Genomic DNA, 40,437 nt, shown 5'->3' with positions numbered 1-40,437 from the left:
GTCCATTCTCCGCGTCTGGCTGTATGGGGGTGGGCTGTACAAAAGGGGCGGGGTTGCGTGGCGGAATGGCAAGCGCCAGCCTGTCATGCGGGTCGGGGTCCAGCGCGTCATCCGCGCCCCACTCCACATAAAGGCGTAACAGGGACAGGGAATCAGTCATCGGATGGATATATCCCGCACCGGCACGGGCCATGCAGCCGCGCGCCGTCCTGCCTCTCCGTTCAGGGTTTGGCAGCGGACGCCGCACGCGGTAGATTCTGGCGTCATGCTCTTACCTCGTCTGTCACGCATGGTCGTGGCCTCCCTTGTTGTACCGCTCCTTGCCGGGATTCCCAACCGTGAAATGCGGGCCGCCCCGCCGGTTGACCCCATCACCGAGGCCGGAAAGCAGGATCTGGCCACCAATCTGCTTGTTGGCAACGTGGCCGCGGCCGAAGGTGACAACAGCGAGGCCGCGCGGGCCTATGGCGTGGCGGCAGGGCTTGCGCCAACCTTCCGGCTGTTTGGCGAGCGGGCGTTTTTCTACAGCATCCTGGCCGGCAGCCCGGAGGCGGCAGCCCTGGCCCACGCGCAGCCCCCCGGTGTCATGCCCGCGCTGATCATGGGCAATGCCGCAGCCCTTGCCGGGCGGTGGGATGAGGCGGTGACGCATTACCAGAACGCGCCGGCCGACCAGATCATGGGCCTGCTGCGCCCGCTGCTGCGTGCCTGGGCGCTGCAGGGCGCGGGCAAGACGGATGAGGCCCTTGCCGCCCTTGCGCCCGCTGAGGTCGATGCCCGGCTGGGCGGCTACTATACCCTGCACTCGGCCCTGATCGCCCAGCTTGGCGGCATGCAGATGCGTGCCGACACGCTGTTCCGCCAGGCGGCGGAAAAGGGCAGCGGCGACCTGTTCACCACGGTGGTCATGGCGCGCTGGCTGGTTACCCAGGGGCAGGAGGCGGCGGCGCGCGACCTGATCAACCAGCGCATTACCGCCATGCCGGTGCTGGAAACGGCGCGCGCCAACCTCATGGCCATGCTCCAGCACCCGGTGGTGAGCCATGCCACCCAGGGCCTGGCGCAGGCTTACGGGCTGGTGGCGCTGCTGATCGACCAGCAGCTTTATGCCCATGAGGGCGCGGATGAAGACCACGCGGGCGATGCCGCGATGGAAATCGGCACCCTGCGCGGCACCGAGCAGATGATGCTGCGCATGGCGCTTACCCTTGACCCGGCGGATTCGGAGGCACGGCTGCTGCTTTCCTCCATGCTGCATGCCCGCAAGCAGGACCGGCAGGCGCGCGCCGCCTTTGATGGCGCCCCGGCCAGTGACCCGCTGCTGCCCGTCTATCGCGCCGAGCAGGCCGATCTTGACGTGGTGCTTGGCCACAAGGAGCAGGCGGCGCAGGAACTGCGTGACCTGCTGCGCCAGGCCCCCGATGACCGCACGCTGTGGAGCAGCCTTGGCGATGCCCTGCTCGACCAGCAGAAATGGCCCGAAGCCCTTGATGCCTACCAGCACGCCACGGCCCTCGCCCCCCACCGGCTGGAAGGCGATGACTGGCGGCTGCTGTTTGGCCAGGCCATAGCGCAGGAGCGCCAGAACCACTGGCCGCAGGCGCGGGTGCTGTTGCAGCATGCCCTCCAGCTTGCGCCCAACGAGGCGGAACTGCTGAACTACCTTGGCTATTCCATGGTCGAGCATGGCGAGAACCCGGCCCTGGCCGAATCCTACCTGCGCCGCGCGCTGGCCCTTGCGCCGTCTGACAACCAGATCCGCGACAGCGTGGGCTGGGTGCTCATGCGGCTGGGCCATGTGGCGGAGGGCCTGCCGCTGCTCGAGCAGTCGGTCGAGCAGATGCCGCAGGACCCCGCCATCAACTACCACCTTGGCGTGGCCTACTGGATGGCGGGCCGCAGGCTGGAGGCGGTCAATGAATGGCAGAACGCCATCGCGTTCCAGCCCGACCCGATGGACCGCCGCAAGATCACGGCGGCGCTGGACTATGCCCATGCGTGGCAGGCCCACAGGAGCATGGCGCTCCCAGCCGACCTCAAGCCGGTGGCAACGCCGCCTTCTTCCCCTTCCCAGCCAAATGGAACCCGTCACTGATGTCGTCGCTGCACGAACTGGCGCATGCCAAGATCAACCTGTACCTGCATGTCACGGGGCGACGGCAGGCCGATGGCTATCACCTGCTTGACAGTCTTGCCGTATTTGCAGGGGCTGCGGACCGGCTGGAGCTGACAAGGGGCAGCGGGCAGGGCGGCCATGTTGCGCTCGACATCAAGGGCCGGTTCTGTGCCGGGCTGGGGCATGAGGACTGCGCCGATAATCTGATCGTGCGCGCAGGCGCGATGCTGCGCGAACATATTGGCGCGCAGGCCGCGCGCGCGCTGCCGGATGTGGCGATCACGCTGCACAAGGAACTGCCCGTGGCCTCGGGCATTGGCGGCGGCTCGGCCGATGCGGCTGCCGCCCTGCGGCTGCTGCTGCGGGTGTGGCACCTTGACCTGCCGCGCGCCACGCTCATGGCGCTGGCCACGCGGCTTGGCGCGGATGTGCCGGTCTGCCTTGAGCAGTGCGCCGCGCGCATGGAGGGAATCGGTGAGGAACTCTCCCCCGCGCCCCACCTGCCGCCGTGTGGCATGATGCTGGTCAATTGCGGGCAGAGCGTATCCACCCCGCAGGTGTTCAAGACCCGCGCGCCGGTCTTTACCCCCCGCGCCACGCTGCCCGCCGCCTGGGCCACGCTGGCCGATATGGTGCGCGACCTTGAAGCCCAGACCAATGACCTGCAGGAAGCCGCCTGCGCCATCTGCCCGGAAATTGCGACCGTGCTCGACGCCCTGCGCGCCGCACCCGGCTGCCGCCTTGCGCGCATGAGTGGCTCGGGTGCGACGTGCTTTGCCCTGTTCGACAGCCCCGAGGCTGCCCGTGCAGCGCAGGCCGCCGTGCAGCAGGCGGGCGCGCACTGGTGGGTATGGGCGGGTGATCTGTGCCGCACCCGTGCGGGTGTGCACACGTCCATCCCCGCCTGAGCGGGAAGGGCGTTTTACAGATAAAAGTTTCTGGGTGCCGCCTTTTTTCAAAAAGGCGGCGTCTTTAGAAGCTTCTTGAAAAAAGCTTCACCAAAAACTTTTATCAGTTTTCAGTTTTTTTGCGGCGCAGGGCCAGCAGCACGATGCCCATCAGCCCCGTTACGGTGGCAAGCTGGGCGTGGCGGCTGGTCAGCAGGAATGGCATGGCCTTGCGCGTGACCATGTCAAACCGGCCATGGGCGGCATAGGCGCCGGGCACGGTTTCGTACAGGTCATCGGGCTCGCTGCCGTCCACCGGCGTCTTTTCCAGTTGCTTCGCATAGCCCTTGCCCGACAGCCAGCGGTCCGACAGGCCGGGCAGGAAGGTGGACAGCGCCCAGTTGCGCACGCCCGACAGGCCCACCCAGATGTCACGCTCGCGCCCGAAGGCGGCGCGGCAGATGGCCTCGGCTGCGATTTCAGGCTCGTATACCGGCCCCATCGGCTTGAGGCGCTTGCCGGTGTGGTTGCGCGTCCATGAAAAACGCGGCGTGTTGATGGCGGGCAGGTGCACGAGCGCGATATGAATGCGGTCGCCATCATGCAGGATCTCGGGGCGGATGCTCTCGGAGAAGGCGCGCACGGCGGCCCGCGCCCCGTTCTCCACCGCCTGCAGCGGCGGCGGGCGCAGGCTGGCCAGCCGGTCGAGATTGACGATGGTGCCGTGGCCCCGGCGGCGCATGCGGGTCAGGGCCGCGCGCGTGCCGTTGACGGTGCCAAGATAGGTCACCTCGGTCGCGCGGCGGATCTCATCGGCCTCAAGGGCTGCAACCTGCCCGGTTACGGTCGCGCCCGCGCAGTTGATCCACAGCGTGATGGGGCCGAGCTTTTCCTCTATTTCCTCGGCCGCCTGTTCCACCGCTGCCGCATCGGCCACGTCGGCGCAGACGATATGGGTGCGTACGGTGAGTTCGCGCAGTTCGGCGGCGGCATCATTGAGCCGGTCGCGGTTGCGGCCCAGCAGGGCGACATCGCACCCGGCCCGGGCCAGTGTGCGGGCCGTGGCGCGGCCGATTCCCGCGCCCGCTCCGGTAATGACGGCAACCTGCTGCGGCATGAATGATGCTCCCACCCGTTGGTAACAAGACCCGCGCGGGCAACACCGCGCGGGCTGAAAATCACGATCGGCACCCTATCACGGCGCGGCGCGGGCGAACACCATCGCGCGGGCAGGGGTGCCCCCCTCAGATGTATTTCAGCGCCACGATGCCGCCCACCAGCACGACCGCGAACAGCCCGGCCACCAGCGGCAGGCGCTGCTCGATAAAGCCCTGGATCGGCGCGCCATAGCGGCGCAGCAGGGCGGCCAGCAGGAAGAAGCGCGCGCCACGCGTCACCGCGCAGGCCAGCAGGAACGGCACCAGCGACAGATGCGCCGCCCCACTGGCAATGGTGACGAATTTGAACGGGATGGGGGTCAGCCCCTTGATGAGGATGATCCACACGCCCCATTCGCGGAAACGGTCCTGCAGGGTCTGCAATGTATGCTCGGCATGATAGAAATGCACGATTGGCATGGCCGCGTATTCCAGCAGGAACGAGCCGATGCACCAGCCCAGCACCGCCCCCGCCACGGAGGCTGCGGTGCAGATGGCGGCCAGCCGGAAGGCCCGCTCGCGCTGTGTCAGCACCATGGGCAGCAGCATGATGTCGGGCGGCAGCGGAAAGATGCTGGCCTCGGCAAAGGCGATGGCCGCCAGCCATATGACGGCATGCCGACTGGCGGCGAGGGCAGTAATGCGGGCATACAGGCGATCAAGCATCATTGGGCAATGCCATCAACCGCCTGCTGGCGGCAAGAAATTATTGCGCGCTGGTCACGCGCGGCTCGCACGTCACGGGAAAGCGTACGGAGCGCGCGATGCAGCTGCGCATGGCGGCATCATGGTGCAGGTCGATCACCTGCTTGACGTCATGCGCGGTGGAAAGGGCGGCGTGGGGCCGCAGGATGACCTGCGTGAAGGAAAATGACCCGTCATCAAACTCCTCCAGAATGCCCTCGGCATGGTCGGCATAGGACAGGATGCCGATTCCCATCGCCGTGCACAGATGGATGAACCAGAGCTGGTGGTCCGCGCACAGGGCGCCGAGCAGCAGCTTCTCGGGGTTCCATTTCTGGGAGTCGCCACGAAAGGCGGGTGCGGCCGAGCCGTCAATGACCGGCCGGCCCGTGCAGTGCAGTTCGTAGCTGCGTTGATGATGGGCCTGCCGGGAAGCCCCGTCATGTTCGCCGTTTCCGGTCCATAGAAGGGAGACCTGATAACGGTGTGTTCTGTCCGGCATCGAGCGCTATATCCTGAATTGTCCGTACTGGAATCGGACCTTAGCAGACAAGTGTGACCGTCACACGTAATCCATGCGGGTGTCGGTTGCCTAGCCGGATATCGCCGCCAAGTCCCCAGATGATATTGCGCGAAATGGACAGGCCGAGCCCCGTGCCGCCGGTTTCGCGGTTGCGGCTCTGCTCGGCGCGCACGAAGGGGTCGAACATGCGCTCGAGGTCCTCGGTGGGCAGGCCGGGGCCATCATCCTCGATCAGGATGGTGACGGTGGATTCCGTCCCGTCCGCACCCGCGCCCTTATGGGGCGGCAGCAGCACGATCCGCACGCCGCCGCCATATTTTATGGCGTTGGTGACAAGGTTGTTCAGCGCGCGCTTGAGTGCCACGGGGCGCGCGCGCACCAGCACGTCGGGCATTTCAGATGAAAACGCGATGTTCTGCGCCGCATCGAGATAGGTCTCGGCCGCTTCATCGGCAATGGTCTGGAGCAGTGCCGTCAGGTTGACCTGCCCCATCGGCTCGCGCTGCGAGGCATCGCGGCCAAAGGCCAGGGTGGCGGCCACCATGGCCTCGAGTTCATCAAGGTCGGCCAGCATCTTGGCCCGCATCTCGTCATCCTCGATGAATTCGGCGCGCAGCTTCAGCCGCGTGATCGGCGTGCGCAGGTCGTGGCCGATGGCGGTCAGCATCAGCGTGCGGTCGGTCAGGTAGCGGCGGATGCGGTGCGCCATGGTGTTGAAGGCATGGGCGGCGCGTGCCACCTCGCTTGGCCCGTCCTCGGGCATGGGGGGCGCGTTGACGTTGCGGCCAAGTTCCTCGGCGGCGGCGCCAAGCGTGCTGACGGGCGCGATCAGCCTGCGCACGCCCCACAGGATCAGGATACCACCTGCGAAGGTCATGATGAGGAAGGCGATGGGGAAGGTGGGCGAGCGGAACGGGCTGGGCCGGGGCAGGATGTAATGGATCGTGACCCACCGCCGCTCATCGGGCAGCAGGAAGGCAACCGTCCGCCTGCGCCCCGTCGCGGGTGAGATCAGCACCTGCTCGGGGCGCATCGATTGCGGCAGCGGCCCCATGCCGGGATCGTTTTCGGGGCCGAATCCATGCGGGCCGCCGGGGCTGTCGGGGCCAAAGGGGCCACGCGGTCCGTGCGGGCCGCCGTGGCCGAAGGGCACCTGTCCCATGTCATCGGACATGTGGCCACCGCCACCACCGTTCCACTCACCGGGCAGCATGTGGTGCTGGGGGTGCGGCGGCAGCGCCATGGCGTTGATCATGTCCGGCTCGGGGCCGGGGGTGAGCGTGATGTGCACGCTCTCGGGCAGGTGCAGGGCTGCAAGTTCGCGGTCACGGTCTGACGGCGCGGTCTCCACTATGGCGCGGTAATAGGTGAACATCTTGCTGCGCGCGCGCTCATAGATCATGCGCTGGTCAAAATCGAACCGGTCCAGCGCGTGGATTGTCAGCCCGATGATCTGGATGATGCCCAGCCCCCCGATCAGCAGCAGCGTGGTGCGCGCGGCAAGCGATTGCGGCAGGATGCGGCGCCACAGGCGCGGCCATGCGCCCGGCGGCTTTTCTTCTGGCGGGGGCGCGGACAGGAAGGAGGAACCGGAGAGGGGCTGCATGGGGCGGGTCAGCTACGCTCGACCTCGGCTGCGAGCACGTAGCCCCCGCCGCGCACCGTCTTGATCAGCTGTGCGTTGCGGCCGTTATCCTCGAGCTTGCGGCGCAGGCGGCTGATGGCCACGTCGATGGCGCGGTCGAACGGGCCGGCCTGCCGCCCGCGCAGCAGGTCGAACAGCATGTCGCGCGTCATGACCCGGTTGGCGCGGTCGAGCAGGGCAAGCAGCAGGTCGTATTCGCCGCCGGTCAGGGGCACTTCCACCCCTTCGGGGTTGTGCAGCCGCCGCCGCCCGGTATCGAGCGACCAGCCCGCAAAGCGCAGCGTGTGCAGCACCGGCACGCTGCGCGGGTCGGGCGTGTCGCTGGCGCGGCGCAGCACGGCGCGGATGCGCGCGAGCAGCTCACGCGGGTTGAAGGGCTTGGGCACGTAGTCATCCGCGCCGAGTTCAAGGCCGATGATGCGGTCGGTATCATCGCCCATCGCGGTCAGCATCACGATGGGCACGTTGGCCTGCGTGCGCAGCCAGCGCGAGATGTCCAGCCCGCTCTCGCCTGGCAGCATGAGATCGAGGATGACCAGCTGGTAATGCCCCTCCCCCCACCGGCGGCGGGCTTCCTGCCCGTCGCGCGCGGTGGTGACGCGCAGTTCGTTGCGTTCGAGGAAGCGTGCCAGCAGGTCACGGATCTCGCGGTCGTCATCGATGACGAGGATATGCGGCAGCGGGTTCATGCGGCCTATCCTACACCATGGCGCGGGTGGCCGCACCCGGTGTTTCACTCCGTTTCAATGGGCGTGACCGCGGCCTTTTCAGGCCAGCCAGGACGGCACGGGCAGGTTTTTGCCGCGCAGGAATTCCGGGTTGAACAGCTTGGACTGGTAGCGCGCGCCGCCATCGCACAGGATGGTGACGATGCGGTGCCCCGGCCCCATGGCGCGGGCCACGCGGATGGCGGCGGCGATGTTGATGCCCGCCGAGCCACCCACCGAGAGCCCTTCATGGATCAGCAGGCTGTAGATCTGCTCCAGCGCCTCGGGGTCGGGGATGCGCACGGCATCATCGAAATGCAGCCCCTCGAGGTTGCCCGTCACGCGGGACTGGCCGATGCCTTCGGTCACGGAAGACCCGCTGACCGAAAGGTCACCCGACTTCACCCAGCCATACAGGCCCGAGCCTTCGGGGTCGGCCAGCACGATGCGCGGGCGCGCGACACCGGCCTTGCGGGCTTCATCCTCCAGCCCCAGCGTTACCCCCGCCAGCGTGCCGCCGGTGCCGCACGAGCAGGTGAAGGCATCGAGCCTGCCGCCCATCTGCTGCCAGATCTCGGGGGCGGTGGTGTGGCGGTGGCCTTCGCGGTTGGCGGTGTTGTCGAACTGGTTGGCCCACACGCCGCCGGTCTCTTCCGCCAGACGGCGCGAGACATGCACGTAATTGCCCGGATCACGGAAAGGCCTGGCGGGCACGAGGCGCAGGTCGGCTCCGATCATGCGCAGGAAGTCGATCTTCTCGCGGCTCTGGGTCTCGGGCATGACGATGATGGAGCGGTAGCCGCGCGCATTGGCCACGAGCGTGAGGCCGATGCCGGTATTGCCGGCCGTGCCCTCGACAATCGTGCCGCCGGGCCTGAGCGTGCCGCGGCGTTCGGCATCGTCGATGATGGCAAGGGCCGCGCGGTCCTTGACCGAGCCGCCGGGGTTCATGAACTCCGCCTTGCCGTAAATTTCACATCCCGTGATGTCTGACGCATGGCGCAGGCGGATCAGCGGCGTATGGCCGATCGCTGCGGGCATGTCCGCGCTGGGGGAGGAGACGGGATTTGCACTTTCGGCCATAAGGCAGCACCTTCGCTTGATCTGGGTCGTACCATGCGGCACGGCAGGCCGGATGGTGGCCATGCAGTGCCTGTTGCATCCTTACTATCAGGAATGGGGCAGGGCTGGCATATCCCCGCTGCACAGGTTTTTCCAGCCGAAAGGAAACATGATGATTGACGATATCTCGCCCGCCGCCGCGTGGGCCGCGGTCAGCGGCCGCCCCAACGCCCATCTGGTGGATGTGCGCACCCCCATGGAATGGGAACATATCGGCGTGCCCGATCTTTCCAGCGCAGGCCGCACGCTGGTACGCGACAGCTGGCAGCTGCCGCCCGCGGGCCAGGTCAACCCGCACTTCCTGGCCACCCTGGAACAGGCCGGGATCGGCAAGACCGACGAGATCTATTTCATCTGCCGCTCCGGCGCGCGCAGCATGGCAGCCGCCCACGCGGCGTATGACGCGGGCTATCACAATGTTTTCAACGTGGCTGACGGGTTCGAGGGGCCGGAAGACGCCACCGGCAGTCGCGGCCGCCTTGCGGGCTGGCAGGCATCCGAACTGCCATGGACGCGTGGCTGAGTGACTGGGCGCCATTTATAAAAGTTTCTGGGTGCCGCCTTTTTGCAAAAAGGCGGCGTTCTTTCCGAAGCTTTTTGCAAAAAGCTTCACCAGAAACTTTTACAGTTGAAAGCCTGCCTTACTGGTCAGCCTGCGGCTCGCGGTCGGCATCGTAGCGCACCTGCAGCACCACGCACCACGGGTAGCGGGAGTCGAGGCTTTTGCCGTGGCTGTCGGTCAGGCGGCCATTGGGGCCTACGGGCACATGGGTCAGGGCCACGGCATCATCGATATTGCCGCCAATGATGCTGATTTCGTGGCCGAAGGGCGCATCATCATGCGGCCCGGCCACCACGATGCCGCAATGGGCGGGAAAGCCCTGCGCCGTGGGCAGGTCACGAAAGCGCACCGCCTTGCTCGCCCCGCGCCCCACGCAGATCAGGTCGCCCGTCCTGGGTGCGTAGCGCGCGGGATTGCGGGCCCTGACGCCCTTCTCCTGCCCGGAGGCCGCGGCATTGATATAGGTGGCGTGGTTGGGGGAATAGGCGAAGCGGTCATTCGCCCCCGCCACCCGCATCACGTACGAGATGAATGCCGCCGACCATGCATAATAGCCATCATGCACGAAATCGGTGATGTGGCCGTTCGCATCGTGCTTGCCATCCCATGAGGATTCGGTCTCGGCGGGGTCCTGGCCAATCCACCAGTATTCCCCCACGCGCTGCCACAGCCCGGCGGTGCGCTCGGGCTTGACCACCGGGGTGGTCGGCTCGGGGCGCAGCAGCGGGTCGTCATCACTCACCGGCTGGCCGAACAGCCGCCATTCGCGCAGCGCGATGGCCACCACGTCCTGCCGGTTGAAGGGCTCGTAGGTGCGGGTGGCGAAATCGGGCACGTGCGGGTTGACCGCCAGCGGCCCCGCGCCATTGGCATATTGCGCGACCGGGGTGGTCGCCCGATGGGCCTGATTGGCCGGAGTATGCGCGCACGCAGCCAGCACGAGCAGGGGGGCGAGCAGGACTGTCTTGCGCAAGGGGCACTCCGTAACAGGTGACGCGTGCCTCTACCCATACGGCGCGGACCGGCCTTGCGGAAGGGGTGCGCCCCCTCCCGGCCCGAAAAAGAACGCAACGCCGCTACGCGCTTCGTGTTGTGTGGGCAGGCGCGGGGCATGCATGCCCGCCGCCGTGCCAGGGCGGGTAACGCGATGCGCCGCGCCGTGGCACACTCTGGTCTGGCGGTCGTCCCATCGCCAGGACCGTATTGACCACAAGGGAGAACATTTCATGACGCAGGCGTCTGTTACGGAAACCATCCAGATCCGGGGGCTCAAGCGCCCCGTCTCGCGCATTGCGCTGGGCACGTGGGCCATTGGCGGGTGGATGTGGGGCGGCCCGGATGACCGCAACGCCATCGCCACCATCCACGAAGCGCTCGACCTGGGCATAACGCTGCTTGATACCGCGCCCGTTTACGGTTTTGGCCATTCGGAGGAGATCGTGGGCCAGGCCCTGGCCGGGCGGCGCGACAGCGTGGCCATCGCCACCAAGGTGGGCCTGGACTGGAAGGATGACCACAAGCCCTTCCGCAATTCCTCCCCCGCGCGCATCCGCAAGGAAATCGAGGATTCGCTGCGCCGCCTGCGCACCGACTACATCGACCTCTATCAGGTGCACTGGCCCGATTCCTCGGTGCCGATGGAGGAGACGGCCCGCACGCTCGAGGCCCTGGTGCGCGAAGGCAAGGTGCTGGCGCTGGGGGTGAGCAATTTCTCCGTTGCCCAGATGGACGCCTTCCGGCAGTTCGCCCCGCTCTGTGCCGTGCAGCCGCCCTATAACCTGTTCGAGCGCGCGATGGAGCATGACATCCTGCCCTATGCCCGCCAGCACGACCTGGCCATCCTGGCCTATGGCCCGCTGTGCCGTGGCCTGCTGTCAGGCAAGATGACGGCACAGACGAAATTCGGCGCCGATGACCTGCGCAGCGCCGACCCCAAGTTCCAGCCGCCCCGCTTTGCGCATTACCTGCAGGCCGTGCATGAGTTGCAGGACTTCGCCCGTGAAAAGCATGGCAGGTCGCTGCTTGCGCTGGCCATACGCTGGGTGCTGGACCAGGGGCCGACCATTGCCCTGTGGGGCGCGCGCCGCCCCGACCAGATCGCCGCCGTGGCCGATGCGATGGGCTGGCACCTCAGTGCCGATGACCGCCGCGAGATCGATGCGATCCTGGCGCGCTGCATCCCCGATCCGGTCGGCCCCGGTTTCATGGCCCCTCCGGGGAACTGACGGGCGGATGCGCGGCCCCGTGCCCTGCGTCGCCCGGCGTAGGGCTCAGGGGTCGACCGCGTCGCCCACGCTGGTGCTGTAGCGGGGCTTCCATGCCCCGTTCTCGACCATGCATTCGGCGTAAAAGCTCGTATGCCCCGACCCAACCCATGTCTGGGCGCTGCCGCTGTTTCCCCCCGCTCCGGCGCCAACGCCCGCCTTGCTCTGGCATCGCTGCGAGGCGGCTACATAGTGGGGATCCTTCTCGCTTATGGCCGGCACGAAGTCACTGATATCGCCATAGGGCGAGTTGCCGTGCGGGTGATGTTCGCGCACGTTGAAGTGGTGCGAGCGGGCCTGTGCCCCCGTGGCCCCGGCGGCGCTGAGGCACAGGCAGGCCAGCAGGATGCGGATGCGCAGCGGCATGGGGTGGTTCCTTTCGCGGTTTCGGTCTGCCGGTGGTGGTGTGGGGTTTCTTTTATCAGTCTGTCAGGGCGGCTGCCATGCGGCCCGTTTCAGGCAGGGCTGCGCCATCATGGGTGCCGGCAGGCGGCAGGCCATCGGGGCGGGGCAGGGAGCGGGCCTCGATCTGGAGTTCCTGCTCGATGAAATCAAGCTCCTGGTTGATGGTCAGTTCGGTCTCGTCATTGATGAGCTTCTGCACCACCCGCATGTGCAGGCGCTCGCGCATGTGGCGGATGACGCGGAAGCGCAGCGCGAGTTCGGCCCGTTTTTCACGGATGGCGGTGGCGCGGATGCTGGCTTCCGCCGCGCGGGAATTGTCCAGCCTGCGCAGCGTGTCCTGATATTCGTGCAGCAGGCGGCCAATGGCTTCCTGCTTGAGGTCAACGCTTTCCGAGCCCTCGGGCATGGTGTCGAGTTCCTGCTGCGCCAGCACGGCCTGCTCGGCATGCAGGGCCTCGATGGCGGTCTGCGCCAGTTCGATGCGCATCATGTCCAGTTCGTGCAGGCTGGGATCGTCCTCATCGGTGCTCATGCCGTGCAGCAGCGGCGGAATGGCCACGCTCGCCAGCACCAGCGAGCAGATGATCACGCCCGCCGCCAGGGTCACCAGCAGGTCGCGGCCCGGAAAGCCGGGTCCGGCCAGCGTTGCCACCGGCAGCGACAGCACGGCCGCCAGCGTAATGGCCCCGCGCGTGCCCGCCACGGTCATGAGCAGCACGTTGCGCGCGGACGGGATGACCGTATTGCGGTGGCGCAGATGGGCGAACAGCCGCCGGGCGGAAATGGAGATCCAGATCCACGCAAAGCGGATCAGGCTCATCATGAGCTGGATGCCCACGATGGCCAGGATCAGGAACCACGGCGAAATGCCGCCCGCGCGCGCAATGGCGGCGCCTCCGCTCACAAGATCGGGCAACTGCAGCCCCAGCAGCAGGAAGATCACGGCATTGAACGTGAAGTTCACCATGTCCCACACCGTGGTGGCCTTGAGGCGGGTTTCGGTGCGGGCCTCGTTCATCACCCCGGTGAACTTGACCGTCATGCCGCCCGCCACGGCGGCGAGGATGCCCGAGCACTGCACCGCATCGGCCAGCAGGTAGATGCCGAAGGGCAGCATCATGGCCAGCGTAATATGGGTGGGCGGGTCATCATAGCCGCGCACCAGCAGCATGTGCTCCGCCCGGCACGCGGCCCACGCCACCACGATGCCGATCACGATGCCGCCCGCCGCCATGAAGATGAAGCTGCCCAGCGCCTGCTGGAACGAGAACAGCCCCGTCATGGCCGCCGCTACCGCGAACTTGAAGCAGACCAGCCCCGAGGCATCGTTGAGCAGCGCCTCGCCATGCAGGATGTGCACCACGCGCGCGGGTGCCCGCCCGCCTTCGATCATGCTGCCAACCGAAACCGCATCGGTGGGTGACATGACGGCGGCAAGCGCAAAGGCGGCGGGCAGCATGATGGGCGGAATGAGCCAGTGGATGAAGTAGCCGCAGGCCAGCGTGGTGAAGACCACAAGCCCCAGCGCCATCATGACGATGATGTTGCGCAGTTCGCCAAACTCGCGCATCGGCATGCGGTAGGCATCGGCATAGAGCAGCGGCGGGATGAACAGCAGCAGGAACATGTCGGGGTCGAAGCCGATATTCAGCCCCGCAAGCGCTGCGATGGCGCCTACCGCGATCTGGATCAGCGGCAGGGGCACGGGAATGCGCCCCACGCGTGAAATCAGGCTGCTGATCCCGGTAACGGTCAGTAATGCAAGGGTGATGAAAACGGCATGCATCTGGCGTGGTCTTTTTTTATAGTTCTATTGCATTGGGGGAATACTTCATTTTTGCATGAATTAAAAATACAAAAGATGTTATTTTGAAGTTCCTGTTGTGTTATTTTCTTCTGCCAGCCATGCACGGATCGAAGATTTCCCCACCCTTCATTGACCCTGCCTCCCCCACTTCCCATTATTGAAGCATGAAGGGCCGCAAGGCTGTATTGAATGGTGTTCAGGGGGCAGGGGCGTGGCGCATGGCCGGGCTGGCCCATTCCTGACGGAGGGATGATTTTTAAGTGAGCAAGGATCCATACGAAGTACTCGGCCTGACGCGCTCGGCCAGCCAGGATGATATCCGCAAGGCCTACCGCAAGCTGGCCAAGAAGTACCACCCCGATCTCAACCCCGGCGACAAGGTGGCCGAGGAGCATTTCAAGGCCGTGGGCGCCGCCAACGCCCTGCTGTCCGATGAGGCGCAGCGCGCGCGCTACGACCGGGGCGAGATCGATGAAACCGGGCAGGAAAAAGGCTTCGGCTTTGGCGGTGGCGGCGGCTACCGTGACCATGCCGAGGGGCCGCAGGGCTTCCATTACGGTGGCGGCCAGTTCTCGGAAGAGGATCTGGGCGACATCTTCGGCATGTTCGGCGGTGGTGGGGGCGGCTTCCGCCGCAGGCCGCAGGGGCCGATGAAGGGGGCGGACCGGCAGTATGCGCTGACCGTGAGCTTCCTTGATTCCGTCAATGGCGGCACGGAGCGGATCACGCTGCCCGGCAGCACGCAGCTTGACGTGAAGATTCCGCCCGGCATTACCGATGGGCAGGTCATGCGCCTGCGCGGCAAGGGTGATCCGGGGCAGCAGGGTGGCCCTGCGGGCGATGCGCTGATCACCATCACGGTCGCGCCCGACAGCACCTATACGCGTGATGGCAACGACATCCGCATGTCGCTGCCGGTGGACCTGAAAACGGCGGTGCTTGGCGGCAGCATCACCATTCCCACGCCTGCGGGGGCGGTGAAGATGAACGTGCCGGCCCATTCCGACAGTGGCAGCGTGCTGCGCCTGCGCGGGCGCGGGGTCAAGGCGCATGGCAAGACCGAGGCGGGCAACCTGTATGTCAAGCTGGTGGTGACGCTGGGCAAGGTTGATCCGGCGCTGGAGGAATTCCTGCGCAACAACACGGCGGGCGAGAAGCCGGAGCCTGCGGAGGGCAAGAAGGCATGATTACGATCGAGACCCTGTGCCTGCGCATTGGCAACGTGCCCGAGCGCGACGTGCAGGCATGGATCGATAGCGACTGGCTGCGACCCGAGGGCGCGCCGGGGCATTACCTGTTTCGTGAGATCGACGAGGCGCGGGCCCGGCTGATCCTGGAACTGCGCGATGACATGGGCATCAATGACGAGGGAATGCCGGTGGTGCTCTCGCTGCTCGACCAGCTTTATGCCGCCCGCCGCCAGATGCTGCGCCTGCGCGAGGCGATCAGCATCCCGCGCGAGAACGAACTGCGCTCGCGCCTGCGCGGCCTGCTGACCAGCGCGCAGGACTGACGACGCACGGCCCGCCCCGTTCCCGCCCCCGTGCCCGGCATTCCGGGCACGGGGGTTTTTTTATGGATCAGTCGGCGCGGCTGAGCGGCAGGTCCAGCTTCTGGCCCGGCTTGGCGCCCTGCATCTGCAGATCGGCGGCATTGGGCGAGGTCAGGCGGAAGACGGTGCGCGGGTCATCATTGACCGAACGCAGCGAGGTCTCGTCCTGCACCTTCAGTTCGATGGTGCGGCCCGTCAGCCCCGTGATCTTGCCCAGCGAATCCGGCAGCTTCAGGTAAAGCCGGGCCGCCGGTCCCACCGCCTTGTTGGCGGTGATGGTGACGGGCTGGAGGCCAAGCGCCGTCCAGTCGCCCGTATAGGCGCCGGGGCCATAGGGGGGCCTGGGGTCGGGCTGGTCGGCGCGCGCCACGCCAGCGCCCGCGATCACGCCGGTCAGGCTTAAGGCTGCGAGCGCCATGTGGAGGGGTTTCATCATCGGGTCATCCTGCCTGTTCATGTGGCGCTCACAATGCAGGCGGGGCGCGGGCAGGGCAAGCGGCAAGCCCCGTGTAGCGGCCCTACAGTCATGCCAATCCATATTTTTTATATATGGAAATAGCCTTGAATATATATTGGACGTACTGACCAGCCTGCCGCACCATCATCGTGCCATCTACACATGATCGGGAAGCAGGCCGTGCCGCTGCGCCGCCGCCCCGTTGCAGGAGACCCAGGTCTTGAAGCTGAAATGCTACTCGGTAGGCGATATCGATACCCGCTCCAGCGCCGTTGACGCGACGGGCGTGCGTCCGCGCATGAACCGCCTGTACCAGACCTCCACCATGGCCGCACTGCTCGATGCCGTCTATGATGGGGAAACCACGCTTGACGAACTGCTGCTGCACGGCAATTTCGGCCTCGGCACGTTCAACGCGCTCGATGGCGAGATGATCGTCAATGACAGCGTCATCCACCAGTTCCGCGCCGATGGCCAGGCCGGTCGCGTGCCGGGCGACCTCAAGACCCCGTTCGCCTGCGTCACCTTCTTCAACCCGGAGAAGGAGTACATGATCGACACCGCGCAGGACAAGGAAGGCTTCGAGGCGATTGTCGACCGGCTGGTCAACAACCCCAACCTGTTTGCCGCCGTGCGCTTTACCGGCCTGTTCGAGCGTGTCGAGACGCGCACCGTGTTCTGCCAGTGCCAGCCCTACCCGCCCATGCTCGAGGTCGTGGCGCGCCAGCCCACCATGCAGCTTGGCGCCGCCACGGGCACCATGCTCGGCTTCCGCACGCCGGGCTACATGCAGGGTGTCAACGTGGCGGGCTATCACCTGCACTTCCTGACCGAAGACAGCCGCCGTGGCGGCCACCTGACCGATTACGCCGTGCTCAAGGGCAAGCTTGAAGTGGGCATCATCTCCGATGTCGAGATCCAGTTGCCCCGCACCGAGCAGTTCGCGAAGGCCAATCTTTCACCCGAGAACATTCACGAGGCCATTCGCGTGGCCGAGGGCGGTTGAGGGGCTTGCCCCTCCCGTCACTACCCTGCCCGGCAGCCAAGGCTGCGGCAATAATCTTTCAGGATCGCTGAAACAATGACTGACAAGACCCAATCGGCCGCGCCTGAGTGCGGGGCGGACATGATCGTGCGCAACCTCGTGGCGCACGGCACGACCCACGTATTCGGCATTCCGGGTGCGAAGGTGGACCGCCTGTTCGATGCGCTCGTCGACAGCCCGATCGAGACGGTGGTGACCCGCCATGAGCAGAATGCCGCCTTCATTGCCGGTGGCATCGGCCGCCTGACCGGCAAGGCCGGTGTGGCCATCGCCACTTCCGGCCCCGGCGCCTCGAATTTCGTGACCGGCCTCGCCACCGCCAACTCAGAAGGCGACCCGGTGCTGGCCATTGGTGGCGCGGTGAAGCTGGCCGACCGCCTGAAGCTGACCCACCAGAGCATGGACACGGTGGCCCTGTTCCAGCCGATCACCAAATACAGCGCGGAAATCACGTCGCCTGCCGCGGTGTCCGAATCCATTGCCAACGCGCTGCGCTTTGCCGAGAGCGGCCGCCCGGGTGCCGCCTTCGTCAGCACGCCGATGGATATCCTGTCCATGCCGGCGGAAGGCAAGGTGCTGGCCGGGCGTGAGCTGCCCAAAAATGGCGCGGCCCCGGCCGAGGCCATCAACGAGGCGCTGGGCCTGATCCGCAAGGCGAAGCGTCCGGTCATCCTGCTCGGCCTGCTGGCCAGCCGCCCCGACGTGTCCGATGCGGTGCGCGCGCTGGTGGCGACCACGGGCGTGCCGGTCATTGGCACCTATCAGGCCGCCGGTGCGGTGTCGCAGGAACTGTCGGGCCGCTTTGGTGGCCGCGTGGGTCTGTTCCGCAACCAGCCGGGCGACCAGTTGCTGCATGAGGCCGACCTCGTGATCTCGATCGGCTACAACCCGATCGAATATGACCCGTGGCTGTGGAATGTCGATAACGGCCGCAAGATCGTGCATGTCGATGTGGTGGCCGCCGAGCTTGACACGCATTACGACCCGGCGGTGGAACTGGTTGGTGACATCGCGGCTTCGGTCAAGGCGCTGGCGACCCAGGCAGGCAAGCTTGCGCGCGCGCCGCAGCTTGAAGAGATCCTGAACCAGTACCATGCCACCCGCCTTGCCGCCCTGTCGGGCGCGCGCAGCACCTCGAACACCGCCGTTCACCCGCTGCAGATCGTGCGCGAGCTTGAGCAGTTCGTGACCCCGGACGTGACGATGTGCCTCGACATGGGCACCTTCCACATCTGGCTGGCGCGCTACCTGCTGTCCTTCCGCGCGCGCCAGATGCTGATCAGCAACGGACAGCAGACCATGGGCGTGGGCCTGCCGTGGGGCATTGCCGCAAGCCTGGTCAACCCGGGGCAGAAGGTCATCTCGATTTCGGGCGATGGCGGGTTCATGATGTCGTGCATGGAGCTGGAAACGGCGGTACGGCTGAAGTGCAACCTCATCCACATGGTCTGGGTCGATCAGGCCTACAACATGGTCGAGATGCAGGAGAAGAAGAAGTACGGTCGTGGCTCGGGCGTGGATTTCGGGCCGATCGACTTTGCCATGTTCGCCCGCTCCTGCGGTGCCCACGGCATTGCCGTCCATTCCGCCGATGGCGTGGCTGGTGCGCTGCGCGAGGCCATGGACATTGAAGGCCCGGTGGTGATCTCGGTGCCGGTGGATTACTCGCAGAACCACCTGCTCATGAAGCCGCTGGCAACCCTTGGCGAGACCTCGGCCGCAGCGTAAGACCCGGCCCGGCGTACTGTAAAACCGGCCCGCCACGCCCTGACCGGCGGGCGGGCCGTTCTGTTTGGGCATGCGACCTCAGCATTTTATGCGCACGTCGCCCGATGCGGAACATGCCAGACTACAAAACATCATTTCACGAATGCCCCCAGGCCGGAACAGGCACGCGGGCGTGAGGAAATGGCATCGAGGGAAAGTAAAAATGCTGAAAGCGGCACAGGACATGGCATCCACAACGGGCGCGCAACTGGTTACGGAACTCCAGCAGATCGTGGGCAACCACCATGTACTGACCGAGGAAGGCGCGACCCTGCCCTACCGGCGGGGGTTCCGCTTTGGCGAGGGGCGTGCCCTTGCGGTTGTCATGCCCGGCTCGCTGGTGGAGCAGTGGCGCGTGCTGCAGGCCTGCGTGAAGGCGGGCGTGATCGTGATCATGCAGGCGGCCAATACCGGGCTGACCGGCGGCTCCACGCCCGATGGCAATACCTATGACCGCGATATCGTGATCGTGCACAGCATGCGCATGCGCACGATCCACCTCATTGGCGGCGGCAAGCAGGTGGTGTGCCTGCCCGGTGCCACGCTCGACCAGCTCGAGACCATGCTCAAGCCCATCGGGCGCGAGCCGCATTCGGTCATTGGCTCATCGTGCATCGGGGCCTCGGTGTTTGGCGGGGTCAGCAACAACTCGGGCGGCGCGCTGGTGCGGCGCGGCCCGGCCTATACCGACATGGCGCTGTTTGCCCAGGTCTCGCCGCAGGGCGAACTGCAGCTTGTCAACCATCTCGGCATCGAGCTTGGCGCCGACCCCGAGGACATCCTCAGGCGCGCGGAGGAAGGCAACTTCCCCGATGCCAGCATCAACTGGCACGCAGGCCGCGGGCATGATGATGGCTACGCCACCCATGTGCGCGATGTGAACGCCGATACGCCGGCCCGCTTCAACGCCGACCTGCAGCGCCTGCACGAAGGCGCAGGCTGCGCGGGCAAGCTTGGCCTGTTTGCCGTGCGGCTTGACACGTTCGAGGCGGAAAAGGACCCGGTCGTCTTCTACATGGGCACCAACCAGACCGATGTGCTTGAAGATGTGCGCCGCCATATCCTGTCGGAATTCAAGGAACTGCCGATCGCGGGCGAATACCTGCACCGCGATGCGTTCAACATTGCCGAGAAATACGGCAAGGACACCTTCGTCATCATCCGCATGATCGGCACCAGCCGCCTGCCCGCCATGTTCGCCATGAAAAATGCGTTCGACCGCATCGCGGACAGGATCGGCTTCCTGCCCAAGCATTTCAGCGACCGGTTCATGCAGTTCATGAGCCACTTCTTTCCGCAGCACCTGCCCGCGCGCATGCGTGACTATCGCGACCGCTTCGAGCATCACCTCATGCTCAAGGTCAGCGCCTCGGGCGCGCAGGAGGCGCGTGACTTCCTCAAGAGCCATTTCGCCACGCATGAGGGCGAATTCTTTGAATGCACGCCCGATGAAGGGGCCAAGGCCTTCCTGCACCGCTTTGCCGCCGCCGGTGCCGCCGTGCGGTACCGCAATGTCCATACCGACACGACCGAGAATATCGTGGCCCTTGACGTGGCGCTGCGCCGCAATGACCGCGCGTGGTTCGAGGTGCTGCCCAAGGACATCGAGGACGAGATCATCGTCAAGCTGTACTACGGCCATTTCCTGTGCCACGTGATGCATCAGGATTACGTGGTGCGTAAGGGTTATGACTGTGTCGCGCTCGAGCACCGCATGCTGCCCGGCCTGGACAGGCGCGGCGCGCGCTACCCGGCGGAACATAATTTCGGTCATCTCTACCAGGCACCCGAGGACGTGCTGGCCCATTACCGCCAGCTTGACCCGTGCAACTGTTTCAATCCCGGCATTGGTCAGGCGACCAAGCGCCGGAACTGGGTTGCCGAAAGCGTAGGATAAGGCACGAAAGCCTTGCCGTGCTTTTGGCATGATGGCCCGGCTGCGGGCCATTCATGTGGGTTCTCCCCCTGCCGGGGGAGGGGCGCGGCCTGCCGCGCCTGCCACGCAAGGGAAGGAAATTCGTCATAATGACATATACAGTTGGCCATTACCTTGGTGAACGCCTGGCGCAGATCGGGCTCAAGGACCATTTCGCGGTGGCGGGTGACTACAATCTCGTCCTGCTCGACCAGCTTCTTGAAATCGAGGGCCTGCGCCAGGTCTATTGCTGCAATGAACTGAACTGCGGCTTCAGCGCCGAGGGCTATGCCCGCGCCAACGGGGCGGGCGCTGCGGTTGTCACCTTCAGCGTGGGCGCGCTTTCAGCACTCAACGCCATTGGCGGCGCCTATGCCGAGAACCTGCCGGTCATCCTGATCTCGGGCGCGCCCAATTCAAACGACCACGGCAGCGGGCACATCCTGCACCACACCACCGGCACGCCGGATTATGGCTACCAGCTTGAAATTGCAAAGCGCCTGACCTGTGCCGCCGTGTCCATCACCGCCGCCGAGCACGCGCCGGTGCAGATCGACCACGCCATCCGCACGGCGCTGCGCGAGAAGAAGCCTGCCTATATCGAGATTGCGTGCAACGTCTCGGCCCAGCCCTGTTCGCGCCCCGGCCCGGTCAGTGCCATCCTGGCCGATGTACCCTCCGACCCCGCCACGCTGGAGGTCGCGGTTGACGCGCTGGCCCGTTTCCTCGATGCGCGCAAGAAGCCCATCATTCTGGTTGGCAGCCGCCTGCGCGCCGCAGGCTGCGAGGAAGCGGCCATCCGCCTGGCCGATGCGCTGGGCTGCGCCGTGGTGAGCATGGCGGCGGCCAAGAGCTTCTTTCCCGAGGATCACCCGGCCTATGCCGGCACCTACTGGGGCGATGTGAGCAGCCCCGGCGCGCAGCAGATCTTTGACTGGGCGGATGGCGTGCTGTGCCTGACCCCGGTATTCAATGATTACTCCACCGTTGGCTGGACCGCGTGGCCCAGGGGCGACAACGTGGCGCTGATGGAGGCGCGGCATATCGAGGCGGCGGGCACGACATATGATGGCGTACACCTGCGCGACGTGATCGATGCGCTGATTGCCCGCCTCAAGGGCCAGCCCAAAAAGGATGCGACGCTGGTTGAATACAACCGCATCAAAACCCCCGTGGCTGCCGTGGCCCCGGCAGCCCCCGATGCCCCGCTGGTGCGCGCCGAGATGGCGCGCCAGATCCAGGCGTTGCTGACATCGAACACCTCGGTCATCGCCGAGACGGGCGATTCGTGGTTCAACGCCATGCAGATGAAGCTGCCGCGTGGCGCGCGGGTGGAACTGGAGATGCAGTGGGGCCATATCGGCTGGTCCGTGCCTGCCACCTTCGGTTATGCCGTGGCCGCGCCCGAGCGGCGGATCATTGCCATGATCGGCGATGGCTCCTTCCAGCTGACCGCGCAGGAAGTGGCCCAGATGGTGCGGCTCAGGCTGCCGGTCATCATCTTCCTGGTCAATAACCGGGGCTACACCATCGAAGTCCAGATTCATGATGGTCCGTACAACAACATCAAGAACTGGGATTATGCCGGGCTGATGAAGGTGTTCAACGCCGAGGACGGCCACGGGCTGGGCTTCCGCGCCACCACGGGTGCGGAGATGGAAAAGGCGATTGCCGCAGCCCTGGCCAACAAGGAAGGCCCGACCCTGATCGAATGCCAGATCGACCGTGATGACTGCACGAGCGACCTGATCTCGTGGGGGCGGCGCGTTGCGACTGCCAACGCCCGGCCGCCTGCCGCGCGCTGAGGCGTTTACGCCTTATGGCTGCAAGGGCGGGGGGTGCCTTCGGGCGCCCCCTTGCTGTATGGGGCGGGCCTCAACCATGAAAGGATGCCCGATATGACCGGACAGACCGGCCCGCGCGTGGGGTGTGGCGCTGCCATTATCGATGGGGAAGGGCGCATCCTGCTGCTCAGGCGCCTGCGCCAGCCGCAGGCGGGGTGCTGGGGCCTGCCCGGTGGCAAGGTGGAGGCGCTTGAGACGACCTGCCAGGCGATGGCGCGCGAAATTGCGGAGGAAGTGGGGCTGAACGTAAAGGCCCCCGAATTTTTATGCCTGGTGGAGGAACACGACACCACGGCGGGGCATTTCTGGGTTTCCCCGGTTTATCTGGTCACGTCCTGGCAGGGCACGCCACGGCTGATGGAGCCGGACAGGCATGAGGGGCCGCGCTGGTTTGCGCTGGATTCCCTGCCGGAGCAATTGACGACTCCCACCCGCCATGCGGTGGAGGCACTGGCCCTTCGGGCAACCCTGAATTGTAAAAAATGACAAAGTTTGATTTTTGTCGTGGTTGCCGTAAGCGATTCGGCTTCAGGTAGGCGAAGGATCAGGACGGGTCGGCTGCGGTATCAAGCGTGCGGGCATAATCGAGCAGCGCGCGGCGGTGACGGGCATGGATCATCCGCGTGGTCTGGGAGCGGGTCGGAATTTCATCCGTAATTAACGGAACGGCACCGGCTGCGATGGATGAAGCCGCGGCAGACGGGGCGATCGTGTCAACTGCAGGGGTCATTGCTGTTTTTCCGTTATGTGCCAAGGACAGGACAAGCTCCGGTGAGTCGGATCGTTAACCGAACGACACATTACCTAATGTTCATACATGTCAGAATTGAGGCATAAAAGACATACTGGTCCAGAAAGCTCATTTTATCGTTCACATTTAGTTTATCATATGGAACTCAGGACCAGGGCGACATTCCTCCCGAACCTTTCCGGAAAGTAATCTGGGCGCTTTATCGGCCCACATGAATTAAAAAATTATCTAAATTTTGCCCCCTGGCGCAAAAAAAACAGGGTGGCTTGCCCGCGCCTTCAGCCGATATGGCGCAGGAACTGCCCGTTTTCCCATGCGCGGCACAGTGCGACCGTGCGCGCGGACCAGTCCCGGCCCAGGCTCTGCACCTGTCTTGTCTGGGCATGGGTGCCGGTCCAGGCCAGGAGCTGGATGCGGCGCTGGATGACGAGGGCGGGCAGGATATCAAGGTCAGCCTGCGTCAGGTCACCCGTGGCGCCATAGCCTGCCAGCCAGTGGTCAACCCAGGATGGGGCCTGCGGGTGGTCTTCATAAAAACTCAGTGCTGCCGCCAGATCGTGCATGAACCAGCTGATGCCGCAGTCATCAAAATCGATGAGGCGGGTTCGTGTGCCGCTGACCAGCAGGTTGGCCAGCCGCAGGTCGGCGTGGATCAGCCCGAATTGCGCAGGCCCGGTGCCATAATCCGCCAGTTGCCCTGCAACCGTGCGCAGGCAGCCTGCAATCAGGTCGCGGGCCGTATCGGTCATGCCGGGCGCGTTCTGCCACCGGCCCCACAGGGCATCGGGGCCGGTCATGGTGGCGGGGGTCCAGACCTTGCGGGTGAAGCCGGGCGGGCGCTGCCAGTGACGGCTGTGGGCATGCAGGCGGGCTGTCACGCGGCCCAGCCGGGCAAAGGCTGCGGGGTCGATGTCGGTGGTGGGCTCGGTGCCTTCCATCCAGCCAAACAGCACGGCATGGCGGGGCACGCCATCGGCGCCATGCACGGTGCGGATGCGCCCGCCATCAAGGCCGGGCTGGGGCTGCGGCACGTCCAGCCCGGTTTCGCGCAGGGCATCAAGCCAGGCCAGTTCGCTGCCAATCTCGGCGGCGGTATGATAGCCGGGCCGGTGCAGGCGCAGCACATGGCGCGCGCCGGATGGCGTGTCGATGCGAAAGACGACGTTTTCTGAAATGGAAAGCAGGCTGGCGCGCGCGTCACGCAGCGGGTACTGGGCCAGCGCCGCGTGGGCCAGCCGGTAAAGGGAGGCGGGATCGGTCATGATCCCTCTCCCATACCGCCTGGGCGCGTGTTGATGAAGGGCGGGTTAGAGAATGCAGTTGAACTGCAGGCCCATTACCGCCGCATCATGGTAGGTGGTGGTGCCGCCGGGGCGGTTGATATACTGGAAATCCGGCTGGAAGCTCATGCCGCGCGCGGTGTGGATGTTGTAGAAGACTTCATACACATCCTCATGCGTCTGGATGCCCCAGGCCTTGCCCCACTGGTTGGTCAGGTAAGGCGTGCCTGCCAGCACCGAGGATTCCTGCTGCAGCACCGAGGCGCGGCTCATCTCGAAGTAATGGAACATCGCCCCCACCGTATCGAGCGGGCGGCCCCATGCGGCGCCCGTTTCCACCATGCCGGCCCAGGCGTGGTATTTCATCGCCGAGACCTTGCCCGATGTATACATGAAGCCCGATAGCGCGATCAGGCCGTTGGTCGGGCCCTTGCCGTTGCGGATGAACATCTGGTCGGCCTGGAACCAGGCCGTGCTGACACCGGATTGCTTGCGGAAGGGGCGGCCGGTCAGCACGGCGGAGTTGCCGTTGATGTCGGAATACAGGTCATTGTACTGCGAGTTGTCATAGCCATAACCCGCCTTGTAGTGACCGGCGAGGTGGTGCGGGCCAAATTCGGGCAGCCAGCCGAATTCCACCGGGGTGGAGAACTTGCCCAGCCCGCTCTGCGCCCAGGCCCAGCCCGAGATGCCACCGTTATAGGAATGCGGGGATACGGCAAACATCGAGGCCATGATATAGGTATCGACCGTGGGCATGACGCGCATCACCACGCCAAGGTTGCCCGAAGGCCAGTCGCGCCCGCCCGGCACGTATTTGCCCGGTGCGGGATTGCCGCAGATCGACACGTTCATGAAGTCACAGAACAGGGGGGAGGCGGCAAAGAAGCTGCCCACCGGAATCCAGCCTGCGCTGATATCGAGCCGGTTATGGAACAGCGACTGCTCGGCATACATGTACACAAGGTGGGCGACCACGTTGCCACGCGCACCGTAGATCTGCTGCACGCCACCAAGCGAATCGTGGATGTTGTCCGTACTTTCGTTCCGGCCATGACCGTTGACGATCATGGTATGGGTCCAGAAATTCTTGGGCGCGCCTGCCAGCTTGTGCCAGTCGATATCGATTTCCACGCCGACCTGGCCCGCATCGGTCACGCCTTTTTGCGCGCCACCATGGAAGTTGCCTGCCAGTTCCTCATGCACGTCGGCTTCGATATGCACGCCGTGCTTCTGCAGGAAGGGCTGGATCCCCGCCCAGTCGCCAAAAAAGTGCTGGTTGCCGTAGGGCGCGCTGTAAAACAGCCCCGGATCCTGCACCGTAACATTACGGCGGGAGTTGATGTTGAGGCTGGGCTGCGCGCCAACCACGCCCTGGCCTTCCCCCGGAAGGGCCTGTGCCCGCGCGCCTTCGCCACAGGTGAAAAAGGCAAGAAGAAACAGGGGGAACAGCGCAAAAGAGCGGATAAATCTTCGGGTCATTCGCATATCGGTAGCATATTTCATGCCGAATATAAACCTTGGCAGGGGAATTGTGTAAAAACTAATATTTTGCAAAATATTGGTAAAGATATTTTTTTTGTTATATCAATAGATTTATGTAAAATGTTACTATTCCTGAAGGTGTTTTTTTGTGCAATGCACAAATACATCAGAATTTCGTGTTTGTTCTCACATATTACTCATTTGCCCCGCCCGCACCCATGATACCGTACCCCACCCGCCCTACCGTTGACGCAACCCCGCGGGAATGGTGAACATGGCCCCATGTCACGCCTTGATATGAAAAAACCCTTCCTGCCCGTTCGCATCGCCGTGCTCACGGTATCCGACACCCGCACGCCGGAAACGGACAGGTCGGGCGATATACTGGCCGCGCGCATTACCGCGGCGGGCCATGAAGTCGCCGCACGCGCCATCGTGCCAGATGATGCGGGCCAGCTTGCCGCCATGCTGTCGGGCTGGATTGCCGACCCGCAGGTCGATGTGGTCATTTCCACCGGGGGCACGGGTGTAACCGGCCGTGACGTGACGCCGGAAGCCTTTGAGCGGGTGATCGAGAAGCGGATCGAAGGGTTTGGCGAACTGTTCCGCATGCTGTCGTACCAGAAGATCGGCACCTCCACCATCCAGTCGCGCGCGCTTGCAGGCGTTGCGGGGGGGACCTACCTGTTCGCCCTGCCCGGATCGACCGGCGCGGTGAAGGACGGGTGGGATGACATTCTGGTCTGGCAACTCGATAGCCGTCATGTGCCCTGCAATTTTGTTGAACTCATGCCCCGCCTGCGCGAGCACCTGCCGCCCGGACATGATGACTGATGCGCAGAACGCGGGGAAAAGGACAAAGGTTTCCGGTGCCATCTTCGTTCAGTCAAAGGCGGCATCGCGTACAGGCGGTCTGGGGAGAACAGGCATGACGGACACGAAAAAGCTGCTGTTGCTGGCAGGCGACTATGTTGAAGATTACGAGATCATGGTGCCCTATCAGGCCCTGACCATGCTCGGCTACGGGGTTGATACGGTCTGCCCCGGCAGGAAAAAGGGCGACTACGTGCTGACCGCCATCCATGATTTCGAGGGCGCGCAGACCTATAGCGAGAAGCCGGGCCACCGCTTCGTGCTCAATGCCGACTTTGATGCGGTCAGCCACGCCGACTATGCGGGCCTGATCCTGCCCGGCGGGCGCGCGCCGGAATATCTGCGACTCGATGCGCGGGTGATCGCACTCGTCCGGGCCTTTGCCGATCGCCCGCTGGCCGCGATCTGCCATGCAGCCCAGCTTCTGGCGGCGGCCCGTGTCATTTCAGGCAGGCGGGTTTCCGCCTATCCCGCCTGCCGCCCCGATGTGGAACTGGCAGGCGGCGTTTATGCCGATATCGCGATTGATGCGGCAGTGACCGATGGCATGCTGGTCACGGCACCCGCATGGCCCGCGCACCCGGCGTGGCTGGCGCAGTTCATTGCCGTGCTGGGGGCGAAGGTTACGCTTGGCTAAAATCAGATTCCCGCGCTGCTCATGGCCGGGCGGTTGAGAATGGACAGGAACTCCCGCCGCGTGTCGGAGTTGGTGCGGAACGTGCCGAGCATGCGGCTTGTCACCATCGACACGCCAGGCCGGTGCACGCCGCGCGTGGTCATGCACTGGTGCGCCGCCTCGATCACCACGCCCACGCCATAGGGCTGGAGTTCCTCGTTGATGGTGTTGGCGATCTGCGCGGTCAGGCGTTCCTGGATCTGGAAGCGCCGGGCATAGGCATCGACCACGCGGGCCAGCTTGGAAATGCCCACCACCCGCTTGCGCGGCAGATAGGCCACGTGTGCCACGCCGATGATGGGCACCATGTGGTGCTCGCAATGGCTCTCCACGCGGATATCGCGCAGCAGCACCATCTCGTCATAATCATCCACCTCGGAGAAGGTGCGGCGCAGCATGTCCACCGGGTCTTCGGCATAGCCCGCGAAGAACTCGCCATAGGATTTGATGACGCGGGCGGGCGTGTCGCGCAGGCCTTCGCGGTCGGGGTCTTCGCCCGCCCAGCGCAGCAGGGTGCGTACGGCCTCTTCTGCTTCCGTGCGGGTGGGGCGGGAATCGATGGGGGTCATGCTCTGTGGGTTCTTGTTGCAGGGGCCGCCCGGCAGGGACAGGCCACGGAAGGAAAAACTTAATGCAGGATGGTCGAGTGGTGCGGGCTGTCGAGGCTGAAGACCGGGATGCTGATATCGAAGTGCTCCCGGCTGGCCGGGCGGAGCATATGATACTGCCCGCCCATGAAGCCGGTTGGCGTTTCAAGGGCGGCGCCTGACATGTATTCAAAACTGGCGGCGGCGTCGATCAGGGGCTGCTCGCCCACGACACCTTCGCCCTCCACCCGTTCGATCCGGCCCTGCCCGTCCACGATGCGCCAGCTACGGCGCAGGAGTTGCACCGCCGTGTCGCCATGGTTCTCGATCCGCACCCGGTAAGCCCACACATAGCGGTGCTCATCGGGTTCGGACTGGTCATCGAGCCAGAAGGTCTGGACCACCACGCGCATCTTGCCGGTCGTCGCCTCGAAACATGGCGTATTGTCCAGTGTCTCGCCCAGTGCGGCATCAGCACCTTCCCCGCCGGGGGGAAGGAAAGGCCGGTTCTTGCTCATGGTGGTGGCGCTCCTGCTCTTACCGGCTGGCCAGCGCCGCAAGGCCGCGCCTGAGGTCGTCAATCAGGTCATCGGCATCTTCCAGCCCGACCGAGAAGCGGATCGCGCCATCGGTAATGCCAAGGCGGGCGCGCTCTTCAGGGGCCAGCTTCATGTGGGTGGTCGTGGCCGGATGCGTGACCAGCGAACGGGCATCGCCCAGGTTGTTGGAAATCGAGATCAGCCGCAGCGCGTTCATGAAGGCGAATGCTCCCGCCTTGCCGCCCTCGACCTCGAACGCCACCAGCGTGGAGCCTGCCGCCATCTGCTTTTTGGCCAGTTCGTATTGCGGGTGGTCCTTGCGGCCGGGGTAGAACACGCGGGCAATGCCGGGGGCCTCGGCCAGGAAGTCGGCCACTTTGGCCGCGTTCTGCGTCATGGCGTTCACGCGCAGGGCCAGGGTCTCGATGCTTTTGAGCATGACCCAGGCATTGAACGGCGAGAGGCTGTTGCCGGTATTGCGCTGGAAAGGGCGCAGCACCTCGTTGATCCATTTTTCCGTGCCCAGCACGGCGCCACCGAGCACGCGGCCCTGGCCATCGATGTGCTTGGTGCATGAATACACCACCACGTCGGCCCCGAGTTCGAGCGGCTTCTGGTACAGCGGGGTGGCGAACACGTTATCAACCACCACGGTCGCCCCCGCCTTGTGGGCAAGGTCGCAGATCATGCGGATGTCGAGCACGTCGAGCATCGGGTTCGACGGGCTTTCGAGCAGCACGGCGCGGGTGGGCTTGCCCAGTGCTTCCTTCCACGCCGCCATGTCGCCGCCATCGACGAACACCGTCTCCACGCCGTAGCGCGGCAGCAGTTCGGAGACGATCCAGTGGCATGAGCCGAACAGCGCGCGCGAGGCCACCACGCGGTCGCCCGCGCGCACCTGGGCCAGCAGCGCGGAGGACACGGCCCCCATGCCGGTGGAGGTCAGGGCACAGGCTTCAGCGCCCTCAAGGTCGCACAGGCGGCGCTCGAGATTGGCCACCGTGGGGTTGCCAAAGCGGGTGTACTGGTAGTGCGAGACATCGCCGGTAAAGGTGCCTTCGGCCTGCTCGGCGCTGTCATACACAAAGCCGGAGGTCAGGAACATCGCCTCGCTGGTCTCGCCATAGGGCGTGCGCTCGAGGCCCGCATTGATCAGGCGGGTTGCGGGGCGGAAGGATTTGGGGTCGGGCTGGTCAGTCATGGTGGGTGGCAGTTCCTGCAAACAGGGTGGTGTCAAGGCAGGCCAGTACCGGCTGATGCCCGGCAGCCTGGCCCGAAAGGCGGTGCACGACCGTGGAAACCATGATGCCCGCGCCCTGTCACCGGCGGGATCAGGCCTCTTTAGCGCGTATGTTTTACCTCGCCGCAAGCCGGCCGTATCAAATCACGAGGGTCCGGGCGCAACCTTGCCCGGGCATGCATGCTTATTGCGGATCAGGGCCGGGTGCGTCAACTGCTGGCCTGACCCTGTAAAGGGGTGATTGCATCTGCCATGCTTGTGCAGTATAGAGGGCGGGCCTGCGGGTGTAGTTCAATGGTAGAACGGCAGCTTCCCAAGCTGCATACGAGGGTTCGATTCCCTTCACCCGCTCCAGCTTCCCTTTGAAATTGTTGGTCAGTCCCGGTGCATGCCATCGGCATAGCGGCCGGGGTGCTGGCTGGTGTAATCGGGGTAAAGGGTTTCCCTTGTAATCTCGCCCGCCCGCCATTTCCGGACCAGGTCATAAGCATAGTCTGGCCTGAGTTTTTCAATGCCGCAGTGAAACAGGGCGCAGTCACTCAGGCCCCCTTCGCACATATCCCAGCATGTCAGGTCACCCTGATCGTTTTCAAGAATAATGGCCGGCCTGTAACGGCAGTCCTCAATAATGGTGCCGGGGGGGAAGCGTTTTATGGTGTGCCGTTGCACGTAATAGCGTTTCGGGTCGCTTATCCACAGGGGAATGTTCCAGACGATGTGCTGATAAAACCAGTTTTCCACGCGTTCACGGAAACTGTCATTGCGTGCTGACATTGTCTGTCGCCTTATTGGTAATATCGTGCTCATGTTTAACACGATGGCGGGCATTCAGGCAGGTATTGATAAATGGTAAAAATAGGGGATGTTTTCTACATCAATACAAAGAAGGGCAGGGCTTACCTGCAATATATCAGGAAGATCCCAAGGTTTTCATACATGATCAGGGTGTTTTCCGGCTTTTACCCTGATGAAGGCGAGCAGGATGTGACGGAAATCGTGAAATCGCCTGTTGCCTTCATCATATTTTTTCCAGTGTACGCGGCGGACAGGCGCAAGGTCATTCATAAATGTGGCTATGTGCCGCTTGATGAAAAAGCCAGGGAAATGCCGGTATTTCGCTACGGAATACCGGACTTCAGAACCAAAAAAGTGCCGGTGTGGTGTTTCTGGGATGGAGAAAAAGAGTGGCCTGTTGAAAATATTACTGACGAACAGAGAAAATTACCGATGAAAATAATCGTGAACGATATCGCTCTGATCGACAAAATAGAAAGTGGATGGACCCCTGAAAACGATCCATGGTGAATTCAACAATAACTTAAAATAATAAAAGTTTTGGGGTGCCGCCTTTTTTCAAAAAGGCGGCGTCTTTCAAAGCTTTTGAAAAAAGCTTTACCAAAAACTTTTGTCTTTGTTATCGGCTTGGGGCGGGTTCGCCAGTGGCCTGCGTGTCGGTATAGGTTGTGCCGTTCCAGATCCACCGATCCGTGCCATCGACCAGCAGGTCATGCATGCCTTCATGCATCTCGGGCGTGATGGTGATCGGGCCGCTGACGGAATCCAGAACCTGTATCCATTTACGCCCGTCCGGCAGGTAAACGGAGGTGGAACACCCCGCCGAGCCGCACAGGCTGGCCGATTGCAACTGCACGAACAGCGCCGTGCGCGGCGGGTCATCCGACAGGCGGCCCGAGCCGGTCAGCAGCACCGGGCGTTCATTCTGCATGGCGGCATCATGCAGGTCGGGCGAGACCAGCAGGCGGGCCTGCCGGTCGAGTTCGGTGCCCGGATGCTGCGCCAGGATCACCGGGCCGCCTTCCGCCCATGCCGCATTCATACCCGCCAGCCCCATGAGCGCGACAGGCAGCACGAAGGCGCGCAGAAAATGACGGAGACACGGCATGAAGGGCATACTCCCGCAAGGACAAACTATTGCAAACCCAATGCGTATGTCCGCGCAAGGTTCCGCGCCGTCTTCCTGCCTGTGGCTAAAGCCGCATCTGCCTGAAAACGGCTTCACCAGACACTTTACTGATGATTGCCGGGTCTTTTCAGGCCGTTTTTGATCCTGCAACCTGTATTTCAGTCAATGTAAAAACGGGCGGATGGAAATGGTAAAAGTCGGGGATGTTTTTTATATCAATACAGATAAGGGCAGGGCCTATTTTCAGTATGTAAAAAACATTCCACGATTTTCATACATCATCAGGGTCTTTTCCGGATTTTACCCCGATGCAGGGCAGCAGGATGTGACTGCGGTGGTCAGGTCCCCTGTATCCTTCATATGTTTTCCATTGGGCGCGGCTGACAGGCGCGGGGTCGTTCACAGATGTGGACGTGCCACTTGATGAAAAGGTCAGGCAAATACCCGTCTTTCGTTATGGCGTACCGATCCCGGCACCGGAAAAGTGCGGGCATGGCGTCTGTGGGATGGGAAAAAAGAGTGGTCTGTTGAAAATATAACTGATGAGCAGCGAAATTTACCGCTGAAGATTATCGTGAATGATGCGGCTCTGATCGCCAGAATAGAAAGGGGATGGACGCCTGAAAACGATCCATGGTGAACCGGATGAAAACAGGTAAAGGTTTTGGGGTGCCGCCTTTTTTTTCAAAAAAAGGCGGCTTTACCCAAAACAGGCTTCAGTTCCGCCCATGATGGCCAGTGCTGGCGGCAGGTTGCGCTGCCATCGTGGGCCAGCTTGCCTCGATGCGGTCGCTGAGCTGGTTCAGCAGGCCCTCGGTCACCTTGGCAATGTTGTCATTGCTGCCAGTCGCCCCGCTGCCCAGAATGATGGTGCGGTTGCGCTGGATGGGCTGGCGCGAATCCTGCGGAATGATGGCCCAGTCCGCATTCAGCGCGGAGGTACCGTCGCGGCTCACATCAAGGCGGCTGATATTGAGCTGCAGCCGCCAGGTGGGGCGGTCGGGCTGGGGCTGGTCGGTTACGAACAGGTTCGGCCATTTCTGTGCAAGCCGCGCGGTAATCAGGTCGGTGGCGCCTACGGAAAGGCGGCTGGCCCAGCGGCCCAGCCCGCTGCGCTCGATCTCATGGCCGTTGCGCACCATGATGTCCTGACTGTCCAGATAGTCGGGCAGGCGGGTCCGCTCGACCTCGATGACCGGCGTGCTCTCGGTAATGGGGGTGGTCGAGGCAGTTTCCGCACCCGTGGCGATGGCAGGCGCGCCCAGCGTGTAAAAGCGCACGGGTGCCGAGGAACAGGCCGACAGCACCATGGCTGACAGCAGCAGGCCACCACCCGCCCGCAGGGCCGGATACAGGCGCGAAAGGGAGAGGGCGGGCTGGCGCGTTTTCATTGATTGCGTCCCATCAGCAGAAGTTGCGGATTACTTTCGACTTCATTGGCGAATCCGCGCAGCCCGTAGCCGGCTTCCATTACGTCTCGCATCGTATCATTCAGGTTGAGCATGTCACGGGACTGCGGGTTGAGCAGTGCGCGCAGCCCGGCAAGGGTTTCACGCGATTGCGCCATGGTTTGCCTTGTGTTGGCAATGAGCGCGAGCAGTTCGGCACGGCGGCCTTCGAACTGGCGGGTGTTGGTGGCAATCAGCTGGTCCAGCTTGTTTATGGTCACGCTGGCCCGGTTTTCCGCCTCGACCACGGTGGCGCGGATCTGGCGCACCGCCATCTCGCTGCGCGCCGATGTGTCATGAATGCTGGCCATCATGCCCGGCATGGTGGTGTTCACGTCGGCCACGAGCTTGTGCACGCTGGCCAGCGCGGTGGCCAGGTCATGGCGCAGCCCCGCCATGGAGGTGGAAACCATCATCGCTTCAAGCTGCTGCAGCGCGGTCTGGCCCATCGGTATTTCGGGCAGGTCGGTCAGGTCGGGGTGCAGGCGCACCGGCGTTTCGGGGTCAAGGTCAAGGTCGAGTTCGGTCTGGCCCGTCACCAGGCTGTGCAGCGTCATGTCGGCCCGCAGCCCGTTGGCCACGAGTTGCGGCAGCGGCGGCAGGTCGCCCCGTCCTGGCGCATGGTCCGGGTCGAACAGGATATAGACCGGCATGTAGGTGTGGTGGTCGACCGGGTCCACCTTGACCGTGATCCGCTCGACAGCACCCACCGGCACCCCACGGAAGTTGACCGGCGAGCCGATATCCAGCCCGTTCGTGGGGCTTTCAAACACCACCACGGCCTCGCTGCTGCGACCGGGCAGGGGCAGGTCGCCCTTGAGCCACAGCATGCCAAGCCCCACGGCCGCCACCCCGAGCACGACCGCGCCGATCAGTGTCTGCCTGCCGGGCATCGGCCTTACCCGTTTCCATGGGAGCTGGAACTGTCCAGCTGCTCACGGTGCATGAAGGCGTGCACCGTGGGGTCGGTGCAGTGGTCGCGCAGCCAGGTGGGCGAGCCATGGGCGATGGCGGTTTTCTGGTCGGCATCAAGGAAGATGCCGTCATCGGCAATATGGAACAGGCTCGAGAGTTCGTGGCTGACGATGATGATCGTAGCCCCCAGCCCGTCGCGCAGGTTCAGGATCAGTTCATCAAGCCGGGCCGAGGTAATGGGGTCGAGACCGGCGGAAGGTTCATCGAAGAACAGGATATCGGGGTCCAGCGACATGGCGCGCGCCAGCCCCGCGCGCTTGCGCATGCCGCCGCTAAGCTCGGATGGGTACTGGTCAATGGCATGCAGCATGCCCACGAGCCCCAGCTTGAGTTCGACCAGCTGGCGGATCACATGTGGTTCCAGCTTGGTGAACATCTGCATGGGCAGCGCCACGTTCTCGCCCACGGTCATCGAACTCCACAGCGCCCCGCTCTGGAACAGCACGCCAAAGCGCCGCCCGATGCGCACGCGGCTCTCATCATCGCCGGACCAGTAATTGTCCTTCTGCACCATGTAGGTGCCATGCGTGGGGCGCAGCAGGCCGATCATGCTCTTGAGCAGCGTGCTCTTGCCGCAGCCCGAGCCACCCATCACGGCAAAGATGCTGCCGCGCCGGACCTGGAAGGAGACATCATGCTGGATCACGCGCGGGCCGAAGGCCAGCGTCACGTCGTTGACGTCGATCATGACGGGGCGGTCATCGGTCGAGGGCATCTGGTTATTCATGGCGATCAGATCCCGATAACATTGGCGATAACCGCGAACACCGCATCCAGCGCGATCACGCCCACAATGCCCACCACCACGGCCTTGGTGGCCGCGATGCCCACATCGGCCGCACTCCGCCCCGCCTTGAGGCCGATGCGGCAGCTTGTCAGCCCGATGAAGGTGCCGAACACGAAGCTCTTGATGAAGCCGAAGGTAAACTGGTCAAGCGGCAGCGCCTGCAGGGTTTCATGGAAATAGCCCAGCGGCGAGACATCGAGCATGATGTAGGAGACGAAGAAGCCCCCAAGCATGCCAATCAGGCAGCCATACAGGTAAAGCAGCGGCATGGTGAAGGCCAGCGCCAGCACCGAGGGCAGGATCAGGTAGCTCGAGACCGGAATGCCGAACACCTGCAGCGCGTCGATTTCCTCATTGGCCTGCATGGTGGAGATGCGCGCGGCATAGGCGCCACCCGTGCGGCCCGCCATGATGATGGCCGTCATCACCGCTGACATCTCGCGCACCATGGCAATGGCCACGAGGCTCGCCACATAGATGTCGGCTGCGAATTTGTGCAGTTCCACCGACCCCACGAAGGCCAGGATCGCGCCGACAAGGAAGTTGACCACGCCCACGATCAGCAGCGCCGCAGGCCCCGCCGCACTCAGGTCGGACATGAGATCGACGGTGCGCATCATGCCGCGCCCCACCAGGGCGGCAAACCCGCCCTTGGCGGCGGCGGCCCCCATTTCGCTCACGCAGCCGACCTCGTTGAGCGTATCGAGCGTGAGCTGGCCCACGGCGGTGACGGGCTGGAATTTATGCGGCGGTGGCGGCGCGGGCGTGGGCGGGATCTCGGGCAGCAGGTCAAGCAGCTTGCGCGCGGATTCCGGCAGGGTGTCGATGCGCAGCTGCACGTTGTCTTCCCGGGCGGTGCGCTTGAGTTCCCACAGGAAGCTGATCAGCGAGGTATCCCATTTGCCAAGCTGGTCGGTGCTGAATTCAACCGGTTCGCCGTGTGGCACATCCCTGAACCCGGACTCAGGAAAGTCGGGGAGATGGCCCTGCTGTGCAATCCAGTCCCCGGACAATGTGACAAGGGTCCGGTTCGCCTCGGGCTGCAGATGCCATTGCGGCGCACCATTGACGGACGTTTTCACCAGCCTCTCCAACCTCAGTGCCGCAACCTCGCCCACCCGGTTGCGGGGCGGCATGCACAAAACGATCCCGGTTCTCGTCATCCGCCTGTTTGCTGGCAGGCAGGTGGCGGGTCTCTCACGGTGTTCTGTTTTCCATACCAGATGACCCGCCCGGCACAAGCCCCGCTGCCGTGAAGGCTCCGCGATGGCAGCGCATGGCTTTGGCGCATCCGCCCTCAGGGCGGCGTCGGGGCATGGGGCATGTCCACCGCCGGGTCGTCCACATGGCCGGTCGTGATGGCGGCGGTGATGTCGGCCATGATGCGCAGCGCCACGGGCAGGCGGTAATGCAGCGGATCCCAGAAATTATCCCGGTCTGCGGTCAGGGCGGTGTCATGGTTGAAGTCGAGCACGAGCGTGTCATGCCGGGGGGCGGTGACCTGGTTCACGCCCAGGCGGCAGGCCCTGAGCCGGGCATCGGCCACGCTGCCGGGCGTGCCGTGCAGGAAGCCCGAGGCGGGCGGAAACCACACCACCCGCAGCGTGGTGGCAGGCATGCGTGCCAGCATATCGGCCAGCAGGTCCATGCCCGGTGGCGGGGTTTCGGCCATGCCGGGCGGGGCAGGGGTGTTGTCGGGCGGCGCCCAGCGGCTGAAAATGGCCTGCACGCGGGCGGGGTCGTACCGGCTGTCGGGCGGCACGAAGCTTGTATAGCCATCACTGCCAAAGCGCTGGGCCTTGCGGCCTGCCAGCCACAGGAATTCATTGGCGGCTTCCTGCAGGGCATACAGGCTGGCCATGTGCAGATAGCCCATCCATGCGGGGTGGCCGTACATCCATTCCGGCCAGGGGCGGTTGGGGCCGCTCAGGCTGCCGGGGCGCGGGTGGCACCAGGCGGCATCGATGCCGATCATGATGATGCGCGGGGCCGGATGCGCGCGCAAAAAGGCGTCGAGTTCGCGCGACTGCTCCCACGGGCTGGCGCTGTTCATGGCCATGTTGAGAAAATGCGCGCCCAGCCCCCGCCCCAGCACCGCAGGCTGCATGAGGCGGCTGGTCGAGGTGCCGATGATGGCGGAGTCAAACCGTGCCTCGCGCGCCAGCGCGGGCATGGTGTAGCGGGTGTTGGAGGTGACGGGTATGCGGTCCAGCCGGGGCGAGAAGGGCAGGATGTTCCATGGGTCAACGGTTACGATGAACAGGTAGAGCCCGCCTCCCGTCACCCCCATCACCAGCGCGGCCAGCAGGGCAAAGCGCCGCCACGGGCCTGCCTGCCCCGCCCCGGCCTGCTTCATTGATGGCGGAATGTCACGACCAGAACATCACGGTAGGCCGGGCGGCCGGGGTCGAGCGGGCGCACCGCGGTGACGCCATGATAGACGCGGTTGTCATTGACCACCGCCGTATCAAGCGGCTGGTCGAGCATGAAACCGCCCAGCAGGGTGCGTTGCAGGTCATGGATGGAGGTCTCGCCCGACATGACGTTCTCGCGCCGCACCATGATCACCATCACCCAGTCCACGCCATCGCGGTGCAGCCCCTCGGGCGTGGGCTGGCCGGGGCTGTTCTCCAGCGCCTCGATGCGGAACTGGTGCACCTCGGTATGCCATACGTCGGGCTGGCTTGCGGGGTCGCTCAGGTCAGTCACGATGCGGTGCATGAGCCGTAAAATGGCCAGTAGCGCGGGATGGCTGCCCATCTCGGGCTCGATGGCGCGGAACCAGCGCTCGATGCCGCCATTGAGTTCGTTATAGTCGCGGCTCTGGTAATGGGGCTGGTGCTTCTTGCGCCTTATGCCCCCGGCGCTGATGGCGAAGGTGGCATGGCGGCGGCGGCGGTAGCGCCCGCCATCGGCCATGTAGCGGTCCAGCCCCAGCCGGTTCCAGCTTGCGGCAAAGCTGGCCCAGTCCGCCACGGCCTGCTGGCCCAGCAGGGCACGCATGGCCCCCGCGGGCACGAAGACAAAGCCATCCGCGCGCAGGGGGGCCTCGAGATGGGCCAGTACGCCCGCCGTATCTTCAGCCATGGGTGGGGTCATTTCCCTGTGACGTGCCGGGGGACGTGCCGGAGGCTTCGCCCTTTGAATCCCCGCCCCTGGAGCTTTCGGCCCTGGGGGCATCGGTTGCGCCATCGCTGGCTTCAGGCTGCGCGGGCTTTTCGAGGGTGGCCTTGGGGAAGTTTTCCTCCAGGTTCATCTGCAGCGTGCCGGCGGGACCATTGGCCAGCAGGTTGAGCGAGGTCGGGACCGGGAACTTGACCTGTTCCTTGACCATGCGCGCGCTCAGGCGGCTGTAATACTCGCGGTAGACCTTCCACTTCGAGCCCGGTGCCGTGCGGATGGAGCCAAGGAACTTGGAGCCATTGCCATCAGCCTGCTCCAGCCCGAGGAAGGAGAAGTCCGACTTGATGAGCGGGCCATACACATGGTCCTTGCGCAGGATCGCCAGTTCATCCTGCAGGATGGCGGCCACCCGGTGCGGGTCTTCCGACAGGTCGAGCATGAAGCTGACCACCACGAGGTTGTAGTCGCGCGAGGTATTGGCAATCGAGGTGACCGAGGAGAACGGAATGATGTGCAGGTCGCCATTGACCGCGCGCAGCCGCAGCGTGCGGATGGACAGGTGCTCCACCGTGCCCGACACGGCGCCTGCCGTCACCCAGTCGCCCACCTGCATGGCGTTTTCAACCAGCATGAAGAAGCCGGTGATGAAGTCCTTCACCAGGCTCTGCGAACCGAACGCGATGGCCGCACCCATGATGCCCGCACCCGTGAGCAGCGGGGCGACGTTGATGCCGATCTGCGACAGCGTGGTCACGGTGACGATGATGATGATGAAGGTGAGCAGCACCGTGCGGATGATGGGCAGCACCGTGCGCAGCCGTGTCGCGCGTGAGGCCTGGTCCGATGTCTCGAAGCGGGTGATCTGGTTCTGCAGGGTGGCGTTGGCCACCTCCCACACCACGATGGCGATGGTGTAGGCGATCATGATCGTCAGCATCGCGCCCACGATCTTGGTGCCCAGCGAGCCATGCACGAAGAAGCGGATGGCCGGCAGCCCCCACGACTGCAACAGCAGCACGACCGTGAAGAACACCAGCAGCACCGACAGTGTGCGCCGCGCCATGGGGTAGTAGTAGTCCACGCGGGCCTGCAGGCCGGGATAGCGCTTCTCGGTCGCCTCGGGCACGTGGAAGATCTTGTTCTGCACGCTGAAGGCCAGCACCGACAGCAGCCGCGCGCCCAGTATGACCACGATGGTCAGCGACAGCGTGCGCAGGATCCACGCATACCCGCCCTGGATCTGGGTGGCCCAGACCAGCCACAGCGCGAAGTCGAAGAACATGGCCGGAATCCACCAGAAGCGGACCATTTTGCCCACGAACATCCAGAACGGCTTCTCGCGCAGGCGGCCCGAGGGCTGGAGTGCCGCCCCCACATGGTGGCGGATGCGCCAGATGAAGATGGCGATCAGCATGTGCTCGATCAGCACCACGGCGCGGATGATGGCCTCGGTGCCGCGGGCGGGCATGTGGAACACGCCGCCAAGCGTTGACAGGCAGACCACGATGGAAGGGGCCGCCACCAGGAAGTTCCACCACCGCGTGACCATGCGCGCTGTCGCATCGGATGCGCTGCACAGGCGGATGGTGGGCGAGTGCGGCACGAACACGGTCTCGAGCAGCAGGTAGATCACGCGCGCGATGACATAGGCGTTGGTGAGCGTGATGGTGACCATCGCCGCCTGGTGCGTGGTGGCGAACAGGGCGGAGGCCCCATAGCCCAGCCCGAAGAAAAGGACGACCGGCAGCAGCTTGATGAGGAAATGCAGCAGCGAATAGGGGATGCGCGTGATGATGCGCAGCGTTTCATGCTGCTTGCGGTCATCCTGTTCGCGGGTCTGCTCGGTCTGCTGCTCGGCCTGGGCATCGGCGGCGGTGGCAGGCGGCGGGCTGGGCTGGTCCGCATCGGCCGCGTCCTCGCGCGCGAGGCGCTGGTTCAGGCGCTGCTCGGTCGCCACCGCGCGCGCGGTCACGCTGGCCAGGGGCTTGCGCAGGGCAATGGACAGGCCACGCTCGGCCACGAGGGCAAGGATGAAGATGATGCCCGCGCGCCCCATCGCATCAAGCAGGATCTGGCGCGAATCCGTATTGGACAGGATGGCGTGAACCCACCGCCCCACAAAGGCCAGGTCGGCGAACAGCGCCATGAAGTTCTGGCCCTGCTTTAACGCGACATCGCGGATATGGCCCAGCTCGTTCATGGTTTCGCTGCTGATGCTGCCGGGTTCGACCTCAACGTCGGAATTGGCGGCGGCAGCCTTCTTGGCCGGGGCGGGGGCGGGGGCAGGCGC

Annotated in this window: 39 protein-coding genes, 1 tRNA gene and 1 riboswitch; of the genes, 15 read left to right on the top strand and 25 right to left on the bottom strand. The window is 64.4% G+C overall.

All coding sequences use genetic code 11. The annotated features are described in order from the left end of the window. Window positions 1–265 precede the first annotated feature (265 nt). Both HNW77_RS12240 and HNW77_RS12235 read left to right on the top strand, forming a co-directional pair. Window positions 266–2,095 carry a tetratricopeptide repeat protein gene (locus HNW77_RS12240; protein WP_241694447.1) on the top strand — a complete coding sequence of 610 codons (1,830 nt, stop codon included), beginning with the start codon at window positions 266–268 and terminating at the stop codon, window positions 2,093–2,095. Beyond that, window positions 2,095–3,024, top strand: coding sequence for a 4-(cytidine 5'-diphospho)-2-C-methyl-D-erythritol kinase (locus tag HNW77_RS12235; protein ID WP_172157974.1), 930 nt, complete (start codon window positions 2,095–2,097; stop codon window positions 3,022–3,024). Before HNW77_RS12240 ends, HNW77_RS12235 begins: the two co-directional genes overlap by 1 nt. A 103-nt stretch (window positions 3,025–3,127) precedes the next feature. Here the strand turns inward: HNW77_RS12235 and HNW77_RS12230 are convergent, their stop codons facing one another. The 6 genes from HNW77_RS12230 to HNW77_RS12205 form a co-directional block, all read right to left on the bottom strand. Continuing rightward, window positions 3,128–4,120: an SDR family oxidoreductase gene (locus HNW77_RS12230; protein ID WP_172157972.1), complete on the bottom strand. Its 993-nt coding sequence runs from the start codon at window positions 4,118–4,120 to the stop codon at window positions 3,128–3,130. A gap of 127 nt (window positions 4,121–4,247) precedes the next feature. Continuing rightward, window positions 4,248–4,826 (bottom strand): YqaA family protein, encoded by a 579-nt coding sequence (locus HNW77_RS12225; RefSeq protein ID WP_172157984.1) that lies wholly within the window; start codon window positions 4,824–4,826, stop codon window positions 4,248–4,250. Between the two features lie 40 nt (window positions 4,827–4,866). Then, window positions 4,867–5,346 (bottom strand): OsmC family protein, encoded by a 480-nt coding sequence (locus tag HNW77_RS12220; protein ID WP_172157971.1) that lies wholly within the window; start codon window positions 5,344–5,346, stop codon window positions 4,867–4,869. Window positions 5,347–5,386: 40 nt separating this feature from the next. Continuing rightward, window positions 5,387–6,973, bottom strand: coding sequence for an ATP-binding protein (locus HNW77_RS12215; protein ID WP_172157969.1), 1,587 nt, complete (start codon window positions 6,971–6,973; stop codon window positions 5,387–5,389). Between the two features lie 8 nt (window positions 6,974–6,981). Continuing rightward, window positions 6,982–7,701 carry a response regulator gene (locus tag HNW77_RS12210; protein ID WP_172157967.1) on the bottom strand — a complete coding sequence of 240 codons (720 nt, stop codon included), beginning with the start codon at window positions 7,699–7,701 and terminating at the stop codon, window positions 6,982–6,984. 78 nt (window positions 7,702–7,779) lie between these two features. Next, window positions 7,780–8,802 carry a cysteine synthase A gene (locus HNW77_RS12205; protein ID WP_172157982.1) on the bottom strand — a complete coding sequence of 341 codons (1,023 nt, stop codon included), beginning with the start codon at window positions 8,800–8,802 and terminating at the stop codon, window positions 7,780–7,782. Window positions 8,803–8,953: 151 nt separating this feature from the next. On the opposite strand from HNW77_RS12205, the gene HNW77_RS12200 reads away from it, so the two are divergent. Continuing rightward, on the top strand, window positions 8,954–9,364 hold the full coding sequence (locus HNW77_RS12200) for a rhodanese-like domain-containing protein (RefSeq protein ID WP_172157980.1): 411 nt from the start codon (window positions 8,954–8,956) through the stop codon (window positions 9,362–9,364). A gap of 118 nt (window positions 9,365–9,482) precedes the next feature. On the opposite strand, the gene HNW77_RS12195 is transcribed toward HNW77_RS12200, so the two are convergent. Beyond that, window positions 9,483–10,376, bottom strand: a complete 894-nt coding sequence (locus HNW77_RS12195) for a DUF2272 domain-containing protein (RefSeq protein WP_172157966.1) — start codon at window positions 10,374–10,376, stop codon at window positions 9,483–9,485. A 253-nt stretch (window positions 10,377–10,629) separates the two neighbouring features. Between HNW77_RS12195 and HNW77_RS12190 the strand changes: the two genes are divergently transcribed. After that, window positions 10,630–11,628: an aldo/keto reductase gene (locus HNW77_RS12190; RefSeq protein WP_172157964.1), complete on the top strand. Its 999-nt coding sequence runs from the start codon at window positions 10,630–10,632 to the stop codon at window positions 11,626–11,628. Window positions 11,629–11,673: 45 nt separating this feature from the next. Here HNW77_RS12190 and HNW77_RS12185 read toward each other — a convergent pair whose 3' ends face one another. Beyond that, complete coding sequence (locus HNW77_RS12185) at window positions 11,674–12,033, bottom strand: hypothetical protein (protein ID WP_172157963.1); 360 nt, start codon at window positions 12,031–12,033, stop codon at window positions 11,674–11,676. Between the two features lie 55 nt (window positions 12,034–12,088). Further along, window positions 12,089–13,858, bottom strand: a complete 1,770-nt coding sequence (locus HNW77_RS12180; protein WP_172157961.1) for a Na+/H+ antiporter — start codon at window positions 13,856–13,858, stop codon at window positions 12,089–12,091. 281 nt (window positions 13,859–14,139) lie between these two features. Here HNW77_RS12180 and HNW77_RS12175 point away from each other — a divergent pair, with 281 nt between their 5' ends. Both HNW77_RS12175 and HNW77_RS12170 read left to right on the top strand, forming a co-directional pair. Further along, the gene (locus tag HNW77_RS12175; protein ID WP_172157960.1) at window positions 14,140–15,066 is read left to right on the top strand and encodes a DnaJ C-terminal domain-containing protein; all 927 of its coding nucleotides are present in this window, start codon (window positions 14,140–14,142) and stop codon (window positions 15,064–15,066) included. Continuing rightward, complete coding sequence (locus HNW77_RS12170; RefSeq protein ID WP_172157958.1) at window positions 15,063–15,392, top strand: chaperone modulator CbpM; 330 nt, start codon at window positions 15,063–15,065, stop codon at window positions 15,390–15,392. Before HNW77_RS12175 ends, HNW77_RS12170 begins: the two co-directional genes overlap by 4 nt. A gap of 67 nt (window positions 15,393–15,459) precedes the next feature. Here HNW77_RS12170 and HNW77_RS12165 read toward each other — a convergent pair whose 3' ends face one another. Continuing rightward, the gene (locus HNW77_RS12165) at window positions 15,460–15,867 is read right to left on the bottom strand and encodes a hypothetical protein (RefSeq protein ID WP_241694446.1); all 408 of its coding nucleotides are present in this window, start codon (window positions 15,865–15,867) and stop codon (window positions 15,460–15,462) included. Window positions 15,868–16,090: 223 nt separating this feature from the next. Between HNW77_RS12165 and budA the strand changes: the two genes are divergently transcribed. From budA to HNW77_RS12140, 5 genes are all read left to right on the top strand, one after another. Beyond that, window positions 16,091–16,894: an acetolactate decarboxylase gene (gene budA / locus HNW77_RS12160; protein WP_408886829.1), complete on the top strand. Its 804-nt coding sequence runs from the start codon at window positions 16,091–16,093 to the stop codon at window positions 16,892–16,894. Between the two features lie 75 nt (window positions 16,895–16,969). Next, the gene (gene alsS, locus HNW77_RS12155; RefSeq protein WP_172157955.1) at window positions 16,970–18,661 is read left to right on the top strand and encodes an acetolactate synthase AlsS; all 1,692 of its coding nucleotides are present in this window, start codon (window positions 16,970–16,972) and stop codon (window positions 18,659–18,661) included. 202 nt (window positions 18,662–18,863) lie between these two features. Then, window positions 18,864–20,597 (top strand): D-lactate dehydrogenase, encoded by a 1,734-nt coding sequence (dld, locus tag HNW77_RS12150; protein ID WP_172157953.1) that lies wholly within the window; start codon window positions 18,864–18,866, stop codon window positions 20,595–20,597. 128 nt (window positions 20,598–20,725) lie between these two features. Then, complete coding sequence (locus tag HNW77_RS12145; RefSeq protein WP_172157952.1) at window positions 20,726–22,420, top strand: alpha-keto acid decarboxylase family protein; 1,695 nt, start codon at window positions 20,726–20,728, stop codon at window positions 22,418–22,420. A 93-nt stretch (window positions 22,421–22,513) separates the two neighbouring features. After that, complete coding sequence (locus tag HNW77_RS12140; RefSeq protein ID WP_172157950.1) at window positions 22,514–22,945, top strand: NUDIX domain-containing protein; 432 nt, start codon at window positions 22,514–22,516, stop codon at window positions 22,943–22,945. Between the two features lie 58 nt (window positions 22,946–23,003). Here the strand turns inward: HNW77_RS12140 and HNW77_RS12135 are convergent, their stop codons facing one another. From HNW77_RS12135 to HNW77_RS12125, 3 genes are all read right to left on the bottom strand, one after another. After that, window positions 23,004–23,189: a hypothetical protein gene (locus tag HNW77_RS12135; RefSeq protein ID WP_172157949.1), complete on the bottom strand. Its 186-nt coding sequence runs from the start codon at window positions 23,187–23,189 to the stop codon at window positions 23,004–23,006. Window positions 23,190–23,488: 299 nt separating this feature from the next. After that, the gene (locus HNW77_RS12130) at window positions 23,489–24,472 is read right to left on the bottom strand and encodes a phosphotransferase enzyme family protein (protein WP_172157948.1); all 984 of its coding nucleotides are present in this window, start codon (window positions 24,470–24,472) and stop codon (window positions 23,489–23,491) included. Between the two features lie 45 nt (window positions 24,473–24,517). Further along, window positions 24,518–25,996, bottom strand: a complete 1,479-nt coding sequence (locus HNW77_RS12125; RefSeq protein ID WP_172157946.1) for a carbohydrate porin — start codon at window positions 25,994–25,996, stop codon at window positions 24,518–24,520. Between the two features lie 261 nt (window positions 25,997–26,257). Here HNW77_RS12125 and moaB point away from each other — a divergent pair, with 261 nt between their 5' ends. Beyond that, entirely contained in the window at window positions 26,258–26,809 is a 552-nt protein-coding gene (gene moaB, locus HNW77_RS12120) for a molybdenum cofactor biosynthesis protein B (protein ID WP_172157945.1), read from the top strand. Window positions 26,810–26,903: 94 nt separating this feature from the next. Further along, window positions 26,904–27,485, top strand: a complete 582-nt coding sequence (locus tag HNW77_RS12115; RefSeq protein ID WP_172157943.1) for a DJ-1/PfpI family protein — start codon at window positions 26,904–26,906, stop codon at window positions 27,483–27,485. A gap of 2 nt (window positions 27,486–27,487) precedes the next feature. Here the strand turns inward: HNW77_RS12115 and folE are convergent, their stop codons facing one another. The 3 genes from folE to metZ form a co-directional block, all read right to left on the bottom strand. Beyond that, window positions 27,488–28,093, bottom strand: coding sequence for a GTP cyclohydrolase I FolE (folE, locus tag HNW77_RS12110; RefSeq protein ID WP_159261917.1), 606 nt, complete (start codon window positions 28,091–28,093; stop codon window positions 27,488–27,490). 59 nt (window positions 28,094–28,152) lie between these two features. Beyond that, window positions 28,153–28,563 (bottom strand): Co2+/Mg2+ efflux protein ApaG, encoded by a 411-nt coding sequence (gene apaG, locus HNW77_RS12105; protein ID WP_241694449.1) that lies wholly within the window; start codon window positions 28,561–28,563, stop codon window positions 28,153–28,155. Between the two features lie 85 nt (window positions 28,564–28,648). After that, entirely contained in the window at window positions 28,649–29,851 is a 1,203-nt protein-coding gene (metZ, locus tag HNW77_RS12100; protein ID WP_172157940.1) for an O-succinylhomoserine sulfhydrylase, read from the bottom strand. A 119-nt stretch (window positions 29,852–29,970) separates the two neighbouring features. Then, window positions 29,971–30,051: riboswitch (SAM riboswitch) on the bottom strand. A 119-nt stretch (window positions 30,052–30,170) separates the two neighbouring features. On the opposite strand from metZ, the gene HNW77_RS12095 reads away from it, so the two are divergent. Further along, window positions 30,171–30,244 (top strand) — tRNA-Gly (locus tag HNW77_RS12095). Window positions 30,245–30,265: 21 nt separating this feature from the next. On the opposite strand, the gene HNW77_RS12090 is transcribed toward HNW77_RS12095, so the two are convergent. Further along, window positions 30,266–30,664, bottom strand: a complete 399-nt coding sequence (locus tag HNW77_RS12090; RefSeq protein ID WP_172157938.1) for a hypothetical protein — start codon at window positions 30,662–30,664, stop codon at window positions 30,266–30,268. Window positions 30,665–30,826: 162 nt separating this feature from the next. Between HNW77_RS12090 and HNW77_RS12085 the strand changes: the two genes are divergently transcribed. Next, entirely contained in the window at window positions 30,827–31,195 is a 369-nt protein-coding gene (locus tag HNW77_RS12085) for a hypothetical protein (protein WP_172157937.1), read from the top strand. A 109-nt stretch (window positions 31,196–31,304) separates the two neighbouring features. On the opposite strand, the gene HNW77_RS12080 is transcribed toward HNW77_RS12085, so the two are convergent. From HNW77_RS12080 to HNW77_RS12045, 8 genes are all read right to left on the bottom strand, one after another. Beyond that, on the bottom strand, window positions 31,305–31,793 hold the full coding sequence (locus HNW77_RS12080) for a hypothetical protein (RefSeq protein ID WP_241694445.1): 489 nt from the start codon (window positions 31,791–31,793) through the stop codon (window positions 31,305–31,307). Window positions 31,794–32,530: 737 nt separating this feature from the next. Beyond that, window positions 32,531–33,205 carry a PqiC family protein gene (locus HNW77_RS12075; RefSeq protein ID WP_172157935.1) on the bottom strand — a complete coding sequence of 225 codons (675 nt, stop codon included), beginning with the start codon at window positions 33,203–33,205 and terminating at the stop codon, window positions 32,531–32,533. Next, the gene (locus HNW77_RS12070; RefSeq protein ID WP_172157933.1) at window positions 33,202–34,155 is read right to left on the bottom strand and encodes an MlaD family protein; all 954 of its coding nucleotides are present in this window, start codon (window positions 34,153–34,155) and stop codon (window positions 33,202–33,204) included. Before HNW77_RS12070 ends, HNW77_RS12075 begins: the two co-directional genes overlap by 4 nt. A gap of 5 nt (window positions 34,156–34,160) precedes the next feature. Continuing rightward, window positions 34,161–34,964 carry an ABC transporter ATP-binding protein gene (locus HNW77_RS12065; RefSeq protein ID WP_172157931.1) on the bottom strand — a complete coding sequence of 268 codons (804 nt, stop codon included), beginning with the start codon at window positions 34,962–34,964 and terminating at the stop codon, window positions 34,161–34,163. 5 nt (window positions 34,965–34,969) lie between these two features. Continuing rightward, window positions 34,970–36,160: an ABC transporter permease gene (locus HNW77_RS12060; RefSeq protein ID WP_187353251.1), complete on the bottom strand. Its 1,191-nt coding sequence runs from the start codon at window positions 36,158–36,160 to the stop codon at window positions 34,970–34,972. 161 nt (window positions 36,161–36,321) lie between these two features. Then, window positions 36,322–37,380 carry a hypothetical protein gene (locus HNW77_RS12055; RefSeq protein WP_172157930.1) on the bottom strand — a complete coding sequence of 353 codons (1,059 nt, stop codon included), beginning with the start codon at window positions 37,378–37,380 and terminating at the stop codon, window positions 36,322–36,324. Then, entirely contained in the window at window positions 37,377–38,111 is a 735-nt protein-coding gene (locus tag HNW77_RS12050; RefSeq protein WP_172157928.1) for a 2OG-Fe dioxygenase family protein, read from the bottom strand. The genes HNW77_RS12055 and HNW77_RS12050 overlap by 4 nt, the downstream gene beginning before the upstream one ends. Next, on the bottom strand, window positions 38,104–40,437 hold a 2,334-nt coding region (locus HNW77_RS12045; RefSeq protein ID WP_172157927.1), incomplete at its 5' end, for a mechanosensitive ion channel domain-containing protein. The genes HNW77_RS12045 and HNW77_RS12050, both read right to left, overlap by 8 nt.

This window comes from Komagataeibacter melomenusus (assembly GCF_013155395.1).
Taxonomy (GTDB): Bacteria; Pseudomonadota; Alphaproteobacteria; order Acetobacterales; family Acetobacteraceae; genus Komagataeibacter; species Komagataeibacter melomenusus.
This window is presented reverse-complemented; position numbering and strand designations above follow the sequence as displayed.

Coding starts and splice junctions, on each gene's coding strand:
- HNW77_RS12055 (WP_172157930.1), bottom strand. CDS start 37,380: ATGAAGCAGGCCGGGGCGGGGCAGGCAGGCCCGTGGCGGCGCTTTGCC.
- HNW77_RS12050 (WP_172157928.1), bottom strand. CDS start 38,111: ATGGCTGAAGATACGGCGGGCGTACTGGCCCATCTCGAGGCCCCCCTG.
- HNW77_RS12225 (WP_172157984.1), bottom strand. CDS start 4,826: ATGCTTGATCGCCTGTATGCCCGCATTACTGCCCTCGCCGCCAGTCGG.
- HNW77_RS12190 (WP_172157964.1), top strand. CDS start 10,630: ATGACGCAGGCGTCTGTTACGGAAACCATCCAGATCCGGGGGCTCAAG.
- HNW77_RS12180 (WP_172157961.1), bottom strand. CDS start 13,858: ATGCATGCCGTTTTCATCACCCTTGCATTACTGACCGTTACCGGGATC.
- HNW77_RS12215 (WP_172157969.1), bottom strand. CDS start 6,973: ATGCAGCCCCTCTCCGGTTCCTCCTTCCTGTCCGCGCCCCCGCCAGAA.
- HNW77_RS12070 (WP_172157933.1), bottom strand. CDS start 34,155: ATGCCCGGCAGGCAGACACTGATCGGCGCGGTCGTGCTCGGGGTGGCG.
- HNW77_RS12220 (WP_172157971.1), bottom strand. CDS start 5,346: ATGCCGGACAGAACACACCGTTATCAGGTCTCCCTTCTATGGACCGGA.
- HNW77_RS12140 (WP_172157950.1), top strand. CDS start 22,514: ATGACCGGACAGACCGGCCCGCGCGTGGGGTGTGGCGCTGCCATTATC.
- HNW77_RS12145 (WP_172157952.1), top strand. CDS start 20,726: ATGACATATACAGTTGGCCATTACCTTGGTGAACGCCTGGCGCAGATC.
- folE (WP_159261917.1), bottom strand. CDS start 28,093: ATGACCCCCATCGATTCCCGCCCCACCCGCACGGAAGCAGAAGAGGCC.
- HNW77_RS12080 (WP_241694445.1), bottom strand. CDS start 31,793: ATGCCGTGTCTCCGTCATTTTCTGCGCGCCTTCGTGCTGCCTGTCGCG.
- alsS (WP_172157955.1), top strand. CDS start 16,970: ATGACTGACAAGACCCAATCGGCCGCGCCTGAGTGCGGGGCGGACATG.
- HNW77_RS12075 (WP_172157935.1), bottom strand. CDS start 33,205: ATGAAAACGCGCCAGCCCGCCCTCTCCCTTTCGCGCCTGTATCCGGCC.
- HNW77_RS12210 (WP_172157967.1), bottom strand. CDS start 7,701: ATGAACCCGCTGCCGCATATCCTCGTCATCGATGACGACCGCGAGATC.
- HNW77_RS12185 (WP_172157963.1), bottom strand. CDS start 12,033: ATGCCGCTGCGCATCCGCATCCTGCTGGCCTGCCTGTGCCTCAGCGCC.
- HNW77_RS12135 (WP_172157949.1), bottom strand. CDS start 23,189: ATGACCCCTGCAGTTGACACGATCGCCCCGTCTGCCGCGGCTTCATCC.
- dld (WP_172157953.1), top strand. CDS start 18,864: ATGCTGAAAGCGGCACAGGACATGGCATCCACAACGGGCGCGCAACTG.
- moaB (WP_172157945.1), top strand. CDS start 26,258: ATGTCACGCCTTGATATGAAAAAACCCTTCCTGCCCGTTCGCATCGCC.
- HNW77_RS12240 (WP_241694447.1), top strand. CDS start 266: ATGCTCTTACCTCGTCTGTCACGCATGGTCGTGGCCTCCCTTGTTGTA.
- HNW77_RS12230 (WP_172157972.1), bottom strand. CDS start 4,120: ATGCCGCAGCAGGTTGCCGTCATTACCGGAGCGGGCGCGGGAATCGGC.
- metZ (WP_172157940.1), bottom strand. CDS start 29,851: ATGACTGACCAGCCCGACCCCAAATCCTTCCGCCCCGCAACCCGCCTG.
- HNW77_RS12200 (WP_172157980.1), top strand. CDS start 8,954: ATGATTGACGATATCTCGCCCGCCGCCGCGTGGGCCGCGGTCAGCGGC.
- HNW77_RS12085 (WP_172157937.1), top strand. CDS start 30,827: ATGATCAGGGTGTTTTCCGGCTTTTACCCTGATGAAGGCGAGCAGGAT.
- HNW77_RS12170 (WP_172157958.1), top strand. CDS start 15,063: ATGATTACGATCGAGACCCTGTGCCTGCGCATTGGCAACGTGCCCGAG.
- HNW77_RS12125 (WP_172157946.1), bottom strand. CDS start 25,996: ATGAAATATGCTACCGATATGCGAATGACCCGAAGATTTATCCGCTCT.
- HNW77_RS12065 (WP_172157931.1), bottom strand. CDS start 34,964: ATGAATAACCAGATGCCCTCGACCGATGACCGCCCCGTCATGATCGAC.
- HNW77_RS12205 (WP_172157982.1), bottom strand. CDS start 8,802: ATGGCCGAAAGTGCAAATCCCGTCTCCTCCCCCAGCGCGGACATGCCC.
- HNW77_RS12090 (WP_172157938.1), bottom strand. CDS start 30,664: ATGTCAGCACGCAATGACAGTTTCCGTGAACGCGTGGAAAACTGGTTT.
- HNW77_RS12235 (WP_172157974.1), top strand. CDS start 2,095: ATGTCGTCGCTGCACGAACTGGCGCATGCCAAGATCAACCTGTACCTG.
- HNW77_RS12130 (WP_172157948.1), bottom strand. CDS start 24,472: ATGACCGATCCCGCCTCCCTTTACCGGCTGGCCCACGCGGCGCTGGCC.
- HNW77_RS12060 (WP_187353251.1), bottom strand. CDS start 36,160: ATGCCGCCCCGCAACCGGGTGGGCGAGGTTGCGGCACTGAGGTTGGAG.
- HNW77_RS12165 (WP_241694446.1), bottom strand. CDS start 15,867: ATGATGAAACCCCTCCACATGGCGCTCGCAGCCTTAAGCCTGACCGGC.
- HNW77_RS12115 (WP_172157943.1), top strand. CDS start 26,904: ATGACGGACACGAAAAAGCTGCTGTTGCTGGCAGGCGACTATGTTGAA.